45 protein-coding genes (2 of these 45 running past the window's edge) are annotated in these 57,671 nt (G+C 50.3%); 22 read left to right on the forward strand and 23 right to left on the reverse strand.

Going from position 1 to position 57,671, the window contains the following annotated elements; genetic code table 11:
• The 3 genes from rpoN to GWC94_RS04455 form a co-directional block, all read left to right on the forward strand.
• On the forward strand, positions 1–106 hold the final stretch of the coding sequence (rpoN, locus tag GWC94_RS04445) for an RNA polymerase factor sigma-54 (RefSeq protein WP_161833822.1). It extends 1,322 nt beyond the left edge of the window; the window shows 106 of its 1,428 coding nt (coding positions 1,323–1,428); its start codon lies beyond the left edge, outside the window; the stop codon is at positions 104–106.
• 47 nt (positions 107–153) lie between these two features.
• Entirely contained in the window at positions 154–1,710 is a 1,557-nt protein-coding gene (locus GWC94_RS04450) for a sigma-54-dependent transcriptional regulator (protein ID WP_161833823.1), read from the forward strand.
• Between the two features lie 113 nt (positions 1,711–1,823).
• Positions 1,824–3,266 (forward strand): hybrid sensor histidine kinase/response regulator, encoded by a 1,443-nt coding sequence (locus tag GWC94_RS04455; RefSeq protein WP_161833824.1) that lies wholly within the window; start codon positions 1,824–1,826, stop codon positions 3,264–3,266.
• An 89-nt stretch (positions 3,267–3,355) separates the two neighbouring features.
• On the opposite strand, the gene GWC94_RS04460 is transcribed toward GWC94_RS04455, so the two are convergent.
• Complete coding sequence (locus GWC94_RS04460) at positions 3,356–3,868, reverse strand: hypothetical protein (RefSeq protein WP_161833825.1); 513 nt, start codon at positions 3,866–3,868, stop codon at positions 3,356–3,358.
• A 185-nt stretch (positions 3,869–4,053) separates the two neighbouring features.
• On the opposite strand from GWC94_RS04460, the gene GWC94_RS04465 reads away from it, so the two are divergent.
• Positions 4,054–8,994: a translocation/assembly module TamB domain-containing protein gene (locus tag GWC94_RS04465; protein ID WP_161833826.1), complete on the forward strand. Its 4,941-nt coding sequence runs from the start codon at positions 4,054–4,056 to the stop codon at positions 8,992–8,994.
• A 5-nt stretch (positions 8,995–8,999) separates the two neighbouring features.
• Positions 9,000–11,267, forward strand: a complete 2,268-nt coding sequence (gene tamL, locus GWC94_RS04470) for a translocation and assembly module lipoprotein TamL (protein ID WP_161833827.1) — start codon at positions 9,000–9,002, stop codon at positions 11,265–11,267.
• 34 nt (positions 11,268–11,301) lie between these two features.
• Here tamL and GWC94_RS04475 read toward each other — a convergent pair whose 3' ends face one another.
• From GWC94_RS04475 to GWC94_RS04500, 6 genes are all read right to left on the reverse strand, one after another.
• On the reverse strand, positions 11,302–12,288 hold the full coding sequence (locus GWC94_RS04475) for a phosphatase PAP2 family protein (protein ID WP_161833828.1): 987 nt from the start codon (positions 12,286–12,288) through the stop codon (positions 11,302–11,304).
• Positions 12,289–12,366: 78 nt separating this feature from the next.
• On the reverse strand, positions 12,367–13,428 hold the full coding sequence (locus tag GWC94_RS04480) for an adenylate/guanylate cyclase domain-containing protein (protein WP_161833829.1): 1,062 nt from the start codon (positions 13,426–13,428) through the stop codon (positions 12,367–12,369).
• A 7-nt stretch (positions 13,429–13,435) separates the two neighbouring features.
• The gene (ppk1, locus tag GWC94_RS04485) at positions 13,436–15,472 is read right to left on the reverse strand and encodes a polyphosphate kinase 1 (protein ID WP_161833830.1); all 2,037 of its coding nucleotides are present in this window, start codon (positions 15,470–15,472) and stop codon (positions 13,436–13,438) included.
• A 2-nt stretch (positions 15,473–15,474) separates the two neighbouring features.
• On the reverse strand, positions 15,475–16,689 hold the full coding sequence (locus GWC94_RS04490) for a Pycsar system effector family protein (RefSeq protein WP_161833831.1): 1,215 nt from the start codon (positions 16,687–16,689) through the stop codon (positions 15,475–15,477).
• An 8-nt stretch (positions 16,690–16,697) separates the two neighbouring features.
• A complete protein-coding gene (locus tag GWC94_RS04495) occupies positions 16,698–20,351 on the reverse strand; it encodes a BamA/TamA family outer membrane protein (protein ID WP_317163433.1) in 3,654 nt (1,217 codons plus the stop codon).
• A complete protein-coding gene (locus tag GWC94_RS04500; RefSeq protein WP_161833832.1) occupies positions 20,348–21,232 on the reverse strand; it encodes an SdiA-regulated domain-containing protein in 885 nt (294 codons plus the stop codon). The genes GWC94_RS04495 and GWC94_RS04500 overlap by 4 nt, the downstream gene beginning before the upstream one ends.
• 180 nt (positions 21,233–21,412) lie before the next feature.
• Here GWC94_RS04500 and GWC94_RS04505 point away from each other — a divergent pair, with 180 nt between their 5' ends.
• Positions 21,413–21,655 carry a hypothetical protein gene (locus GWC94_RS04505; RefSeq protein WP_161833833.1) on the forward strand — a complete coding sequence of 81 codons (243 nt, stop codon included), beginning with the start codon at positions 21,413–21,415 and terminating at the stop codon, positions 21,653–21,655.
• Between the two features lie 39 nt (positions 21,656–21,694).
• Here GWC94_RS04505 and GWC94_RS04510 read toward each other — a convergent pair whose 3' ends face one another.
• A complete protein-coding gene (locus GWC94_RS04510) occupies positions 21,695–22,681 on the reverse strand; it encodes a YihY/virulence factor BrkB family protein (RefSeq protein ID WP_235918456.1) in 987 nt (328 codons plus the stop codon).
• Positions 22,682–22,817: 136 nt separating this feature from the next.
• Here GWC94_RS04510 and GWC94_RS04515 point away from each other — a divergent pair, with 136 nt between their 5' ends.
• Positions 22,818–22,970 (forward strand): lmo0937 family membrane protein, encoded by a 153-nt coding sequence (locus GWC94_RS04515; RefSeq protein ID WP_161833834.1) that lies wholly within the window; start codon positions 22,818–22,820, stop codon positions 22,968–22,970.
• Between the two features lie 120 nt (positions 22,971–23,090).
• On the opposite strand, the gene GWC94_RS04520 is transcribed toward GWC94_RS04515, so the two are convergent.
• Together GWC94_RS04520 and GWC94_RS04525 are read right to left on the reverse strand one after the other, a co-directional pair.
• Positions 23,091–23,432 carry a hypothetical protein gene (locus GWC94_RS04520; RefSeq protein WP_161833835.1) on the reverse strand — a complete coding sequence of 114 codons (342 nt, stop codon included), beginning with the start codon at positions 23,430–23,432 and terminating at the stop codon, positions 23,091–23,093.
• Between the two features lie 142 nt (positions 23,433–23,574).
• Positions 23,575–24,045: a ferritin-like domain-containing protein gene (locus tag GWC94_RS04525; RefSeq protein ID WP_161833836.1), complete on the reverse strand. Its 471-nt coding sequence runs from the start codon at positions 24,043–24,045 to the stop codon at positions 23,575–23,577.
• A 186-nt stretch (positions 24,046–24,231) separates the two neighbouring features.
• Here GWC94_RS04525 and GWC94_RS04530 point away from each other — a divergent pair, with 186 nt between their 5' ends.
• Positions 24,232–24,699: a hypothetical protein gene (locus GWC94_RS04530; RefSeq protein ID WP_161833837.1), complete on the forward strand. Its 468-nt coding sequence runs from the start codon at positions 24,232–24,234 to the stop codon at positions 24,697–24,699.
• Between the two features lie 144 nt (positions 24,700–24,843).
• Here GWC94_RS04530 and GWC94_RS04535 read toward each other — a convergent pair whose 3' ends face one another.
• Entirely contained in the window at positions 24,844–25,920 is a 1,077-nt protein-coding gene (locus GWC94_RS04535) for a DNA topoisomerase IB (protein WP_161833838.1), read from the reverse strand.
• On the reverse strand, positions 25,917–26,402 hold the full coding sequence (locus GWC94_RS04540; RefSeq protein ID WP_161833839.1) for a low affinity iron permease family protein: 486 nt from the start codon (positions 26,400–26,402) through the stop codon (positions 25,917–25,919). The genes GWC94_RS04535 and GWC94_RS04540 overlap by 4 nt, the downstream gene beginning before the upstream one ends.
• 127 nt (positions 26,403–26,529) lie before the next feature.
• On the opposite strand from GWC94_RS04540, the gene GWC94_RS04545 reads away from it, so the two are divergent.
• The 4 genes from GWC94_RS04545 (at position 26,530) to GWC94_RS04560 (ending at position 37,694) form a co-directional block, all read left to right on the forward strand.
• Positions 26,530–26,919, forward strand: a complete 390-nt coding sequence (locus GWC94_RS04545; protein ID WP_161833840.1) for a response regulator — start codon at positions 26,530–26,532, stop codon at positions 26,917–26,919.
• A gap of 174 nt (positions 26,920–27,093) precedes the next feature.
• The gene (locus GWC94_RS04550; RefSeq protein WP_161833841.1) at positions 27,094–28,281 is read left to right on the forward strand and encodes a sigma-54-dependent transcriptional regulator; all 1,188 of its coding nucleotides are present in this window, start codon (positions 27,094–27,096) and stop codon (positions 28,279–28,281) included.
• 48 nt (positions 28,282–28,329) lie between these two features.
• A complete protein-coding gene (locus GWC94_RS04555) occupies positions 28,330–37,116 on the forward strand; it encodes a glycoside hydrolase family 94 protein (protein ID WP_235918457.1) in 8,787 nt (2,928 codons plus the stop codon).
• A gap of 11 nt (positions 37,117–37,127) precedes the next feature.
• Positions 37,128–37,694 carry an NADPH-dependent FMN reductase gene (locus GWC94_RS04560; RefSeq protein ID WP_161833842.1) on the forward strand — a complete coding sequence of 189 codons (567 nt, stop codon included), beginning with the start codon at positions 37,128–37,130 and terminating at the stop codon, positions 37,692–37,694.
• Here the strand turns inward: GWC94_RS04560 and GWC94_RS04565 are convergent.
• Positions 37,688–38,848: an AI-2E family transporter gene (locus GWC94_RS04565; RefSeq protein WP_161833843.1), complete on the reverse strand. Its 1,161-nt coding sequence runs from the start codon at positions 38,846–38,848 to the stop codon at positions 37,688–37,690. The genes GWC94_RS04560 and GWC94_RS04565 overlap by 7 nt on opposite strands.
• Positions 38,849–38,966: 118 nt before the next feature.
• Complete coding sequence (locus GWC94_RS04570) at positions 38,967–39,527, reverse strand: helix-turn-helix domain-containing protein (RefSeq protein WP_161833844.1); 561 nt, start codon at positions 39,525–39,527, stop codon at positions 38,967–38,969.
• Between the two features lie 257 nt (positions 39,528–39,784).
• Here GWC94_RS04570 and GWC94_RS04575 point away from each other — a divergent pair, with 257 nt between their 5' ends.
• Positions 39,785–40,387, forward strand: a complete 603-nt coding sequence (locus GWC94_RS04575; RefSeq protein ID WP_161833845.1) for a type 1 glutamine amidotransferase domain-containing protein — start codon at positions 39,785–39,787, stop codon at positions 40,385–40,387.
• A 10-nt stretch (positions 40,388–40,397) separates the two neighbouring features.
• Entirely contained in the window at positions 40,398–43,067 is a 2,670-nt protein-coding gene (gene ligD / locus GWC94_RS04580) for a DNA ligase D (RefSeq protein WP_161833846.1), read from the forward strand.
• 2 nt (positions 43,068–43,069) lie between these two features.
• On the opposite strand, the gene GWC94_RS16660 is transcribed toward ligD, so the two are convergent.
• The 4 genes from GWC94_RS16660 to GWC94_RS04595 all read right to left on the reverse strand — a co-directional run bounded on the left by GWC94_RS16660 (position 43,070) and on the right by GWC94_RS04595 (position 46,326).
• Positions 43,070–43,219, reverse strand: a complete 150-nt coding sequence (locus GWC94_RS16660; RefSeq protein WP_202628640.1) for a hypothetical protein — start codon at positions 43,217–43,219, stop codon at positions 43,070–43,072.
• Between the two features lie 19 nt (positions 43,220–43,238).
• Entirely contained in the window at positions 43,239–44,021 is a 783-nt protein-coding gene (gene ku, locus GWC94_RS04585; RefSeq protein ID WP_161833847.1) for a non-homologous end joining protein Ku, read from the reverse strand.
• Between the two features lie 157 nt (positions 44,022–44,178).
• Positions 44,179–45,174 carry a biotin synthase BioB gene (gene bioB, locus GWC94_RS04590; protein WP_161833848.1) on the reverse strand — a complete coding sequence of 332 codons (996 nt, stop codon included), beginning with the start codon at positions 45,172–45,174 and terminating at the stop codon, positions 44,179–44,181.
• A 105-nt stretch (positions 45,175–45,279) separates the two neighbouring features.
• Positions 45,280–46,326, reverse strand: a complete 1,047-nt coding sequence (locus tag GWC94_RS04595; RefSeq protein WP_161833849.1) for an RluA family pseudouridine synthase — start codon at positions 46,324–46,326, stop codon at positions 45,280–45,282.
• A 110-nt stretch (positions 46,327–46,436) separates the two neighbouring features.
• Here GWC94_RS04595 and lipB point away from each other — a divergent pair, with 110 nt between their 5' ends.
• A complete protein-coding gene (lipB, locus tag GWC94_RS04600; RefSeq protein WP_161833850.1) occupies positions 46,437–47,150 on the forward strand; it encodes a lipoyl(octanoyl) transferase LipB in 714 nt (237 codons plus the stop codon).
• Positions 47,151–47,163: 13 nt separating this feature from the next.
• Here lipB and GWC94_RS04605 read toward each other — a convergent pair whose 3' ends face one another.
• A complete protein-coding gene (locus tag GWC94_RS04605) occupies positions 47,164–47,583 on the reverse strand; it encodes a hypothetical protein (RefSeq protein WP_161833851.1) in 420 nt (139 codons plus the stop codon).
• Positions 47,584–47,669: 86 nt separating this feature from the next.
• Here GWC94_RS04605 and GWC94_RS17080 point away from each other — a divergent pair, with 86 nt between their 5' ends.
• Complete coding sequence (locus tag GWC94_RS17080; RefSeq protein WP_161833852.1) at positions 47,670–47,960, forward strand: LuxR C-terminal-related transcriptional regulator; 291 nt, start codon at positions 47,670–47,672, stop codon at positions 47,958–47,960.
• A gap of 48 nt (positions 47,961–48,008) precedes the next feature.
• On the opposite strand, the gene GWC94_RS04615 is transcribed toward GWC94_RS17080, so the two are convergent.
• Positions 48,009–49,136, reverse strand: a complete 1,128-nt coding sequence (locus GWC94_RS04615; RefSeq protein ID WP_161833853.1) for a hypothetical protein — start codon at positions 49,134–49,136, stop codon at positions 48,009–48,011.
• Positions 49,137–49,161: 25 nt separating this feature from the next.
• A complete protein-coding gene (locus GWC94_RS04620; RefSeq protein ID WP_161833854.1) occupies positions 49,162–50,040 on the reverse strand; it encodes a 1-aminocyclopropane-1-carboxylate deaminase/D-cysteine desulfhydrase in 879 nt (292 codons plus the stop codon).
• Between the two features lie 151 nt (positions 50,041–50,191).
• Between GWC94_RS04620 and GWC94_RS04625 the strand changes: the two genes are divergently transcribed.
• Positions 50,192–51,097 (forward strand): sugar phosphate nucleotidyltransferase, encoded by a 906-nt coding sequence (locus tag GWC94_RS04625; RefSeq protein WP_161833855.1) that lies wholly within the window; start codon positions 50,192–50,194, stop codon positions 51,095–51,097.
• Positions 51,098–51,362: 265 nt separating this feature from the next.
• On the opposite strand, the gene GWC94_RS04630 is transcribed toward GWC94_RS04625, so the two are convergent.
• Complete coding sequence (locus GWC94_RS04630) at positions 51,363–52,469, reverse strand: S1C family serine protease (protein ID WP_202628641.1); 1,107 nt, start codon at positions 52,467–52,469, stop codon at positions 51,363–51,365.
• Positions 52,470–52,473: 4 nt separating this feature from the next.
• On the reverse strand, positions 52,474–53,037 hold the full coding sequence (locus GWC94_RS04635) for an RNA polymerase sigma factor (RefSeq protein WP_161833856.1): 564 nt from the start codon (positions 53,035–53,037) through the stop codon (positions 52,474–52,476).
• Between the two features lie 150 nt (positions 53,038–53,187).
• Between GWC94_RS04635 and GWC94_RS04640 the strand changes: the two genes are divergently transcribed.
• The 5 genes from GWC94_RS04640 to GWC94_RS04660 form a co-directional block, all read left to right on the forward strand.
• A complete protein-coding gene (locus tag GWC94_RS04640) occupies positions 53,188–53,388 on the forward strand; it encodes a hypothetical protein (RefSeq protein WP_161833857.1) in 201 nt (66 codons plus the stop codon).
• Positions 53,389–53,865: 477 nt separating this feature from the next.
• Positions 53,866–54,747 carry a prephenate dehydratase gene (locus tag GWC94_RS04645; RefSeq protein ID WP_161833858.1) on the forward strand — a complete coding sequence of 294 codons (882 nt, stop codon included), beginning with the start codon at positions 53,866–53,868 and terminating at the stop codon, positions 54,745–54,747.
• A 3-nt stretch (positions 54,748–54,750) separates the two neighbouring features.
• Positions 54,751–55,917 carry a pyridoxal phosphate-dependent aminotransferase gene (locus tag GWC94_RS04650; protein ID WP_161833860.1) on the forward strand — a complete coding sequence of 389 codons (1,167 nt, stop codon included), beginning with the start codon at positions 54,751–54,753 and terminating at the stop codon, positions 55,915–55,917.
• A gap of 19 nt (positions 55,918–55,936) precedes the next feature.
• A complete protein-coding gene (locus tag GWC94_RS04655) occupies positions 55,937–56,776 on the forward strand; it encodes a prephenate dehydrogenase (RefSeq protein ID WP_161833862.1) in 840 nt (279 codons plus the stop codon).
• Positions 56,777–56,867: 91 nt separating this feature from the next.
• On the forward strand, positions 56,868–57,671 hold the beginning of the coding sequence (locus tag GWC94_RS04660; RefSeq protein ID WP_161833863.1) for a DEAD/DEAH box helicase. It continues 870 nt past the right edge of the window; 804 of the gene's 1,674 nt are visible here — the first part of the coding sequence; the start codon lies at positions 56,868–56,870; the stop codon falls past the right edge of the window.

Genomic DNA, 57,671 nt, shown 5'->3' on the forward strand with positions numbered 1-57,671 from the left:
GCACCAGAACGGTATCAAGATCGCACGCAGAACGGTTGCCAAATACCGCGATATCATGAATATTCCGGTAGGGGATATGCGAAGGCTTTGGGCAAAAACGGTCTGAATCATCCTAAATAGCTATTTTAGATATAACCAATGTTGGATAAGCTTATGAATAAAGTACTGATCATCGATGACGATCTGGATATGTGTCGTTTGCTGGAGCGTTTTTTAGTCAGGAACCATTTCGAAGTCAGGTTTGCCCACACGGGAAAAAAGGGTCTGGAAGAAGTGCAGAATTTCGCTCCCGATGTCATTTTATGCGATTTCCGTCTGGAAGATACAGACGGAAAGGACCTTTTATTGCAGATAAAGTCCATCTCGGCAGAGATACCGGTGATCATCATCACCGGCTACAGCGATATCAAGGTTGCGGTGGAAGTGATCAAGCACGGCGCTTTCGATTATGTAACCAAGCCCCTGTTCCCGCAGGAGATCCTGATCACCATCAACAAGGCGATCAACGACGGCAGGGCCGCGGCGCCGCAGGGCTCTGCACCGATTGCAGAAGCCGACAGCATACAGAAAGCGGCGGCTGTGCAGCCGGATGCCTCCGCCAAGAAGGTGAGGAAATCGGTTGCCGGTAAATATATTTTCGGCGACAGCAAAGAGTTCCGGCATATACTCAAGCAGATGGACCTGGTGTCGCCTACCAATTACAGCGTGATCATCTACGGGGAAAGCGGCAGCGGCAAGGAAGTGATCGCCCAGGAAATACATGCAAGGAGCAAACGCAAGAATGCGCCTTTTATCGCCATCGACTGCGGCGCCCTGTCAAAGGAGCTCGCGGGCAGCGAATTATTCGGTCATGAAAAAGGATCGTTTACCGGCGCGCTCAACCAGAAGATAGGCAGTCTTGAACTCGCCAACGGCGGAACGGTTTTTCTCGACGAGATCGCCAACCTGCCCTATGATGTGCAGGTATCCCTGCTTCGTGTGGTGCAGGAACGGAAAATGCGCCGGATCGGCGGTAATAAAGACATTGACCTGGATATACGCATCATCGTTGCCAGCAATGAAAAACTCTGGGAGGCAACAAAAAAAGGAAAGTTCAGGGAAGACCTGTACCACCGTTTCAACGAGTTCTCCATCAATGTTCCGCCGTTGCGCGAAAGAAGGAACGATATCATGACCTTTGCACATTTCTTCCTCGAACATACCAATGGCGAACTCGATAAGCATGTGGAGGGTTTTCAGCCGGAAGTGGAGCATATTTTCAAAACCTACTCCTGGCCCGGTAACCTGCGGGAGCTGAAAAATGTGGTGAAACGCTCCGCCCTGCTGGCCGACGGTTCGTATATAGATGTCACCGCCCTGCCTTTTGAACTGGTGAATTATAACAAGCTGCTGTTCGACGAAGGCGTTTCGCATGAGATGTACCAGGAGCCGGAACAGCGTTTCGAGGAAAGACCGGTGCGCGCGGCAGCGTCCGAATACAAGGCGCCCCTGCCGGCAGAGGAGCCCCTGCCGCATATGGTAAAATCGAAACCGGTGGAAGTGAACGAACATGCTTACAAGACCGCAAGCATCGACGCGGAATACGAGATGATTGTACAGGCGCTGAAGAAAGCCAATTATAATAAGAGCAAGGCGGCCAAACTGCTGAATGTAGACAGGAAAACGCTGTACAACAAGATGAAACAATACAACGAGTTCAATGAGCAATAGGCTCAGTTTTGCAATCCGCTGTCCGGAAAACCAAGAAATTCCCTGGTAAGAATATGCACATATTCTGCCAGGGATTATTTTTATACTGTTAAGCACCGCAAAAATCCCTTTGCATGTACGGTAATAACGATACCCTGCGCATACTGGTGGTAGAAGATGATGAGGATGATTTTATGCTCATCAACGAATACCTGAAAAAACTGCGTGCATGGAAATGCGAGGTAAAATGGATCTATCGTTACGATGAAGCAATAGAGGAACTGTGCAGACATCATTATACGCTTTGCTTCTCCGACTACCGCCTGGGCGCCAAAAACGGTATCGACCTGATCCGTGATGTTCAGGCCAGAACCTGCAATACGCCGGTGATATTGCTGACGGGGCGGGGCAATTACGAGATCGATATTGAAGCAACCAAGGCCGGCGCTTTCGATTACCTGATCAAGGCCGACCTGGATGTTGACAAACTGGAAAGAACGATCCGGTATACGCTGGAGCGGATACAGAACCTGCAGCGGCTGCGCGAAAGCGAACGCAAATACAGGAGCATTTTTGAAAAATCAAAGGATATCGTATTCCTGGCGGCTGCCGACACCACGGTCTTTAACATCAACCCCGCGGTGGCGGAAATACTGGAAATGTCGGTGGAGGATATCATAGGGAAGAAGCTGCTCGATTTTATTCCCAACCCGGCACAGCGTGCGCATTTTGTGGAAACGATGGAAAAAGAGACAGAGATCGAGAACTACGAGATCGAAATGCTCAGCGAGAAACGTACGCTGCGCACCTGCCTGGTATCTGCTTCCTATCAGTTGGAGAGCAACGAGGAAAAATACATCCAGGGCATCATACACGATATCACCAACCTGAAAAAAGCCGAAGCCGCCACCATTCAGGCCGAGAAACTGGCGGCTTCAGGCAGGTTTATCAGAACACTGGCGCATGAAGTGCGCAACCCCTTAAACAATATCAATCTCTCTGTTGAAAACCTGCTTGAGCAGTCGGGCGGCGAAGATGATAAACTGTATCTCGAGATCATACAACGCAATGGCAAACGGATCAACGACCTGATCACCGAGCTGCTGCAGAGTTCGCGGCCATCGGATATGGATCTGCAACCCGTATCGCTGCAGGAAGTGGTGCGGCAGGTGATAGATTCGGTGGCCGACCGGGCTATGCTGCGCAATATCACCATACGCTACGAATCCAACGAACAGGCAGCCACCATGAAGGCAGACGCTTCCAAGCTGGTGATGGCGATACTGAATATTGTGATCAACGCGATTGAAGCGGTAAAAGACGGTACGGGTGTGATCGATATCTCACTGCAGTCGCGAAGCAAACACGTACTGCTGCAGATCAGCGATAACGGCATTGGCATCAGCCCGGAAAACAAAAGCCGCCTGTTTGAACCTTATTTCACCTCCAAACGCAACGGTATGGGACTGGGGCTTGCCACCACGCTGACCATTCTAAGGGCCCATAATGCAGATATCGAGGTGGATTCGGAACTTGATCATGGCACCACTTTCCGCCTCGTTTTTCAGTTGAACTGATAAAGGAAAGCGGGGAACACATGGTTCCCCGCTTCTTCATTTAAAACCCAAAACCTATATAAAAAGAAACCACACACTGGTATTGCTGTCTACGCAAAATTCTTGTCGCCATCCGAAATCCGCAGATTCCAATAGTAATTGTCGTCTTCATCAAAGCTGAAGATGCCTAACAATGCATTTTTGCATTTGGTAAGCCAGCTGGTGTTTTTGGCGGCATCCGCCTCGTAGTAATTGGCGTTCAGAATTTTTACGCAAAGCAGTATCTGGTCCGAATCCATTTCATTTTTGATATGGTTGTTCAGATCGGCACAGATCAGTTCCTCCGGGTCGCTGATGATGCGTGCAATGCCGAACACATTCATACAAAAGCCGGAGCCTTTTTTATAATAATTCAGTCCTACAGGAAATTGTTTTTCAAACTGGGTGATCTCCTGCAATGGGCGGCTTATCGTAAACCATATATTCCCATTCTCGTCAACCTGACGGGTTTTGATGATGGTAGATTTTATATTGAGTACGCTATTCGCGTGGCTATGTAAAACCGCCGTGCCCAGTTCCTCTATTTTGCTGGTGATAAATTCCAACTGGTTATTCGTATTCATACACTCGCTTTTGCTGGTATAGAATAAAATCCCGTACCCTCTTGCCGGCATTGATTTTTTAGAAATGAATGGGGAATTAATTGCACAAATCACGGTGTAAAACCCTGCACCCGGGAGCACCCTACACCCGGGAGCGCTGCAAAGGGGTGGTATGTTTTTGACACTGTAGTGTATAACAAAAGAGTATGAGAAAACCAGCCAAATGGATCAGGAACATCGTTATCGGGATAGTTCTGCTCATTATGCTTTTTTTGTTGCTTATCCATACTTCCTTTGTCAAGAACCTGGTGCGGGGCAAACTCGAATCTTATCTTACGCAGAAGACCGGCGGCCATTTCCGCATTGCATCCATCAACTACCGTTTGCCGAAATGGATACAGATGAACGGTGTTACCATTCAGAACCAGCTGGGCGATACCGTTTTGTCGGGCGAACAGATCCGGGTCGATATCAACCTGCTGAAAGTGCTGGGCGGCAGGTACGAGATCAATAAGGTAGATCTGCAGCGGGTTTATGTGGACGCCATCCGAAAACCAGGTGACACCACTTTCAACTACCAGTTTCTCCTGGATGCATTTACTTCCAAGTCTGCCGATACCGCCCATACACCGGGCACACTGAATTTTTCCCTCGATGAAATCCATGTTTTTCAATCCGGGCTCCGGTGGATCGATCCCTTTAACGGCGTTGCCATGACCACGCGGATCGGTAACCTGCATATGTTCATAGACAGCCTGGATATTACCCGGATGCATTTTTCGGTTAACCGGGCATCGATGTCTGACGTTTATTTCGATATGAAAGCCACGCCCTCCCAGAACACGGAACGCAGTATGAACATTGCCTTGCCCCAGATAGGCCTCGGCGATGCACATATTGAACGGACACGGTTTATCTACAGCGACGCAAATGCCGGTATCCATACCGATGATGTGGTAAAGGACCTGCAGTTATCCGGTTTTCAGCTGTTCAGCTATGGCAGCGTAATGCTGCGTAAAGCCAGACTGGTGAACTCGGATATTCTGGTCGACCGGCCTTCTTTTGAAAATACCAAACTGCGCGTAGACACGCTGACAGGCGCCGTTGTGAACGACTCGCTGGGCGTGTTTCACCTGGGAGAAGTGGAGGTTGTTAATTCCAACCTCGTCTACAACGATATCAGACAACCCCGGAAAACGGGGCTCGATCCGCATCATATCAAGGTAAAGAACCTGATAGCGTATGCCAACAGCATTGATTATACCGGGAAAAAAATGAATGCAGGTATTTCGTTTTTATCCGGAAGAGAGAAAAGCGGATTTGTACTCGACAGCCTGCATGGAAATGTTTCCATCACCGATTCGGTCATGGCGGTGGATCATCTGATGGCAAAGACCCCGTATTCCTACGTATCGGGGTCTGCGCTGGTATATCCTTTTAGTCTGCAGCCGGCCGACAGATCGGCCGTAAAAAATGAAATCCATTTCGTCAATAATATTCTGTCAAAAAAAGACCTTGCTTTACTTGCGCCCGGAATTGCCAGGCGGTACAGTGCCGCGCTTTCGGGTATCAGCACCCTGTACCTGACGGCGGACGCGGCAGGTAATGCCAGGCGGATGGTGGTATCCAGACTGGTGGCAGGCACCAACCGAAAAGATGTATCGTTGAATGCCTCAGGCACCATCATCAACGCCAATGCGGGGAACAATTTGCGTTTTGATGCAAAGCTCCATCAGTTAACGGTAACGGGTAGCCTGGTTGCGGGATTCCTCGATGCCAGAACAAGACAACAGGTGCAGCTGCCGCCCGTGCTGCGGGCCAGCGGAACGGTAAAAGGCGGTATGAACGATCTTACCACGGATATCAGGGCCAGCAGCGCTTTCGGGCAGGCAACCGTACGCGGTACGGTCAGGAATTACCGGCAGCCCCGCAAACTTTCTTATAACCTTACCCTGCTTGCCAAAGATTTGGAGACCGGAAAATGGATCAGGCGTGATTCCCTGTTCGGCAAATTGAATGGAACCATCATGGCCAGGGGTTCGGGAACAACGTATAAAACCCTCGATATACAGGGCGGAGCCGACCTGGCTTCGTTCCGTATAATGGATCATAACTATACCGATCTGCATGTAAATATATCGGGAACCAGGGGCAGGTACACCCTCAGGGGCCGCACAGGCGATCCGCTGCTGCAGACGAATTTTGATGCGGATATAGCGCTCAACGGACAGTATCCTTCCGGCAAAGGGAAACTCGATATCATCCACGCCAATCCCTATGCGCTGGGTTTGTACAAGGATTCCCTCTCGCTGGCCGCCAAAACGGTCTTTGCTGTTCCCAGCCTGGATCCTAATGCACTCGATGCATTTATCCGTATGGACAGCGTAGCCATACGCCAGGGTGAGCGTGTTTTCAGGATGGACAGCCTGATCGCAAAAGGATACCGTGACAGCGGGCTTACCCATATCACCGTCAATTCTGCGCCCCTTGATGCCGTTCTGAAAGGCAAGTACAATTACCTGCAGCTGGCATCGGTGCTGCAGCAGGTAACGGCGCAATACATGGGACAGTCCGTGAGCAGGCCGTTGACCGGGTACGAACTGGACCTGGCTGCCAATATCAAACCCGATCCATTGTATGCGGTGCTGATACCGGGTTTGTTTTTCGATAAAAATATTGTGATGCGCGCGCGTATCGACGATCATCGAACAGATACTTCCCATTATGTGGATGTATCTGCGCCGGGCATCAACTACAATGGCAGTACGCTGGCCAATCTCCGCGTGAACGCCCGCGGCAATGGCGACTCGCTGCATTTTACTGCCCTGGCAGATACCGTAAAGGCCGGGTCCGTGCTGTTATATACCACGGCTGCAACCGGCGGGCTGCGGAACAACCGGTTCAGTGCGGCCCTTTCTTCTGCGGACAAGGACGGTACCGAACGTTTTGCGCTTGGCGTTACCGGCAGTGGCGATACCGGACAGTACCGGCTGCAGGTAACGGACAAAGTAAAACTCAATTATGCCAGCTGGCAGGTAAATAACGGTAATACGATCAGCGTTGGAAAAAACGGAATCAATGTATCGCAGCTGGCGATCAGTAAAGGTTCCGAACAGGTGGCCATCAACAGCAACGGGCCTGCCCCGAACGCGCCGATGGATGTAAAGATCGACCGGTTTGCCCTGCAGAATATCACCTCGCTTTTCAATACCGATTCGATGCTGATAGAAGGACAACTGAATGCCACGGTAAAGGTGTCGGATCTCGATAAAAAAATACCCACGCTCGATGGAACATTGCGTGTGGACAGTCTGCATTACCAGTCCATACCCATCGGCAGGATCGATCTTACCGCCCATACCACGAGCGAACAGGCGGTGAATGTCACCGGGTCGCTGACGGGCTATGGCAATAATGTAGCCATGAGCGGAACTTACGACCAGCAGCAGGTGAATGCACAACTGAACCTGAACCCGATCACGTTCAAAACCATCGAACCCTTTACCGCAGGTGCGCTGAAAAATTCAGGCGGCACGGTTTCGGGACCGCTAACGATCAGCGGCAGCATAGCAAGTCCCCAGTGGCGCGGCAGCCTGCGTTTTGATTCCGTGCATACCAGGGTTGCGCAGTTTGGTACGGCCCTGCTGGTAGACGGTCAGACCATCGAACTGGCATCGCCGCTGATCAGTTTCAACGGGTTCGCGGCCAGGGATTCGATGAATCATGCGCTTGTGATCAATGGTACGGTCAGACAGGATCCCGGCAGAACGGCAGTGACCAACCTCACTGTACAGACCAAGGATTTTATTGCCATGAGCAGCACCGCCGCGGCCAACAGACAACTGTATGGCAAGGCCATCGTGGATATGGACACCCGGATCACAGGGCCTGTTACCGCACCCGAAGTGGTGGGAAGCGTTGCACTGAAAGACGGTTCCAATATCACTTTTGTAAAAACCCCGATCATCGCCACCGCTAAGGAACGGGAGAATATTATGCAGTTTGTGGATATGGATACGGTGAAAACAGATTTCGTGACACCGGTACTGCAGCGCGACAGGACCAGGTACGGGGTATTGAGCTATAACCTCAACATCAATATCAGCAAGGATGCGCAGTTCAACCTCATTATCGATCCGCTCACAAGAGACGAACTGCAGGTAAAGGGTGCAGGTGAGTTAAGCGCCGGTGTCAGTCCCAACGGCGCCATATCGCTAACGGGCGCCTATAACCTGTCGAGGGGTTATTACCAGATGAACTACCAGTTCCTGCGCCGCAAATTCGATCTGCAGGAAGGCAGTACGCTGCTGTTCTCGGGCGATCCCATGAATGCGCAGGCCGATATCACCGCTGTTTACGATATCGATGCATCGCCTTTTGACCTGGTGAACAACGAAGTGACGGATAACAGCGGGATCGACAGCAAACTCTACCGCCAGCGTGTGCCGTTTCAGGTACTGCTGCATATAACCGGGCAGCTGTCCGCCCCGCAGCTGAATTTCGATATCAAGATCAAGGAGAATACGGCGGGACTGAACTATACATTTGCGAATACCATCGATAACAAACTGGCGCAGATGCGCAACGATCCTTCTTCGATGAACAAACAGGTATTCGGTCTGTTACTGATGGGCAGGTTTATCGGCGAACAGAGCACGGATTTCTTTCGCAATATAGGCGGCAGCAGCGGTTATGGCGCAGACGAAGTGGTAAAGGAAAGCGTAAGCCGTTTTCTGACCGAGGCAGTGAACCAGGTGGCATCCAACCTGATCAAGGGGGTGGATGTTAACGTAGACCTGGCCACACAGCAGGACTATGCCACCGCTGCAGAGCGCACCGACCTGAACGTAGCTTTTTCCAAACGCTTTCTCAACGACAGGATCAATGTAACCGTGGGCAAAAGTTTTACCGTGGAAGGACAGGATCCTGCCACCAGGGGGCAGCAGAGTGCGGGGCAACAATACATTCCCGATATCACCACCACCTACAAACTGTCGCGGGACGGACGGTATATGCTGAAAGCTTACCAGCGTAACCAGTACGAAGCCATCCTCGACGGCTATTTTGTAGAAACAGGCGTTGCATTCAGCCTGGTGATGGATTATAACAGGTTCAGGGAACTTTTAAGAAAGAAAAAAAATAAATAAATCACTTGAAGCCGATCCGATATACCGGTTTATTGCTGCTGTTGTTTGCTGCATCCTGCAGTATACAGAAACACCTGCCGCCGGGTACGCAGCTCTACCGCGGTGCAAAATTCGATATACAAAAGGATTCATTGAACAGAACGCGTGTGCGTACCATCCGTAAACAACTGACGGCAATCAGCATTCCCAAGCCCAATACGGCGATCTTTGGATTTCCGTACCGCGTATGGCTCTGGTACCTGTTCGGTGAGCCGCATAAGGAATCGGGGTTTCGTTACTGGCTTCGTTACCGAATAGGGCAGGAACCGGTGCTGAATACGGCGGCGGATACAAAAGCCAATGCAGAGAATTTTACCAATTACCTGATCAATAAAGGATATTTCAATTCGCGCGCGCAGGGCGATACATCGGTGAAAGGATATAAGATGTATGCCAACTACCGCGTCAAACTGGGCATGCCCTATTTTGTACGGGGCGTGGACTGGATCATCGACACCTTGTCTGAGATAGGCCGGGATATCAGCCGCATACCCGACAGGAATGTACTGATCAAACCGGGTCAGCAGTTTGATCTGGACAATGTCAAAGCCGAAAGAACGCGTGTGGATGGTATGCTGAAGAACAGGGGGTATTATTATTTTTCACCCGATCATATCAAGGCCTGGATTGACAGCACCAACCGGGATAATACCGTTAACGTGCATTTTAAGCTGAAAGACGATGTGCCGGTTGCCGCGGTGATGCCCCAGCGTATAAGCAGCATTACGCTGTTCCCGAATTATTCCCTGATCTTTCCGCCACCCGATACGGCGCGCAGCGGTATGCGCATCGTTAACGGTATTCATATCCGTGATACGGTAAGGTACCTGAACGATGCAACGCTTACCCGTTCGGTTACCTATAAACCCAACTCACTGTATAACCTGCGGCAGCAGAACCGTACGCTGAACAGGTTTATCAACACGGGTGTGTTCAAGTTTGTAAAAAACCGTTATGAGGTGAACGGCGATACGCTGTTGCCAAGATGGCTCGATGTGTATTATTACCTCACGCCGCTGCCAAAGAAAACCATCCAGGCCGAGGTGGGTGCTTTTACCAAAACCAATTCCTTTACCGGCGCCCAGGCAAGTGTTACCTGGAAAAACCGGAACGCCTTCAAAGGTGCGGAGCAGCTGCTGGTAAAATTTTACGGCTCATTCGAGAGCGCCGGAACGGATTCACTGCGGCGCAACAATAATTTCAGGCTGGGCACCGAGTTTTCGCTGGTATTGCCCAGGTTTGTGACACCGTTCAGGGTGCGCGACAGTTTTGCGTTTCCTCCCAAGACCAGTTTCTCGCTGGGGTATGAGTGGATGCGCAAACAGGCATTGTATACCAAGAACTATTTCCGTTTTCAGTACGATCTGGCCTGGAGAGAAGCCAATAACAAACAGCACCTGTTTGCGCCGGTCAGTATTACGCATACCATTACCAGCGCGTTCAGTCCTGAATACAAAACCCTGATCGACCAGATCCCCGGTCTGAAGATCAGCAACCTGCCGGAACTGATCATGGGCTCATTTTATACATACACCTACACAACCCGTAACATCAACGCGCCGAGAAATTTTTACCTCAGGGCCAATATCGATGCCGCGGGCAATATCCTCGGTGCTCTCAACAAAGCAAAGCAGCCATATACAGGAAAATTCCTGGGCGCTTATTACGCACAGTATGTGAAAATGGATGCGGACATGCATTACAGCATCCGGTTCGGCAAAGAATCGCGCTGGGTGAACAGGGTGGTTGTAGGCGCAGGGTTCCCCTATGGAAATTCACTGTTCCTGCCCTTTGTGAAACAGTTCATCATAGGTGGTGCCAACAGTTTGCGGGGATTCCAGGTAAGACAGCTGGGGCCGGGCAGGGTTAAAACCACACCGCAGCAGCAACTGTATTACCCACAGGTGGGCGGCGATTACAAACTGGAACTGAATACGGAACTGCGGTTTCCGGTGTTCGGCAAGCTGAAAGGCGCCGTATTCGTGGATGCAGGCAATGTATGGACACGCGATGCGATCCTCTATGGCAACGATGCCAAATTTACCGCGCAGTTCCTGAATGACCTTGCCGTAGACGCCGGTCTTGGTGCACGGGTGGACCTCAGTTTCCTGATCATACGTCTCGACCTGGGTCTGCCACTGCGGGTGCCTTACCGGCCGCGTGGCCAGGAATGGGATTTCGGTAATTCGTTCAGGAATATCGTATACAATATCGCGATCGGTTATCCCTTCTGATTAACCGGTACAGGCTCTGGTACCGATGGGTTGTTTAGTTGATACGGTAAACCAGGCCGGGCTGCACAACACCCGATGAATAGTCGATCGTGAAAGAAAGCTGGTTTTTTTTCTTTGGCGCAAGTCCGTTGGCTTCCCCGTTTTTAATCCGGGCATACCGGTGGTAGTTGTTCACTACCTGCTGACCGGTAAGGTAACCCAGGGCAGCGCCGGCAAGGATATCCGTAAACCAGTGTTTGTTCTCGGTGATCCTGCTCAGGCCTATCAGTGTGGCGATCGTATAGCTGATATAGGGAACCAGTTTCTTGCCCTTGTACTCCATAGAAAAAACCGTGGCTGCGGCAAATGCGCCGGTCGTATGTCCTGAGGGAAAAGAGCTGTTGGTCTTATACCCGTTGGCGTCTTCCGATTTGTAGAAGGGTCCCTGGAACGAGGGCTCCGGCTGCAGTGTACCCCTGTCGATATAGGTTGGCCGCTGCCGCCCCGAAAGAAATTTGGTGGCAAGCTGTACGGCGCCTGCCGTCAGGTACGATTGCGAGGCAAGCAGGGTAGTGGATCGCAGCTTCCGGTTTTTGGTGATATAACTGGTGGCCGCGAGCCCCATCAGGGTATACACTTCATATAGTCCGCCGAACCGCGTGATATAATCACTCACTTCCCGTACGGTTTTGTTCTTATCGCGAAGATCAAGCGCATTTCGTTGTATGGGCTTATCGGCAAAACTCAACGCAGCCTCGAGTCCTATGAATCCCGCCATATTGAACCAGTCCTTTTTTTTCATATGGAATGGCTTGGTAAAGGACTGCTTCATATTACTGCCCAGCAAGATAAAATAGGCCGGCAGCGTGATCTTTGTCTCCTCGGTATAAAGCGACTTATCCGTCTGGTTGACCTGTTTGGCGGTATCTCCTTTTCCACGAAGGCTGTCCAGTTTTTTGAGCAGCGTATCGGGCTGCTGCGCATGGGCGCCAACAGCGGAACAGAGCAATACGGCCCCGATCAGAATGGTTGATATTCTCATGGTACACACAACAATTGAACAGTTTACGATAGCAAAATTCCTTCCGGAATGGCCGCTTTTTTGTTAAAAAACCGGCACCTATATTTTCAGATGGAACAGCTCTATTTCCTTACGTTTTCCTTTTAATTCCACCGGGCCCAGGCTTTCCGCCTGGAAATCCTCCAGCTTGCTTTTTTCGATAAAATCCTTTGATACGATGAATTTTTTATTCAGTTCGCTGCAGGCGCTTCGTATCCTGGCGGTGGTATTCATCGTATCGCCGCTCATGGCAATATCTTTTTTGATCACGCCTATTTCACCCACCGTTACCTCGCCCACATGAATACCCACCCTGAATTCGGGGATACAGTCAAAATCGCGTTTGAAGACAAGACTTACTTTCTGGATATTTTTCCTGGCTTCGATGACAGACCGCATACAGCGTCGTATGTTTTTGGGACTGTAGGTCCAGGAAACCACGATCTCATCGCCCACATACTGGTAGATCCTGCCCCCGTATTCGATCAGCGCGTTGGATATCTGGTAAATGAATTCACGGATAAAGCGGAAGTACTGCGTATGACCGAGTTTTTCGGCAATGCTGGTTGAATCGTTCAGGTCGATAAAGGCAACGATCCGGTTCTCTGTTTTAGGGGTTACATATTTCCCCATCAGGATATCGAGAAACACCCCCGGCGAATATTTTTCATTGATCTCGATGATCAGCTGTGTAATCAGGATCAGGATCAGCCAGTAAGAGAGTTTCTGCACAAGCAGGCCTATGTGTTCCACTTCGTAAAAGAAATTCCGAAAGGAGTTCTGCAGCGGAACGGAAGACTGTATGGAACTGATGGTATACAGCAGTGTGTTCATCAGAAATGCTGCGGCGATCAGTGTAATGCTTTTCAGCAGCAGCGATATCCAGAGATAATGGTTCCGGAACATCCTGCGCAGCACAAACACCAGCAGGTAACCCATGATGGCGCTCATCAGGAATACGATGCATTCGCGCAGTATCATATTGCCGGCTGGTCTGTCTGCAGGGTGACTGTTGAACAGCAGCACTACGATCATATCCACCGTGGTCCAGAATATGGCAACGAACAGCACCACCCGAAAACGGTACTTTTTTAAAACGCTCAGTTTCTGGGTGCCAGGCATGGTTCGCTCATTTGATTTGTAAATAGTCGTAGATCACCTGCTGCGCCGCATACGCAACGGTATGTCCATTGGTTCTGTTGGGATCTTTCGCGCCGATCAGGGTGGTTTTGGCGTTATCGTTCCATTGCATATTGAAATAGTCGAGTAATTCTTTTTTGCAGTCGGGCGAGAGTATGGGCACGCACACTTCGATCCGGTGATGAATGTTCCGGTTCATCCAGTCGGCCGAGCCCATGATCACCTCGGCATGCACATCATCCCCAAACAGGAACAGCCTGGAATGTTCCAGGTAACGGTCTACCAGTCGTTTGATGGTGATGTTGCTGCCGGCGCCGGGTTGCATACAGCAGATGCTGCGTACGATCAGCTGCACTTCCACACCCTGTTCGGCTGCCTGGTAAAGGGCATTGATCAGATTGGGTTCTTCCAGGTTATTCAGCTTAATGCGTATCAGGCCTTTTTTACCGGTTTTGATTTTCTGCATTTCGCCATCGATCAGTTTTTCAAACTGTTCTTTCATATTGAAACGCGATACCAGCAGTTTTTCAAAAGAATGCCTGGCCCTGGTGCGTTCGCTGTGTTCGCGCTGCAGTAATTTGAACAGCAGCAGCATTTCCTGTACGATGCCCGGGTTGGTGGTCATCAGTACATGATCGGTATAGAACTGTGCGGTGATCTCGTTAAAATTACCGGTGCTGAGAAGTGCGTACGACAGGGCCTGCTGCTGGCTGTTCTTTTTTACAACGGCGATCTTTGAATGCACTTTGATGCTGGGCAGACTGTAAATGATATTTACACCGGCTTTCTTCATTTCCTTGCTCCAGCGGATATTGTTGTATTCGTCAAACCTGGCTTTCAGTTCTACAAATGCCGTTACTTTTTTACCGTTTCTGGCAGCGCTGATCAGTGCGTTGATGATATGCGATTCGGATGCCACGCGATACAGGGTAATGTATATCTCGGTGACATCGGTATCTACGGCGGCCTGGTTAAAGAAAGAAAGTACCGGGTTGTACGACTGGTAGGGGAGGTGCAGTAGGATATCTTTTGTATGCAGCAGGTTGAAAATATCTGCGGTGTCCTGCAGTTCCGGCAGCAACAGCTGTTTCCTGGCGGGATACAGCAGGTTCCTGTTGAATTTCGGGAACGATGCCAGGTCGCTGAGCTGGTGGTAATGGCCGCCCGCAAACATCTCGTCGAAGTTCAGGTTGAAAAGACCTGCAATCAGGAACTGTACATTCCTGGGCATATTTGCCTCGTACAAAAACCGGGAAGGCGCACCCAGATCGCGTTTCTTCACTTCTTTTTCAATTCTCAGCAGGATATCACCGCTCAGTTCATTATCCAGGAATATCTCCGAATCCCGGTTGAATTTGATGCTGTATATACCCTGAATCTCCGATCCGGGAAAAAGAAAAGACATATTCAGCCGGATGATATCGTCAATAAACACCACATACTCGTAACCGTCTATAGGGCTCAGCACATAAAACCGCTGTAGTTTATCCGAAGGAATATTGACGATGCCATGCTGCAGGGTGCCGGGTTCTTTGCCTTTTATGCTGACAAACAGGTATAGTTTGCTGTTCTCCGGGTGGAAGCGGTGGTTTTTCTGCGGGTCAAGGTAAATGGGTTGTATAAACGACAGTATTTTAGAGAGGAACAGTTCCCGGATCTCTGCCAGGTGCTCCGGTCTTACGGATGTGCTGTAATAGAAAACGATCCGGTTCTTCTGTAATTCGGGAAGTATCTCCCGCTGCAGGATTTCGCCATACAGATCCAGCTGGCGGTTGATCTCCTGCTGTATTTCGCCGGTGATGTCTTCCTGCGCTTCGGAGCCTGCCTGTTTGCGTATCTTTTTGTTCAGCTTCGACAGGGTGGTGATATAAGGATACCTTACCCGGAAGAATTCATCGAGATTCGACGAGAAGATAGATAGGAACTTAATGCGTTCGTACAAAGGCACGGATGCATCTGCCGCCTCCTGCAATACCCGGAGGTTGAACTCCAGCCAGCTGATATCCCTGTTGATGATCGTTCGCATGGTTAAAGTGGAAATCCGTTTGCCGCCGGCGCCGCAACGGCTTCGTGTTTAAAGAAAAATATGGCGATGGCGAAGGAGAGAACCGATATCACGATACCGAACATGAATATATTGTAGGCAAGCCTGATCAGCCTGTATTTTCTGCCCAGCACAACGGCCAGCTGGTAGATATCCTTGATCAGGGAACCGTATAGGTAATTCGGGTCGCGCATCATTCGCCGCATGGCTTCGTTGTACTGTTCAAAACTGGCTTTGTGGAAATTGCCGAAGAACAGCAGGTTGGTCTTGCGGTTGATGACATCCTCGTCTGTAAAAGTTCCTTCGCTTATTTTGGGCCTGGTGGCAAGAATGGCAATTACGATCGTTGCCACCGATACGGTTAGGAATATGATGCTCGGCAGCGTAAGATAGGGCTCGTCCTGCAGCTTCCTGAAAAGCACACCCAGTATAACAGAAATAATGATCGAGTTCACCGAGATCAGGATATTGGCTTTGTGATCGGCCATCTCACTCAGTTCCAGATGATTGCTCGAGGTCAGACGCAGCATCGTCTGTATACCTTTGGTGGGAAGGTTTTTATCGGCCAGCGTTAAATGCTCGCCCGGGTGGTGTTCGGCATCTTCTTTTTTGCGCGTCTTGTTTTTCATTTTCTCTATATTGGCTTCTTTTTTTTCTTCCAGCAGGTTCAGGCAATAGGGCGTATAGTATTCGTGTGCTTCCAGGAATTCGATCGCCCGCTGTTTCCATTCCAGTTTGTCGATATTACCCTCCTTGCGCTGGAGCTCTTCGAATACTTTCTTGTTTGTTTCCTTGAATTCCTTGGTGCCGAAATGATAGGTGTCCGCATCACACAGTATCCTGGATACCAGGTTGGAGGGATGGCGGGGATAGCGGGTAGACATAATCGCCGTTTCCACATCCTGTATCATGTCATCATCGGCTCCCTGGGCCGTTAAAAACTGTTTCGCCAGTTCCACGCCTTTTTCTTCATGACGCGGAGCCCCCATATACAGGTAACCGGTATCGTGAAACCATGCCGCTATAAACAATACCTGCATGTCTTTTTCAGACAGTTCATAATGCGCCGCGATCTCCTTGGCCCTTTGTACAACGGTTTCGGTATGATGCAGGTTGTGAAACAACAGGTCGCTGTCGGCCATAGTATGGAACAGCTCCCTTACATGGTCTTCAGTATGTTTATAAATCTGTGGTTCCATGGGTGTGGTTAAAAGGTTAGGTTGAATTTTGTACCGATAGAAAAGTTGAACAGGTTGTCTTCGCCCGACAAGCCGATCGTTGCCGACAGCAATACGTAGTTGTAGGCTGCGTAGTACATACCGCCGCCATAGGAGTAATGCCATTTTCTTGAGTCTTCCCCTTCCTGCCATACCCGGCCGAGCTCGTTGAATGCGATCAGACCCACGGCGCCGGGGAATACATAGGATTTGGATTCGAAGAGTTTTACCCTTACCTCAAGGCCGCTGTAGAAAAGCGATGAGCCTGTAAAGCGGTCTTTGCGGTAACCTCGCAGGTAGTTGTTGGCGCCCAATGTGAGTCCCTGGAAGTACTCGTAGTTTTTGCTGAAGATATGTCCCCCGCCAACACGCAGTATCGTTACCAGTTTGGCCGGCTCAGACAGCGCGGCATGTACGGTCATATCCGAGGTAAGCGCTGTAAAGGGTTTGGCGGCTTTTGTTAACGCGCCCGTTGCCTCAAACTGGGTTACCCAGTTGATGCCGCGTGTTGGCAGCAATACGTTATCGAGGTTGTTAATGATAATTGCCAGTTTACCGCCCGCGTAGGTTTTGCGGGTATAGATCAGATTCGAATCAAGCCCCAGTGCAGAGGGCGTTCCCATGATCTTGCCCTGGTTGTTCTCGTACCTGTCCCAGTAGTGATTCACCACAGGACCTGCCAGCACCTGCAATACGGGGTTGAAACGTTTCCGAAGAAACAGTTGCCCCTCCAGGTATTTGTACCGCACACGGTAAAAATCAATCCCTTTCTTCTGGTCATAAGGCGTTTCATTGCCAAACCCGAAGAAATTATCCAGCGCCGGATTCAGCAGCGAGGCGCGGGCAACAATATCCAGTTTGCCGATCGCCTGGTTGAACTGACCCTGGTATTTAATCTGGTAGGCACCGCTGTTGAAGGCATACAGGGTGGAGAATTTTTGCTCGGTTGCAAACGGCTCTTTGCGGAAGCCGAATGTGCGTCTGCTGAACCCGAGCCCCACCAGGAATTTATCTTCCGCGTTGAACCCGAAATTGAACTGCGGAAAATGAGAGAGATTGTATTTGAAGTTCACCGGTGTATAGTCGTTCACATGCGGATCGGAAGAAGTGCGCACACGCGACCTGTTGTTTTCCGCTACGTAGTTTTCGCTGGTGGTCATGTCGTACAGATAGTTGCGGATATTGCCTTTTACATTGAATGTATCGCTGCCCTTTCCTCCGATAAGGCGTAAACGTATCCTCGAATCAGCCTTTTCATCCACATCAAAGTAATCGTCGCTGTTCAGTCCGTACATCAGTATTTCTTTCGTGTCTCTTGGGTCAAATTTCCGCTCGTACATGACCGACTCCAGTTTCTGCGTTTTTTTATCGCGCTTGTAAACGCTTACCTGCAGCGTATCGTCAACCGTGGTTACCTTGAAATATTCGTTGTCGTTAGTGCCGAGAACGGTTACGGTCTTAGAGAGGAACCGGTAGTATTCCAGTCCTTTTTCCATCATCTGGTCGCGGCGGCCTTTGAGTTTGGTGAGGATCTCCGCGCCGTCGATCGCTACGATCTCGGGCGGCATTCTGTTTACCGCAACGGCAAGCAGGCTGTCGGTCATCGTATGCTGAAAACTGTCGATGATGTTCACCCAGCGCTGCCTGTCGAGCCGGTTGAGAAAGAACCGGTCTATATCCCGTTCTTCCCAGTTGAACCAGTTCACATCCCTGATGTCTGCAGAGAATCCCTTGAGATAAGGGAATAGCGTCGAGGCGATCGTTTTGATCAGCCTGCCATCGGAACCGAAGAAAACCTGGTCGCGGTCGCGGGGAACGGGATAATACACTTTTCCCTTGCCTGTATCCCGTGTGGCCCATTTCCACTGGTCGAAATGGCGGTCCCAGTCGCCGATCAGCATATCCAGCAAACGCGCGCGTAGCATCAGCGGCTGATCGATTCGGTTATCGTTGTCTTCCAGCACCTTGCTCATCACTTTCTGGGTGCTCTTTGTATCCGCACCCGGAACGGGGTCGCGGTCTTCGAGCATACAAACGGTATTGGCCACGCGCGAACGGTATACGCCAAACGCGGGATCATCGGGTACGAAGAAAAATTGCGGACTGGCAACAGGCACGCCCAGCGCTTTGGCCAGGTCGGGCACCGCCAGCGCGCCATAGGGATGCGAGGCGGAGATCATATCCGAAACAATATCCTGTGCCACCGACCCCCGCAGAAATTCAGGCATGGCTTTCTCGGGATTCTTATCAATGCTGCGGAGTGACCATTCCTTTCCGTTTTTGTCCCGCATCCGCAGCGAGGCGGTCTGTTTGCCGCCGCCCACGCCTGTCACTCTCAGCCCGCCTTTCTCCTTGCGCAGGTTAAATACTTTCAGTTTTACCTTGGTCGACCATTCTTCCCGGTAGTTGTTACCGAATATGAAACGTTTAAGCGGAGAGGCGTTGCCGTACTTTTCACTGGCCTGAACCAGTACGCTGTCTTCAAAAGGAACTTCTATGGGCGTAACCGTTGCGGTGTGTACGCCCGAGTCAATCCTGGGCAGCTTGGCGAAATTCCATACCGTTTTCTCGAAGGTTTTGTTCACTTCTTCGTCCTTTACCTCGTAAAAAGCCACTTTCACATTCTTGTCCTTCATGATTTCCATCGTGGCAAATCCGTTCTCTTCCGAGCCGTATAACTGGTGTTTGCTTTTTGATACACGGGTTTTATTGGTTCCCGCGCCGCTGGTGATATAGGTATAGCTGCTGTCCTGTATCAGTTGAAGGTTGTGTTCGTGTCCTGCCGCATAGATCACATTCGGATGTGCCTTTAATACCTTGTTGATGTCGCGGATCATATTCTGGTAAGCAGGATGCTTGAGATCCTGCGCCGTGCCGAATATGCCGCGGGTGATCGGATAGATGGACCCGATCAGCGGCATCGGTACGTACATCTTGGGACTGGCATCGGTGAGCGGAAAAATATGCTGCTTGAGGGTGAAATACCCGCCGTGTATGCCATCGCTTTTAAAGGGGTGGTGACAGGCAAAGACGATCAGCTTTCTTGCATTTTTGGTGACGATTTCGTCCAGCTGACTCAATACCTCTTCTTTTGTCTTATAGGGACAGTCGGATTCTATCCCCGGTTTATCGTACAGGTGCAGCCACCACTGGCTGTCCATCATGATCAGTACCACATCATTGCTCAGGCTCACTTCTTCCGGCCCCGGGCACCCGTCTTTGGGATAGAACTGAACATTGTTGCCACCGTGGGCGTCGATGTAATTCTGCTCGCGCATCACCGCATTCCATCCATCGGGTCCTTCGTGGTCCCAGTCGTGGTTGCCGGGAAGGAAATAGGCTCGGGCGGGGGTATTGGCCACAATATGTGTCTGCGAATCGAGTATGGTGGCGGCCATGGTGTAGTGCGAATAGGCATCGTCGGGCAGACCATAGGTGTACAGGTTATCGCCCAGGTAAAGCACGGTGGTAATACTGTCGAGTTTGATGCGGTTTCTGACCGCCGATACCACGGGATGACGACCGTTTTTCAACGATCCCGCATCGCCGATCAATACGATCCTTGCCTGCACCGAGTCTTTTTGTGCAGACAACTCGTTTGCCAGTGTACATAGCACTATCAGAATTGTCAGGGTATACTTCACTTCTTATTGTTTTTTCGTTTTAGGATGAGTACGTTGCCGAATTCGCCGAGATTGATCTCGTTGGATATGAGCAGGTCGCCGGTTGGCGTAAACGCCAGTCCCTCGGGTTGCCGGTACAGGTAAGGATCCAGGGGGTAAACATCCCTTACCTTTCCGGAACTGTCTGCAATCACCAGTACTTTGTTTACGGAAGAGACCATATAAATATCATGGTTCAGTGGGTTGACAGCGCTTGCAGATGGTTTGAAGCGGACTTTGTTCACATCCAGTTTCTTGGCGATGGGGGATACATCGATCTTTTTCGGAAACAGGGCATAGGTATTGGTCACTGTATTGAAACTCCAGATGCTTACCGCCGCTTTTTTATCGATCGAACAGTCCTTGCAGATCATATGCAGCGAGGCGGTGGAGGAATCGTAATACAGACTTTCAAATTCGTTGCTTCCGTTTTTAGGAAAAGTATAGTTCTCCGCCAGCAATGAATCGCCGTTGAAATGCACACGTGTGATATCGCCGTTGCTGGTCAGTATGTAAAAGATGCTGTCTACCCGTTCAAGGTCTTCGTAATCGGCTTTCTTTCCGAATTTCCATTTCTGGAAGGCACGGGTCTTCAGAAACACCTTGAACAGCCAGCCTTCCTCATCAATAATGGCAAATACGCTGGTGTCTTTCGCATAGAAATCAATACCCGATATCTCGTCCAGCTGTTCCGTTACATTTATTTTATAAGGATGGTTGAGGTCGTAATCGGGTGTATCGGGATAGACCTCCTTGTGAGACCTGCCGCAGCCGCCGGTAAAATACAGTAAGCCCGTACCCACCAGGCAATACAATAATGCGCGGCCGATCAAGGAACCCGTAGTGTCAGTATAAGAACGCATGACTAAATGGGATAAAAAATGCTGCCATCTGATGTGCAGCCATCAGATTCCGATTCAATCAGGAGTGAAATGAATAAACAGTGCTTATGTAGAATTTATTCTACATTTTTTATATTCCTGAAAAAACGCATGCGGGGCATAGTTATTTTTTCTGTAGCGGAAACATAAATACTCCGATCTATGAAAAAATTATTTGTATTACTGGCATTGGGAATAGGGCTTACTGCATCTGTCGGCGCCCAAACGGAAAAGCATAAGGTGTCGAATGATGATTATAAATCCAAAGTAAAACCCACCACTACCGTAGGCGAAAAAGTGCACAATGTTTTCAGCAAACACAAGAAGACAAGCGGACTTAAGATCAAGAAAAAGAACAAACACACCGACGCGAAAACAAAAACGGAAGTGAAAACAAAGCCATAATCAGTGTTGAATACAGCAGATCCCCGGTAACCCCGGGGATCATTTTTTTCGGAGCACTATCTTGCCTGGCCTGGGATCGGTTTTTACAGCGGTGCGCAGCGAGGGGAGTTCTTTGCTTTCGGTTTTGATAATGTATACCGCCTGGTCGCCGGGCTTGATGCCGTTACCGATATCACGGCTGTACACTTTGGTGAACTCCGCCCCGAAATACAGAATGATCGAAGTATAGTATACCCACACAAGTATCACGAATACAGAAGCAACTGTTCCGTAAATGGCGCCGAGCCGGGAATTGCCTATGTACAAACCGATCAGGAATTTACCGATGATGAACAGCACCGTCGTAAAAGTTGCGCCGGCGATACTGTCCTTCCACCCGATCTTTGCATCGGGCAATACTTTGAATATTACGGTGAACAACGCCGTGATCACCAGGAAAACAGAAGCCAGGTTACCCAGGTAGAGAAGGTGAACAGACGAGTCCCTGAACAGTCTTTCCAGCCGCTCGTACAAAGCATCCATCAGCGAATTAACGATCAGTGATACCAGCAGTATGAACCCAATACCGACAACGAGCGAGAAGGAGAGCAGCCTGTCAAGCAGCAGCTTCAGCCAGCCTTTCCTCGGTTTGGTGCGGATACTCCAGATATAATTAACAGATCCCTGTATCTCGGTAAACACACTCGATGCACCGATCAGCAGGATGGCGGCGCCGATAACAATGCCCCATACACCGCTGTCTCTCAGCCGCACATTGGCGATGATATTCTGTATCTGTACCGCCGCTTCCTGGCCAATCAGCTGCTGTATCTGCCCGTATACCCTTCCCTCCACCGCCTCCTGTCCGAAAGCGGCGCCGGCAATGCTGATGACGATCAGCAAAAATGGCGCGATGGAAAATATGGTATAGTACGAAAGGGAGGCAGCGAGTTTCATGCCTTCATCGCTGATGAATTCAGACACCGATTTTTTCAGCACCTGCGGTAAATGCTTCAGCACCTGCAGTATGGCCATCGTTTTTTTCATACACTTAGCGAAGCCAATTCCTATTCCAAATAACCATGTAAAACGATTGTGGAAAATAATTCCCAAAAGAAGTGCGGTCTGTGCAGCACCGACGGGTACGTTTTTTTAACCTCCTGCAGAAAGAAAAAGAAAGCATATGCGTAGTTTATTATACCTGATAGCAGTTATCCTCGTCATAGGATGGCTGATTGGTTTCTTTGCCTACAGCGTAGGCGGATTGATCCATATATTGCTGATACTGGCAATCATTTCGCTCTTATTGGGCATCATCAACCGCTCGGCTGATTAGGTACTTTTATCGATATCAGAAAAACCCAGAGGCTGCATCTTACCTGCAGCCTTTTTGTTTGGGTGTCTGCAAAAAAAAGGCAGCGAATGCTGCCTTCCCCAAAAATGAAACGGTATCGTGTCAGCTTTTTGCCTTTTTTTCCATGTTTTCCACTTTCAGGATAAACTCGCTGGTATCGGGCTCGGAAGAAGGGCCGTACCCGTCAACCAGGGTGCCCTTGGCTCCGTCCCTTGCTTCAATCACATACATGATCGATGCATCAGCGGGATCGGTTTGTCCTTCAAAGCGAAAAAAGTTTACAATCTTCACCTGTTCTGCGGTATAGGTCTTACCGGTTGTGTAAGAAAGCAACTGGTCTTCCTTTACCGTAAAGTCTTCTGTATAGCCATCCTGGCGCATGCGTGCCAGGCAATCCACCAGGGTTTTCAGATAGGCCGGGGTGGGAGCGGTTTGCGTGTTCATATGGAGTGTTTTTACATGAAGAAAAAAGGCTGGGCAAAATGCACCAGCCTGTATCTGCGTTTTCGTTTTCCCGTTTCCGTCTTAACCTCGGCAAGCTAGAAGTAGTCCGGGTCAACGTTGTGCAGAACATTTTTACGTTGCTTTAAGAAGCAACCGTCTCGTGCATATCGCGGTATTTTTTGATCAGGTCATGGGCATTCTTCAGCGATGATTTCTGGTCCATGATCAGCTGCCTTGTTTCCGCGCTCATTTCCGCATCCGATTTCAGGGCCGAGTCGTACGCTTTCTGCGCTGCATCCTCGCCATATTCGCAGGCTTCGAGTACAGACAGGCGTTCTTTGCTGGCAAATGCGGCCTTTACGTCCATCCAGGTACGGTATATCTTTCCGGAAATAGTGCTGTCGGTTGCCGGCTCGCCGCCCATTTTCACTACGGCATTGCTCAGTTCCCTTACATGATCACGGCTGTCATTCGCCATTTTGGCAAAAATGCCCCGGAGGTCCATGTCCTGCTCCCTTGTTTCGTCAACCGCTTTTTCGTATCCGTTAATGCGGTCGTTATTGATCCTGATCAGATCGTTCAATGTCTCTATCAATGTTTCGTTTGCTTTCATAACTGAGATGTTTGGGTTAGCGGCAAAAATCCTGTGCCTGCTTCCTGCCACCGCAAAAACCGCCGGATTGTAGAAAGAAATACACGTCCCGCGGCGCTGATTGTCAACAGAATGGCAAAAAAATGGGGCCGGTGGTATGAAATTTTTAGCCCGTTGACCGAATTGTTCATTAAAACCAATTGTTGTATGAAGCGTCTATGCATTATGATCGTTTTCGCATTTGCCGGTTACGCGGCTTCAGCCCAGAACACCACCAATTCCTATTCTTACAAGACAGCGCTGGGTGTGAAAGTCCTCGACGGAGCAGGTATTACCCTGAAAAGTTTTATCAACGGAAACAATGCCCTTGAAGGGGTTGGATTTTTCTGGCGCCAGGGTTTTCGTCTTACAGGACTGTACGAAATACACGGCAATATCAACGGCGCCCCCGGTTTGAAATGGTATGTTGGTCCGGGTGCCCACGTAGGTGTGTATAACAAGGACTACTATGGTGGCGCCACTACCTTCGGTATCGATGGTGTGCTGGGTCTTGACTACAAGATCAAAGGCGCGCCGATCAACTTCTCGCTCGACTGGCAGCCCTCCTTCGAGTTCAGTAACAACCGGGGATTTGTGGGCAGCTGGGGTGGGTTTGCCGTGAGGTATACTTTTTAGCGGCGGAAGTGAAAAATTTAAAATTTAAAAGTCAAAAGTCAAAATTCAAGATGTAAAGAGGTTACAGGCTGCCTTTGTACCGACAGGTTAAACAGCGCTCTGTCTCTTACATTTTTTGAATTTTGACTTTTGCATGTTGATTTCTTAAACAGCGTTCAGCAGCGACATCAGCACTTTTTCTTCCGATGTAAGCGAGGTGCGGTCGTCGTTTTTTTCGATTTCATCCAGCTGGTCCAGGTAGCTCTGTATCCGGTTCTCTTCATAGAGATGCAGTATCTGCGGATGAACATAGTATTTTCTGCAAACAGCGCGGGTATTACCCAGCTGCCGGCTTACTTCATCGAGTGCAAGATTGATATTGTGCTTGCATTCTGCCCCGGTTTTAAAAAGACCGATCTGCCTGAATGCACGCAGCGCATGCAGACAACCCGCCCAGGTGCGGAAATCTTTTGCAGAAAAGGTTTCGCCCATGTGTTGCCGGATATACCGGTTGACCATGCCCGAATCAACCGGCTGTCTGTTTCCTTCCTGGTCATAATACTGAAACAGTTCTTTTCCGGGTATGTCCCTGCATTGCCTTACGATACCGGCCAGCTTGCGGTTGCGCAGGCTGATGGTATGGTTGATGCCTTTTTTGCCCCTGAACGAAAACCGGATATTGCCCGCTTCTATCGATACATGTTTGTCGTGAAGGGTGGTGAGTCCGTGCGAACCGTTTGTTTTTTCATAGGCTGTATTCCCTATGCGTATATAGGTTCGCTCCATCAGGCCGATAACGGCAGCGATCACTTTCTGCTCGGTAAGTGCCGGCTGCAGAAAGTCTTTTTCAACCTGTAAGCGCAGTGCCGGCAGCCGTTGGCCGAATTCGGTCAGTTTATGGAATTTTGTCTCATTGCGCAGTACGTTCCAGAGCGGGTGATAGCGGTACTGTTTTCTTTCACGGGCATCAAAGCCGGTTGCCTGTATATGGCCGTTGGGCCTGGTGCAGATCCATACTTTTGTCCATGCCGGCGGTATCACCAATTGCCTGATACGCCTGATCTCGGTTTTGTCTTTCACAGGTGCATCCCCGAGCCGGTAAGCAAATCCTTTTCCTTTTTTAACCCGGGCAATGCCAGGGTCTTTGTCTGAAACATATACCAGGTTGGCCGCCGAAGCGGAGCGGGTATAATCCTTTACCAGCGACAGGTGTTTTCTATGACTGATCTTGGCGGGGTTCATTCTTTGGCTGGATGCACCGATTTGGCTTCCTTGATTTTGGCGCGGGTATTGGCATGTGCTTCATCGATGGAGTGAGAGGCGAAAATATCCTTGCCTTCGGCAGAAAGCTTGGAAAGTGTGATATAGAACTTCTTCAGCGCAAGCAGTTCCTGCTCGGTCAGATCCTCCACATTCACAATGCGGTTGCTTGCAAACCGGTTGGAGGCGATCAGTTCATTCAGTTTAAGATGGATGGCGGTGGTGTCTTTGTTCTGCGAATGCTGGATGATGAATACCATGACAAATGTGATCACGGTGGTGCCCGTATTGATCACCAGCTGCCAGGTATCCGAAAAGTGAAAGATCGGCCCTGTAACGATCCACAGCACGATGATACCGCAGGCGGTGATCAGTGCGCCCGGGCTGCCCGTACCCCTTGTGATAGCGCCTGATAATTTTTCAAAGCGGTACCTGAAACTGCCGGTGTTCTTTTTTGGAGGCATAACGGAGAATTGATAGGTGATGAGTTAAAAATCCAGGCCAGCTGCGCCCGGTGCTTACGGCTGTCAATATACCTTTTTTTCAGGCGCCCATCATTTGCACGGCGTTAAAGAATGTCTACCTTGTGATATGGAAAAAAAGGTACGGATATTCCTGGTCGACGACGATACGGATGACCGCAGTCTTTTTATGGACGCACTCAGCGAAATAGATACCGCCATTGAACTGGCAACGGCCATTAATGGCACCGAGGCCCTGGAAAAAATGTTGGCCATGCCGGGCCGGCTTCCCGACTATATTTTTATGGACCTGAACATGCCGCTGATGAACGGTCTGCAATGTCTCAAAGAACTGAAAAAACGGGCGGCGCTGGCACATATACCGGTTATTATATATTCAACCTCTTCCCATTCCAAAGACAAAGAAGAAGCCGCCCGTTCGGGGGCGTTTGACTACATTGTAAAACCGTTCAGTTTTACCGAACTCTGCGCATCGATCCGGAAAGTGCTGCAGCAGTAATGATTTTCCCCTGTGGAATTTATTCCACAGAACCTTTTTTCCTGTTTTTCACGGGTAGCCGTCCGCGCTTCAGTGCGCTGAACAGCAGTGTTTTTTGCCTGTTTTTGCCCCGGCGATCCCGGTATGAATTTTTCAATTGTAAAGCGGTCTGCTTACTGAAAAACCACCGCTTATATGCAAAGAATTCTGATCGTTGACGATGACAGGGACCTCTGTTTTCTCCTGAACCGTTTTTTAATGCGTAAGGGCTACCAGGTTACCGTAATCTATTCGGGTACCGAAGCCATGCAGCACCTCGTGGAAAATGAGCCCGATCTGCTGATCAGCGATCTGGGGTTGGGTGATATCGACGGCATTACGCTGCTCAACAAAGCGAAGGAACTGTATCCGAACCTGCCTGTGATCATCATCACCGGTTTTTCGGATATTAAGCTTTCCGCCCTTGCCATGCGGCAGGGCGCGTTTGATTATGTGATGAAACCGCTGCTGCCCGAACAGATGCTCCTGAGTGTGCAGGATGCGCTGGAAAGCCGCAAGCGCGGTGCAGCGGCGCCGGGCGGTTACTTTGACGAAAAGGATACCAGGGAATACTATTTCTGGGGAAGCAGCGACGCGTCGAGAAAACTGATACGCCAGGTGCATCTTGTGGCGCCCACCAATCACAACCTCATTATTTACGGAGAGGATGGCACCGGCAAGCGCGCACTGGCGCACGAGATACACAAACTCAGCAAACGAAGCCATCTTCCTTTTGTTATGCTGAATGCGGCATCCGTTCCGGCAAAGCATACATCGGTTTACCTGTTTGGCAGGCTTGCCGAAACAGGCGGTGTTATGCAGGAAGAGGAAGGACTGCTGGACCAGGTGAACGGCGGCACCCTGTATATCGCCAACCCGCAGGAACTGCCCATCGAAATACAGCAGAAGCTGCTGCAATGCATCCGCAAACGCGAGTGGACAAGAGAGGGAAGCGATCAGCAGATCGAGATGGATATCCGTTTTTTTGCATCCAGCAATACCTTACTCTGGGAAGCGGCACGCAAAGCCGTGCTGCTGGAAGAACTGTACCACCGATTCAATGAGTTTACCATTCATATACCCCCGCTTCGCGAAAGAAAAGAAGACATACAGGAACTGGCCAATCATTTTCTGAAGATGAATAACGACGCCCTGGGCACCAACTCCAAAGGGCTGACACCTGAAGCAACCGCGGTATTGGGTCAGTATACCTGGCACGACAATATCCGCGAGCTGAAAAATTTTATCCAGAAAGCATCGCTGCAGTGCAGCGGTCATTACATCGGGATCGAATGCCTGCCCGCAGAAATCAGCCGGGCGGGCTCGCTGCTGCAGGAAGATTGAGTAACCAGGCAAGGAAAATGATTCATCACCCATGCGAAAAAGAAAGTTATGAAGGGTTATCCGGGAAAAGCCGAGCCGAATGATCTGTTGGATATGCTTCCCAAGGCAATTTCGGTTTTGAAAAAAAATATCATCCGTCCTTTTATCAGCAGCAGCCTTGCCGAGAAATACAGGGACGAACGCCCACCCCTGCGTGCCGATCTGTTCAGCGAAGCGCAGATAGAGAGTTACGCCAAAAAACTCGCACGCAGCCATGTACTGATCTCCGAGCAGCCATCGGAGCAGTTGCTCAAGCGCCTGGCCGAGAACGAAGATGCCCTGCTTGAAGTGCACGCGCTGCTCACAGAATCCGTTAAAACCAATCACCGCATCGTACCGGCAGGCGAGTGGTTGCTGGATAATTTCTATTTAATCGAGGAACAGATTTATACCGGCAAGAAACACCTGCCAAAAGGATACAGCAAAGGACTTCCGCAATTGCTGAAAGGTGCATCGGCCGGCTTACCCCGTGTATACGATATCGCGGTGGAAATCATCTCGCACAGCGATGGAAGGGTTGATCTCAGCAGTCTCACCGGGTTTGTCAACGCGTACCAGTCGGTAACCTATCTTAAACTGGGTGAGCTATGGGCCATACCCATTATGCTGCGGCTGGCACTGATAGAGAACCTGCGCAGGCTGGCCGTACAGGTGGCCATCGATATTACGTATAAGAATTTAGCGAGTTACTGGGGAGATGAAATGATACGCACGGCCGAGGAAGACCCCAAGAGCCTTATACTGGTGATCGCCGATATGGCCAGGTCAAAACCGCCGATGGTAAGCGCTTTTGTGGCGGAGCTCACACGCAAACTGAATGGTAAAGGCTCTGCATTATCGCTGCCGCTGAACTGGATAGAACAGACCCTTGCCGAGAGCGGCAGTACCAGCAGCGAACTGGTGAATATAGAGAACCAGAAACAGGCGGCCGACCAGATATCGATCAGCAACAGCATCAGCAGTCTCCGCTTTCTCAGCAGCACCGACTGGCGGGAGTTTGTGGAGTCGACCAGCGTGGTGGAGAAGATATTGTCCGAAGACGTTGGCGGTATTTACCGCGAAATGGATTTTCATACCAGGGACCAGTACCGGCATGCCGTTGAAAAGATCGCCAAATGCAGCAGCGAAAAATCCGAGAAGGATATCGCCGCCTATGCCATCGCCATTTCCAAACACAGCCATGCAACAGATAAGGACGATGCACTGAAATGGCATGTGGGGTATTACCTGGTAGACAAAGGTGTTCGCGAAGTGGAGCGGTTTGCCTCGATGAAGCTGGGTTTTCGGGAGCATGTAAGACGGCAGTTCAACAGAACGCCTTTGCTGGGATATACAGGAGCCGTTCTGCTGTTCACCCTGCTGTTCGGCTGGCCGCTCTGGAACAGGGTCTATGATGGCGGCACGCTTGCGTGGACGCAGGCAGGGCTGCTGCTGGTGATCCTGCTGGGTACCAGCCAGCTGGCGCTGACCATCACCAACTGGCTGAGCACACTGCTGGTAAAGCCTTTCCTGCTGCAGCGGATGGATTATTCCAAAGGAATTCCCGGCGAATACGCTTCGATGGTGGTGATACCGACCATGCTCAATTCGATGCAGGATGTTGACAAACTTGCGGAAGGTCTTGAAGTTCGTTTTCTCGCTAACCGGGATGCCAATCTTTTATTCGCCCTGCTGACAGATTTCAAAGACGCGGCGCAGGAATCCATGCCGGGTGATGATGCGCTGCTGCTTGCGGCAAGAGACCGTATGGTTGAACTTAACCGTAAATACGGGAGGAAGACCAACGACACTTTTTTCCTGTTCCACCGCCCCCGTAAATGGAACCCGCAGGAAAACACCTGGATGGGGTTTGAACGGAAAAGAGGCAAGCTCGGTGAATTGAATGCCTTGCTGCGCGGGCGCGGCAGCCAGTATTTTTCACTGGTCGTTGGCGAGGAATCGGTATTCCGCAGAACGCGGTATGTGATCACCCTCGACACCGATACCCAGCTGCCGCGCGATGCAGCCTGGAAAATGGTGGGCACGCTGGCACACCCGCTGAACCACGCGGTATACGCGGAAAAAAAACAGCGTGTGGTGCAGGGCTATACGATCCTGCAGCCCCGCGTTTCGAACAGCCTGCCGGTGGACGGAAGCTCGCTGTATGCGCGGATACATGGCAATGAACCGGGCACCGATCCCTATACCCGTGCCATCTCCGATGTATACCAGGATCTGTTCAGGGAAGGATCATTTATCGGGAAAGGCATTTATGATGTAGACGCATTCGAGCTTGCACTGGCGAACCGGTTTCCGGATAACAGGATACTGAGTCATGACCTGCTCGAAGGTTGTTATGCGCGTTCCGGACTGGTAAGCGATATTCAGCTGTACGAAGAATATCCCTCGTCGTACCAGGCAGAAGCCAGGCGCCGGCACCGCTGGATACGTGGCGACTGGCAGATAGCGCAGTGGATCATGCCCTGGGTAAGGGGCTACGACCGCAGGTTGCACCGTAACCCGGTATCTGCGTTGTCGGTTTGGAAAATATTCGACAACCTGCGCAGAACCTTTGTGCCGATGGCATTGTTCGTACTGCTGATGTATGGCTGGCTGCTGTCTGCGGAACCCTGGTTCTGGACGACAGCGGTGGTGCTCATCAAGATACTTCCGGCCGTGGTGGTATTCTGCTGGGACCTGGTAAGAAAACCCAAGGATGTATTGTTTGTACCGCATGCCATGTATGCCTGGCGGGCGGCCATCAGCAATTTTGCCCAGTATCTCCTCGAGCTGATCTTTCTTGCATACGAAACCGTGATGAATACCGACGCCGTTATACGCACCGGCTGGCGGATATTCGTCTCCAAAAGAAAACTGCTGGAATGGAACCCCTTCAGCAACCAGCGAGACGATGAGACCGTGGGCAGGGCCTACCTGTCCATGTGGTTTGTACCGGCACTGGCCACAGCCATTTTTGTTTACGTCACCATCAACCATCCCATGCGGTTGTTTTCGGCCATGCCGGTGCTGATACTGTGGTTTCTGGCGCCTTTCTTCTCCTGGTGGGTGAGTTTGCCCATGAGCAAACCCAAGGCGGTGCTGGGTACACAGGATAAAATGTTCCTTCACCTGCTGTCGAGAAAGATCTGGCATTTCTTTGAAACCTTTGTAGGAGAAGAAGACAGCTGGCTGCCTCCCGATAACTACCAGGAGCAGCCTGCGGAACGTATTGCGCACAGGACTTCGCCCACCAATATCGGGCTATCGTTATTGTCGAACCTAACGGCCTACGATTTCAAATACATCACTGCCACGCAGTTCCTGGAGCGTACCACCAATACACTCGGCACGATGCAGAGTATGGAAAAATACCGCGGGCATTTATACAACTGGTACGATACGCAAACGCTGAAACCGCTGCACCCACGGTATATTTCAACAGTCGACAGCGGTAACCTGGTGGGGCACCTGCTTACCCTGAAACAGGCGCTGCTCAGTCTGCAGCACGATAAGATCGTAAGCACCCATGTGCTGGAGGGTTTGCGAGATACCGCCGCCGTATTGAACGAGCATGCGAACGATCATGCCGAAACAAAAGTATTCTTCAACCAGATGCAACGAATCTGCGCCGCCCCGCCGAGGGGATTGTTCGCATTCAAGTTTCTGCTGGATAAAGTGGAAGCCGATGCACGGAACATGGTATTGCGGTTGCAACCGCCTCCCGATTCGGTCGTGGATGAATGGTCGAAGAAATTATTGCAGCAGTGCAAACAGGTATTACAGGAAATGGTTGCTTACCTGCCCTGGCTGCTGGTTCCTGTTCCCGAAAAATTTGCCAATGCTTTTTCGCTGGTGGCGGAAATGCCCGGTTTCCTGGAACTGGCAAGAATTGAACAGTACCTGCTGCCAAACATCAACAGTTATTATTCGGATACCAATACAAAAGAAGAAAACGAGTGGCTCGACCAGTTCCGCATCCTGATCGTACAGGGAAGCCAGCGTGCCAAGGAATTTCTGCTGATGACGGAGCGGCTGGCACAGGAATGCCTGGACCTGGGCGATATCGACTACGATTTCCTTTACGACCGCACCCAGCATCTGCTCGCCATCGGTTACAATATCGAAGACCACAAACGCGACCATAGTTTTTATGACCTGCTGGCATCGGAGGCAAGGCTCACCACATTCACGGCTATTGCACAGGGCAAACTGCCGCAGGAAAGCTGGTTTGCGCTGGGACGACAGCTTACCAGCTCGGGCACCACACCCTTGCTCCTGTCATGGAGCGGTTCTATGTTTGAATACCTGATGCCTTTTCTTGTCATGCCTTCCTACGAGAACACCCTGCTTGATGAAACCGGCAAAGCCATTATCCAGAAACAGATCGAGTACGGCCGCAGGCGCGGCGTGCCATGGGGTATCTCTGAATCGGGGTACAACCTGGTGGATGCCAATCTCAATTACCAGTACCGCGCATTCGGTGTTCCGGGTACGGGTTTTAAACGCGGACTGGGAGAAGACCTGGTGATAGCGCCTTATGCAAGTGTGATGGGATTGCTGGTGGATGCGGAGAAAGCCACAGGCAATATGCGCGTGATGCAGGAAGAGGGTTTTATGGGCGAATACGGTTTTTACGAGGCGATAGACTATACACCCGCCCGTCTGCCGCGGCGCCAGAGCAGCGCCATCGTACGCTCGTTTATGGCGCACCACCAGGGCATGAGTTTCCTGTCTATCGCATTTGCCCTGCTTGATAAACCCATGCAGAAACGATTTGAAGCGGAAACACAGTTCAAGGCCACACTGCTGCTGCTGCAGGAAAGGGTGCCGCGTATCACCACGTTCTACTCACCTGGGGTACACGTATCCGATACAAGCGCCTTACCCGGTATCGAAACGCCGATGCGTGTGATCAACACACCCAATACGGAAGTGCCCGAGGTGCAGTTATTGTCCAATGGCCGCTACAACCTGATGATCACCAACTCGGGCGGAGGATACAGCCGATGGAAGGATATTTCCGTAACCCGCTGGCGCGAAGACGGTACTGCCGATAACTGGGGAAGCTTCTGTTATATCCGCGACCTGGAGACAAATGCCGTATGGTCTACCGCTTACCAGCCTACCTTACAGACCGCCGAGAACTACGAAGCTGTTTTCTCACAGGGACGCGCCGAATTCCGAAGACGCGATCACGGTCTCGAAACGCATACCGAAATCGTGGTATCCCCCGAAGACGATGTGGAACTGAGAAGGATCCATATCACCAACCGGTCGCGCAAGAAAAGATTTATCGAGATCACCAGCTATGGCGAAGTGGTGCTTACCACACCCGCTGCAGATTCCGCGCATCCGGCATTCAGTAACCTGTTTGTGCAGACCGAGCTCATTCCTTCACGCAATACCATCCTCTGCACCCGCCGTCCCCGCTCGGCCGATGCACAGATGCCGTATATGTTTCACCTGATGAAAGTGCATGAAGCGGATGTGAACCATATTTCCTACGAAACAGACCGCAGCAGGTTTATCGGCAGGGGAAACACCATTCACAACCCGCAGGTACTGCAACAGCGCGACCCGCTGTCGAATACGGAAGGTTTTGTACTCGATCCGGTAATGGCGATACAATACCGCATCAGCATAGAACCCCAGGCCTCGGCAACCATCGACCTGGTATACGGCATCGGTGAAACAAAAGAAGCCTGTAACTGGCTGGTTGAAAAATACCAGGACCGCCATATGGCCAACCGGGCACTGGAACTGGCGTGGACGCACAGCCAGGTGATCCTTCGCCAGATAGACGCTTCGGAATCCGATGCGCAGATGTATGGCAGGCTGGCCAGCTCCATCATTTTTGTAAATCCTTCGCTCAGAACAGATCCTTCCATTATGCTCAAAAACCAGCGGGGTCAATCCGGTCTCTGGGGTTATGCCATCTCCGGCGACCTGCCCATTGTGCTGCTGCAGATAGAAGACCCGGCGAATATAGAACTCGCCAAACAGCTGATACAGGCGCATGCGTACTGGCGGCTGAAAGGACTGCTGGTTGACCTGGTGATATGGAACGAAGACCATGGCGGTTACCGGCAAACACTGCAGAACCAACTGCTGGGCATCGTAGCGCCCGGTGTATCGGGCAACCTGACCGATCAGCCCGGCGGTATTTTCATTCGCTCGGCAGACCAGATATCGAGTGAAGACCGGATCCTTTTCCAGAGCGTTGCGCGGGTGGTGATATCAGACCGGCTGGGCACACTCGAAGAACAGATGAACCGGCGCAGCAAACTGAAAGGCACGATCCCGTATTTCAGTCCTTCGAAATTTTACGCCACGGTGGAAACAAGCGTGGAAACACCGAAAGACCTGGTCTTCTTTAACGGAATGGGCGGTTTTGCGGCCGACGGTAAAGAGTATGTGATCGCCACCACACCTAAAAAGCGAACACCGGCACCCTGGATCAATGTAATCGCCAACCCGCATTTCGGTGCGGTGGTTTCCGAGAGCGGACAGTCCTATACATGGATCGAGAACGCGCATGAACTGCGTTTAACTCCCTGGCATAATGATCCGGTATCTGATACCGCAGGCGAAGCCTTCTACCTGCGCGATGAAGAGAGCGGCCGTTTCTGGTCGCCCACGCCATTGCCCAACCGTGGCAAATCGCCCTATATCACCCGGCATGGCTTCGGCTACAGCAGTTTTGCCTACAGCGAAGACGGTATCCATTCCGAACTCACCGTATTTGTTGACCTGGAAGACGCGGTAAAATTCATCGTGATCAGGATACACAATGCATCCGGCAGACAGCGGCGTTTGTCGGCCACAGGCTATATGGAATGGGTGCTTGGCGACCTGCGCTATAAAAACCAGATGCATGTGGTTACCGAAACGGATCCGGTTACCGGTGCATTGTTTGCACACAATGCTTACAACAAAGAGTTCGAGAACAGGGTGGCTTTCTTTGATGTGGATGAAGCAAACCGTGTGTTCACCACCGACAGGGGCGAGTTTATCGGGCGAAACGGCACCCTGCAGAATCCCAACGGCATGAACCGGGCGAAACTATCGGGTAAAACAGGGGCAGGGCTGGATCCCTGTGCCGCCATACAGGTAACCTTCGATATCACGGAAGAGGAGGAAAAAGAAATTATTTTTCATCTTGGCTGCGGCCGCGACCAGGTAGATGCAACAGAACTGGTAAAAAAATACCGCGACCCGTATTCGGCGGCGGCATCGCTCGAAAAAGTGAAAGCCTACTGGAACAAAACCCTCTCGGCCGTTCAGATACAAACACCCGATACGGCGCTGAACATATTGTCTAACGGCTGGCTCAATTACCAGGCACTTGCCTGCCGTATATGGGCCAGAAGCGGGTTCTACCAGTCGGGCGGTGCGTTTGGGTTCAGGGACCAGCTGCAGGATACCTTGTCGCTTATGCACAACCATCCTTCGATCGTGCGGGAGCAGCTATTGCTTTGTGCCTCCAGACAGTTCCGCGAAGGCGATGTGCAGCACTGGTGGCATCCGCCGGTGGGGCGTGGCGTACGTACCACCTGCTCGGACGATTTTCTCTGGCTGCCTTTTGTCACCGCCAGGTATGTGCAGGTAACCGGCGACACATCCATACTGGATATCAAAGTGCATTTTCTCGAGGGAAGAGCGTTGAACACGGGTGAAGAATCCTACTACGACCTGCCCATCCGTTCCGACGAATCGGTTACGCTGTATGAACACTGTGTGCGGTCGATAGAACACGGACTGCGTTTTGGCGAACATGGATTGCCGTTGATGGGTTCGGGCGACTGGAACGATGGTATGGATAAAGTGGGTGAGCATGGCAGGGGCGAAAGTGTATGGCTTGCGTTTTTCCTGTACAATATCCTCGAACAGTTTGTGCCGCTTGCCGAATGGAAAAAAGATACGCCGCTGCTGGAGAGGATCCGCTCGGCGGCGCCGGAACTGAAAGGGAATATCAACCTGCATGCATGGGACGGTGAATGGTACCGCCGCGCCTATTTTGACGACGGTACACCGCTGGGCTCTTTGCAGAACGACGAATGCCGCATCGATTCCATCGCGCAGAGCTGGTCGGTATTGTCCGGTGCGGGAGAGTCCCCTAAGGCACAGCTAGCCATGTCATCGGCAGACAGGTTCCTGGTGAACAAAGAAGCAGGTATCATCCAGTTATTCGATCCGCCATTTGATAAATCGGCGCTCAATCCCGGTTATATCAAAGGCTATGTGCCGGGTGTGCGCGAGAACGGCGGGCAGTATACCCATGCGGCCATCTGGCTGGTAATGGCTTTTGCCGCTATGGGCAATACCAGAAAAACATGGGAACTGATACAACTGATCAATCCTGTTAACCATGGCCTGGACGAAGAATCGGTGAAAGAATACAAAGTGGAACCTTATGTGATGGCGGCCGATGTGTATGGCGTGCCGCTGCACAAAGGCAGGGGCGGCTGGACCTGGTATACAGGTTCTGCGGGATGGATGTACCAGCTGATACTTGAGTCGTTCATCGGGTTGCAGAAAACAGGCGATGCCCTGCTGTTCAGTCCGAGCGTGCCCGAAGAATGGGAGCAATTTACCGTGGCCTACCGTTTTATCGATACCGTTTACCAGATCACCTGCCGCAAGATACCGTTGAATGGCATACAGCAGCCGGGTCTGAAACTGGATGGTGAGGAAATGGCAAATGGTCGCCTGCCGCTCTCCAACGATGGCAAAACACATTCGGTGGAGGTTTTGTACCATACCAAAAAAGAACAGGTGCCCGAGGAAGAGCCCAGCTTTACCGAAATGAATAAATAACAAACCTTGTTATGGATACAACAATCCGGTTGGCCGGTATCTCCGGCAGTCTCAGAAAAGGATCTTTCAACACCCTGCTGCTGAAAGAAACCATGCAGCTGCTGCCCGCGGATACAACGATGGACATACTTCCGATCGCCGATATTCCCCTGTACAATGCCGATCTTGACATGCCGCAGGCTGCCGGCAGACCCGGGGCGGTAACAGCTTTCAGGGAGGCCATCGCGAAAGCAGATGGACTGGTGATCGTATCTCCGGAATACAATTACGGTATCCCCGGCGGACTGAAAAACGCGATCGACTGGGCTTCGAGAGGTGATGACTCGCCGCTGCTGCGCAAACCCATCGCGGTAATGGGCGTAACACCGGGTTTATGGGGAACGGTGCGTATGCAGCAGGCCTTTCAGCCGCTGTTTACTTACCTGGACATGAAACCCGTGTACAAGCCCGAGGTACTGCTGGCCGGTGCCACGCAGAAATTTGATGCGGAGGGCAAACTCACAGATGAAAAAGCAAAACAACTGATCCGGCAGAAACTGGAGAACCTGCGCAGGCTGATCGTTTCGGGAACTTACTGACCGGACTGTTTTTCCGAGGGGGCATCCTGCTGCGCTTCTATCACGATGTGGACGTTCTCAGGCGCTTTTTTCCAGAGTTTGGCCATATGTTTCCAGCTCAGGTATTTCACCGGAATATCATCGCCCAATACCATACCCCAGGGTTTTAAATGCGGGATCTTGTCAAACGTCACTTTTAAAATCGCCAGCGTGGGAATGGACAGGAACATGCCCGATATGCCGCCCAGCAGTCCGCCCAGCAGTACAGCCACAACAGAAAACAGGGAATTCAGTTTCACTTTGCCGCCCACTATGGCAGGAAAGATAAAATTGTTATCCAGTATCTGCACGATCACCAATACGGCAATGATACCGATGGGTGTGCTGATATCCTGTGTATAGCTCATGGTGATCAACACACCGAGTATACCGGCGATGATCATGCCGATATAAGGTATCAGGTTCAGTACCGCGGCCATTACCGCAATCAGCATCACGTATTTGGCGCCTACGAACCAGAGCCCGAGCGTATTAAGACAGGTTACAATGATCATCTCTATCAGCAGGCCGAAAATATAACTGCTGATCACCTGTTTGGAGGCCTCGATCACTTCGAATATCCTGGGCGTGTAGTCCACTTCGCAAAGATCCAGTAGGAACTTCATCAGCAGTTTCCGGTAATACAGGATCAGGAATGTATAGAGGGGTATCAGTACCAGGTTATTGAGTATATCGGTGATGGAAAAAAGCGTGGTGGTTACCAGGGAGCCGGCCTGGCCGCTTAAACCGGCTACCTGCTGGTTAAGGAAATCGGGCTTTACATGAAAATGCTCCACCAGCCAGCGATTGATATTGACGATATACAGTTCAAAGTTCCGCTGCAGCTGCGGCCAGTCCTTGGCAAAACTGGCTATCTGCGTAACCAGGATGTATACGATACTGACCACGATAACGATCGAAAGAAACAGCGAGACAAGTATCGATACGATATTGGGAATGCCGATACGGTTAAGACGCGATATCATCGGCATCAGTACAAAGGCCAGCAGCAAACCGAAATATAAGGGGAACAGGATGCCGTGCAGAAAGTATACGATGCCGCATAACAGCGAAAGCAGGAGCATCACCAGGGCGAGCTTTGCATAAAACGGTAGCGGACGATCAGTGGCTGACATGGTTATCGGTGTTGATCAATTTCATCGTAAGCTGGGGAAAAAAATCCACATTCCCGGTGATCTCTGCAAAAAAAAGGATAGCCTGGGCTATCCGGTTGTTCAAGGGATACTGATTATCTTATAAAACTTCCAGAGGAATAAACTGTTTGTTGGGCGATTGTTTGAAATCGCGGGTGGTAATACCCGTTACTTTTTTAAACTGGTTCGATAAATGCCCTACGCTGCTGTAATTCAGGTGATAGGAGATTTCGGTAAGGCTCATATTGCTGTACACCAGCAGTTGTTTCACCCGTTCGATCTTGTGCGCGATAATGTAGTCTTCTATGCAAATGCCTTTGGTTTTCTTGAAAATATTGGACAGGTAGGTGTAATCGTACTTCAGTTTTTCGCTCAGAAAACAGGAGTATTTTTTATTAACGGGCTCATCAGAATAGTGCACCAGCTCCAGTATGGAACTCTTGATCTTTTCGATCAGCATGCTTTTCTTATCGGTCACCAGCTCCAGGCCGATAAGCAGCAGCGCCTTCTTAAGTTGTTCCTGCTTAACGATCGAAAGCGGGTGGCTTAATTCGATCTCGCCCAGTGTAATATCGGAAGGATGGATATGAAGTTCGGAAAGTAACTGTTTTACTGCCATGATGCAGCGTTTGCTCACCATGTTCTTGACAAGAAGTTTCATACAGTAGTTTTTATCCGAGGTAAAAAAACCATTCCAGCCCTTTTGTTTTGAGCTGACCGAACTGTTTGAATCAGCTTACCCCCGATAAGGCAGTTGGGAAAACAGCGCTTTTTCCCGGCGCAGGGAAAGACTATCTGTATTTCAATAAATACCATTGCAGCTCCCTCGCTGCGTAATGTCTGCAAAAACCAACCCCGGCCGCAGGTTAATGACTGGCATATTTTTTTCGCCGGTTACCATTACCTAATACACACACCATGAAAAAGATAACGGGTAAAAAAGTGGCCATCCTCACAGAAGATGGCTTTGAAGAAGTGGAACTGACCAGTCCTAAAAAAGCACTGGAAGAGGCAGGTGCCATGGTATACATTGTTTCTCCGCAGAAGAACAAAGTAAAAGCCTGGGCACACGACCACTGGAGCATTGACCTGCCCGTGGACATACAACTGGACGAGGCCAATCCGAATAACTACGATGCACTGGTGCTGCCCGGAGGCGTGATGAACCCCGATAAACTGCGGCAGAACAAAAAAGCCGTGGCATTTGCCCGTGGATTTCTGGACCTTCGTAAACCGGTTGCCGCCATCTGCCATGGCCCGCAGCTGCTGATAGAAACGGGCAGGCTGAACGGTGTTAACCTGACATCCTATCCCTCGCTGCAGACCGATCTGGTGAATGCCGGCGCGCATTGGGAAGACCGGGAAATGATCTGCGACAAAGGGCTGATCACCAGCCGCAGTCCGAAAGACCTGGATGCATTCAACAGCCAGCTGCTCAAAGTGCTCGCCGACCCGGCAACAGCAGGAGAGAAGGATGCAACGGAAGACAGTCTTACTTTCAAATACAGCCAGTCCATGTAACGACTATCCTATGAGTTTATCGCTTTACCGGAAGAAAAGAAGTTTTTCAAAAACAACAGAGCCCACCGGCGGAAAAGCCAATGGTGCGGGGCTACGGTTTGTGGTGCAAAAACACGATGCCTCGCACCTGCATTACGATTTCAGGCTGGAGATGGAAGGTGTGCTGAAAAGCTGGGCCGTACCCAAGGGGCCTTCTCTCGACCCCGAAACAAAACGGCTGGCCATGATGGTGGAGGACCATCCCTACGACTACCGCAATTTTGAAGGCATTATTCCCGAAGGAAATTATGGTGCGGGAACCGTTATCGTATGGGACGAAGGAGAATACAAACCCGCCGACCCGGTGGGTACGGACAAGCGTTCGCAGGAAAAACAAATGCTGCAGGAACTCAAAAAGAAGAAGCTGAAAATTACGCTTCACGGCAAAAAACTGAAAGGTGAGTTTGCACTGGTAAAAACACATACCGGTGCCGAAAATGCCTGGCTGCTGATGAAAGTGAAGGATAAATATGCAACCGACAAAGACATTACGCAGAAGGATACATCTGTCCGGTCAAAAAAAACGATAGAACAGATGCAGCGATCTGCGGCGAAGATGTGGAAAAACGGAAAAGCCGTAAAAACGGCCCAGCCACCGCCCAAAAAACGGGCAAAGAAAACCGCCGCTCCAAAAGCCGCAAAAACACGTGCCGGAAAATCCCGTGCAGGAAAAGAAGCTACCGATACCAAAGCCCTGTCGGCCTTGCTGAAGCGTTGCCCGGCGGCGCCGTTTCCCCAGCCTTTCAAACCGATGCTGGCCACCCGTGTGTCGGAAGCGTTTGATAAAAAAGACTGGCTGTATGAAATCAAATGGGACGGTTACCGCGCGGTGGCTTACCTGCATAAGGGCAGGGTATCGCTCTATTCCCGCAACCTGCTTTCGTTCAACAGCAAATTTGCGCCGGTGGTGCAGGCATTGGAAGCATGGAAGACAGATGCGGTACTGGATGGTGAGATCGTGGCCCTGGATACAAAAGGGCAACCCAGTTTTCAGCTGCTGCAGAACCACCAGAACGAAAACAGGCAGTTTGCGTATTATGTATTCGACATCGTATGGTACCAGGGCCGCGACCTGACGGATCTTGGCTTACTGGAACGTAAATCCATTCTGGAAACCCTGCTTCCCGCAGGCGATGAGGTCATTCGTTACAGCAGTCATGTGACGGAAAAAGGGAAAGCGTTTTTCGACGCCGCGGTAAAGCATGGTTTGGAAGGGGTAATGGCCAAAAAAGCAGACAGCGGTTACACCAAAAACCGGCGCAGCGGCGACTGGCTGAAAATAAAAAACGACCAGCGACTCGAAGCGATCATCTGCGGTTTTACCAGACCCCGCAACAGCCGCAGTTATTTCGGGGCTGTTATACTCGGCAGGTACCAAGGCAGTAAACTGGTGTATATCGGTCATAGCGGCTCGGGGTTTACCGGGGAGACACTGAAGGATATGGCCGCCAGGTTTAAACCGTTGATCAGGAAAACAAGTCCCTTTGCGGAAGTGCCCAAAACCAATATGCCCGTTACCTGGCTGAAGCCGGAACTGGTATGCGAGGTAAAATTCACCGAATGGACCGGCGACCAGGTACTGCGTCACCCGATCTTTCTGGGGTTACGCGAGGACAAGAACGCTGCAAACGAAAAAAACGAAAAAGTGGTCAAAGCACCCATTACAAAAAAGAAGGCTGTTGCCAAAGCAACCCGCGCAAAATCCGTTTCGCCGCTGATCGATCCCGTCGAAAAAGAACAGACGGTTAAGGTAAAAGGCCATGAGCTGAAACTGACCAACCTGAACAAGCTGTACTGGCCAAAAGAAAAGATCACCAAACGCGACCTGCTGAATTATTATGCGGATATCGCACCCTACCTGCTGCCGTATATGAAAAACAGGCCGCAGTCGCTCAACAGGCATCCCGATGGCATTGACAGACCGGGCTTTTTTCACAAGAATATGCCCGATACCGCTCCGGGCTGGATAACCACTTTTCCCTATAGCAGCGAGAGCGATCAGCGTACCACGAATTACCTGGTTTGTAAAGATGAGGCGGATCTGTTGTACATGGCATCGCTGGGGTGTATCGAAATGAATCCCTGGCACAGCCGGGTGCCGGATGTAGACCATCCCGACTGGTGCGTGATTGACCTGGATCCCGACACCAATACTTTCAACAAAGTCATCGAAACCGCCAACGTGGTAAACGACGTGCTGAACAGCATAGGAGCGAAGGGCTATTGCAAAACATCCGGATCTACCGGGCTGCATATCTATGTGCCCCTGGGCGCTAAATATACCTATGAACAGTCGCGTCTGCTGGCACAGCTGGTGGTGCAGCTGGTGCACCGGGAGTTGCCCACATTCACAAGCATCGAAAGAAGTCCGGCGAAACGAAAAGGAAAGATCTACCTCGATTACCTGCAGAACAAGACCACGCAAACCATTGCCGCACCGTATTCCCTGCGGCCCAAACCCGGCGCTCCCGTATCTGCGCCATTACATTGGGAAGAGGTGAAAAAAGGATTGAAAATAAAAGACCATACCATCTACAATATCCAAGACCGGCTGAAAGAAACAGGTGATATCTTCAAACCGGTACTGGGCAAGGCTATCGATATACAAAAAGTGTTGAAGAAACTGGAGAGCCTGGAATAGGATCAGTGCCGTTTAAAATACTGTACCTCGCGTTCGTGTTTTTTAGCGGCTTCGAGTGTGTCGAATGTGCCGAGGTTTCTGCGCTTATGGGTCTTCGGATCTTTTTTGCGCGAGTAGAGCCGGTAGCCGCCCGATTTCAGTTTCCGGATCATGGCAACAGCGTTTAGGTTATCAGGAAGCTTTTTTCTTTTTTGTTCCGGTTCCAAGGCTTGCTTTCAGTTGCTCCATCAGGTCGGCGCCCTGTTTGTGTACCACTTTAAGCGGCGACAGTTTGGGTTTAACGCCTTTGGCCTTGGCCTTGATGATCTTCATCAGTTCTTCGGCGTACGTGTCTTTATACGCGGAGATATCGAATGCCGAAGTCATGCTTTTGATAAGCTCCGTTGCCATTTTGATCTCGGCAGGTTTGGGTGCGGTGTTGGCCGGCATTTTTATCGCTTTGTGGTCGCGTATCTCCTGTTGAAAACGGATACGGTTCACCAGCAGCAGGTCTTCGTAGGGTTTGATCGCCGCCAGTGTTTCTTTGTTTCGCAATACAAACGAACCGATGCCGCATGTGCCTGTTTTTTCCAGTACATCCCTCAGCAGGCGGTAAGGTTTGGCGGCGTTCTTGTCGGGTTCCGCAAAATAAGGCGCTTCAAAATAGATGCTGTCTATCTCCGCAATGGCAGTGAACTGGAAGATATCGATGGTCTTGTTTTTTTCGGGACTGGCCTGCTCAAAATCCTTGTCGGTAAGGACCACGTATTTGCCGTTGTAGTCATACCCTTTTACAATATTATCCCAGCCCACTTCCTTACCCGTATGCTCGTTCACCCGCATAAAACGGATATTGGCATGATCCTTTTTATCCAGCATATCCAGGTCCAGTCGACTGTCTTCCACCGCACTGTACAGCTTCACCGGTATGGTTACCAGTCCAAACCCGATATTCCCTGTCCAAAGCGAGCGCATGGCAAGATTTTGGGGAATAAGGGAAAAAATTGTGCCAGGAGAGAATTTGAAGACGGAATTTGAAAATTTGAAAATGCGGAAATTTGAAAATGAGAAATGCAGGGGAAACTCATCCAATACTCAAACCACATTTTCAAATCACCACATTTTCAAATTTTCAAATTCCCACCATCTCCCTCAAATACGTTTTCTCCTCTTTAAACGCCATTCTGGGTTTGAGGCCCAGCAGTTGGAACATGAGGTTGTCTTCTTCGAAAGAAGGGTTGGGGGTGGTGAGCAGTTTGTCGCCGGCAAATATGGAATTGGCGCCTGCCATAAAGCAGAGGGCCTGTTCGGAAACACTCATATCTGTGCGGCCTGCGCTGAGGCGTACCATGGTTTTGGGCATCAGTATACGGGCTGTGGCAATCATGCGCACCATATCCCATATATCCACTTTGGGATTATCGGCAAGCGGTGTGCCTTTGATGGCCACCAGGGCATTGATGGGTACGCTTTCGGGGTGTTCAGGCAGGGTTGCCAGCGTATGCAGCATACCCATGCGGTCTTCATGTGTTTCACCAAGACCAATAATGCCGCCGCAGCAAACTGTAACGCCGGCCTTGCGAACATTGTCGAGGGTCTTGAGGCGGTCATCGTAGGTACGGGTGGTGATGATCTCTCCATAGTGTTCCTTGCTGGTATCCAGGTTATGGTTGTAGGCGTATAGGCCGGCATCGGCCAGTTTCTGCGCCTGGTCTTCTGTGAGCATACCCAGGGTGCAGCAGACTTCCATTCCCATTTCGTTCACGCCTTTTACCATATCCAATACGCGGTCAAAATCGCGGTTATCCCTTACTTCGCGCCAGGCAGCGCCCATGCAGAAACGGGTGGAGCCCGCATCCTTGGCTTTTTGTGCATAGGCAAGCACTTCTTCTTTTTTCATCAGCGCCTGCACATCCACGCCGGTATTGTAGCGTGCCGCCTGCGGACAGTAGGCACAGTCTTCACTGCAGCCGCCTGTTTTGATACTTAAGAGCGTGCATACCTGCACTTCGGCGGTATCGTTGTGCTGCCTGTGCAGCGAAGCCGCTTTGTAAATCAACTCCAGTAAAGGTGCGTTGTATATTTCCCTGATCTCGCCGAGAGACCAGTTATTCCGGATATCTGACATAAGAGCGTATTTGATGAAGCAAATATAAGCGAGTGGCGGTAGGATTTGCGAAGTGAAAAGCTCAATTGTTTTTCTTCTTGCTTCGTCTGCCGTAACTGCAGCTGTCTATAGCTCCTTTCTGTTTGCAATATAATTGCGCCATTTGACTATCACCATGGCCATATCTGCAGGCAGCGGCGATTCAAAAAGCATTTCTTTTTTGGTAACGGGATGGATAAAACCGAGTGTCTGTGCATGCAGTGCGCAGCGCGGACACAGTTCGAAGCAATTATCCACGAACTGCTTGTATTTGGTGTAGATGGTGCCTTTTAAGATCCTGTCGCCACCGTATTCCCAGTCGTTGAAAAGCGTATGGCCGATATGTTTCATGTGCACACGGATCTGGTGCGTACGGCCGGTCTCCAGCACGCATTCAACAAGACTTACATAATGAAACCGCTCCAGCGTTCTGTAGTGGGTGATAGCGTGTTTGCCAGTTTCGCCATCGGGGTATACATCGAACATTTTGCGGTACTGCCGGTGGCGGGCAATATGACCCGTAACGGTGCCTTCGTCCTGCTCCATATCACCCCATACCAGCGCTGTGTATTTGCGCTTTACATCGTGGTGAAAGAACTGTTTGGCAAGATGGGCCGCCGCATCCGCGGTCTTGGCCAGTACAATCAGACCGGTTGTATTCTTGTCGATGCGATGTACAAGACCAAAGCGGGGCAGTGAATCCTCGTCAAGTCCCGGGTTCTGTTTTTCGAGGTAATAGGCCACGCCATTCAGCAGCGTGCCGCTGAAATTGCCCACGCCCGGGTGCACCACCATATTGGCGGGTTTGTTGATCACCATTACCGTATCGTCTTCATAAACGATGTCGAGCGGGATGTTTTCCCGCTTGAGAACGGTATGTTCGGGATTGACCAGGCTGAGCAGGATGATTTCGTCGCCTGGTTTTACCTTGTAGTTGCTTTTGACGGTTTTTCCGTTCACCGTTACAAACCCCGCGTCGATGCCGTTCTGGACTTTGTTGCGCGTAGAACCCTCCAGGTGCATCTGTATGTATTTGTCTATGCGCAAAGGCTCCTGGCCCTTATCTATGACAAAGGCCCTGCGTTCGTACAGCGATTCCGTACCCTCTTCCGGTATATCCAGTTCTTCAGACATGGCGCAAAAATAAGGAGGGAATCCTGAATTGACGGGAAGGCAGAAGGGTTGCACCGTTTCATGGCTGAATGGACACGGGGCTTTTAATGGCTATTTCGTAATTTTGCCGGATGTTACAGGAGGTTTTCTTCGAGGATATGGGGCGCCGTGCATACAAGGAAGTATGGGATTACCAGGAAAACCTGCTGAAAAGCAATACCGATATCAAGGCTGCCGCCAGGCAATCGGGTACCGAACCGCCTCCGTTGTCCCTGCCCACTATTCACAGGTTATTGTTCGTGGAACACAATCCGGTGTACACTTTGGGTAAGAACGGCAAGGATGCCCATGTACTGATCAACGATGCCCAGCGTGAGCAGAAAGGCATCAGTTATTTTCATATCAACCGCGGCGGCGATATCACTTTCCATGGCCCGGGACAGATCGTGGGATATCCCATCCTCGATCTCGAAAAATTCCGCACCGATCTGGGCTGGTACCTGCGCAGTCTCGAAGAAGTGGTCATTCTTACCATGGCGGAGTATGGTTTGAAAGGAGAGAGGAGCCCGGGCGAAACAGGTGTCTGGCTCGATCCGCATACAAAAGGAAAAGAGCGTAAGATATGCGCCATGGGCATCAAATGCAGCCGCTGGATCACCATGCATGGCTTTGCCTTTAATGTAAATACCGATCTCGACTATTTCAATTTCATCGTACCCTGCGGCATACAGGGTAAACAGGTCACCTCGCTGCAAAAGGAACTGGGCAGGGAAATACCGATGCAGGAAGTATCGGAAAAACTGCGAAAGTATTTTAAGGAGGTTTTCGGGTGCAGGCTGGTGTAGAAACGCGGGGCTGTTATAATTCCAGGCTGGCCTGCAGCATCAGGTAAGGCCTGATCAGTTCAATGCTTTGTGTATTGATGGAAAACTGCGTAAGTGCTACACTGGAGAACCGGTTGCCGTTTACGATTAGATTAACGCCGGATACCGAGTAATCTGATTTGAGCAGCTGTTGCTGCTCAAATGCATCTTTGTAATATTGTACGATACCCTTGATCTGTATTGTTTTGGAAGGTTTGTAAAGAGTGTTAACCGTGATAACAGAGGAATGGTTTTTCACCATTTTGTTTTTCGGGATAAGCTGGGAATTGATATCAGGTAAAAGATCGGTCGGACCGGAGGAGAACCTCGGAAACAAATCGAAATTGATGGCATCCCTTCTGTTCATAGCCGGTTCAGAAGTAAATGCTGTTCCCAGTACTTCTGTTGCAAGCAAACCGGTATTATTGAAATTGGTGGTGGTGACGGATTTTAAGCGGGGTATCAGCGATACGATGTTTTGCCGGATACGGTAAAAATCAAATGCCGGCGTCCGTTATATTTAATCTCACTCCAAGAGAGAAGATGTTTGTTTTGCTAAATGCAACATCACTTACCTATGAGCAAATAGCAAGGCTGATGTTCGTGGAATTAAAAACAGTACATACTTACTATGATCGGGTCGCTAAAAAAATGCATGCCGGCAGCAGGCAGGCCCTGACGCTGTTGTCTTTGCAACACGGATTGGCGAAACTTGCCAGTTATCCGGTTTCGGAGAACGGGTTATTCAATACCAGACAAATCCCTTCAGAGACAAAGTCAGGGCGGAGCTGATACAGCTATTGCTGTCTGTATGGTAAATATATTCTGGGGTGCCGCTGTTTAGTCTTTTGTAAGAAGGAATTTATTCTTCTCCTTTAGCTTATCATCCTCGTACAATTCAAAACTGAACCACCCCGCGTGAACAAAATTCGTTTTGTCGAGGAACAGCTCTGTCTCTTTGATCGATTTGATCTGGAACAGTTCGGAATTGTCCGCATCATAAAAAATGATATGGTACCGGTGCTGCCTGGCCTCGGGTAACAGGATGGTTACATACCCTTTGCTGTTCGTGAATACATAAGCAGACGGGCGCCAGGCATACCTTGGATAAAAAGGCCTTATCTCAAGCCGGTAGGCATTCCTTGAAAACAAAGTGTCCTTTGTATTGGTTGCCAGGGAATCCCTGAAAAAAACATACTGGTTAAAAGGCAGCTGCCTGATCAGGCTGTCGTTACGGTACACCGAGATAAAATCGGGGGCTTTGGTGAATTTCCGCAGCTGTATCCGGAAAGGATCCACCATATACAAAGTGTCTTTTGTTTTGGTGGCGATCGAGTCGCGGAAACGCTGGTAATCGGTGCTGCCTAAGGCCAGCAGCGGTCTTTCCCGGTCATAAACGGTAACCAGCTGGTTAACGCCTTTTTTAACGGGAACCGGTTTCCATTCTATGTTATAATCGTCGATCTTTCGCAGACCGTCTTTTGTTTTTCGGTTGATGGAATCGCGGAACCGCGCATACGCCTGTTTGCTGAGCTTGAACAGCGGCACGCCCTTAACATGAATACTGATCATATCCCTTGCAGCGGTGGAGACAGCGGAAGCGCCCTGGTTTATCCAGGGTATATAGGCCGAACCCACTTTCGAAAAATAATACGCGCCCCCTTCCAGCACATAAAAAATACGGTAATAGCTTTTCATACCGCGGATCGGTTTGTTATCAACAAAACCGTTCGACGGCAATTCCGGCGAAAGACTGGAAAAGATCGTACGGAAATTGGAGATACTGTCGGTAGAACGCTGTATCGCCAATTGAATACAATTCGGGTGAGGATTGTTCCAGCTTATACCCACTTTGGTTTGTGTAAGTTCCCTTACGGTAATAGCGGGCAAAAACTCCTGTCCGTAAGCAGCGGCGGTCAGGGAAAGGGTCAGGGTCAGCAAGACAAACAGGTTGCGAAAACGATTCATCGGCGCAAATATAAAACGGTTGGTTTTAAAACGGTAAACTGTGCGGAGGCAGGGATCGGTTACCCTGCAAACCGCCACTGTGAATAAGCAGCAGCCGGCTCCCTGGCGGGAAATATTGTTTTTTTACCAAATCCTGTGCCGCAAAAACCATTTTTGACGTGTAGACAATATCAGTGGGCAGCGACTGCCGGTCCCATATTTCCCGCATAAATGCCAGCAGGGCCGGCGGGTGTTTTGCATACCCGCCAAAATCGTAGCCGGGAACAACCGCAAACGATTTGTTCCGTTCCTCTGCTGTCAGCAGCCCCATCATTTCCTGCGCTGCGCCGGGATTTTTCAGCACAGGGATACCGATTACGGTCTGATCCGGTTTTGCCGCTTTCACCAGCCCGGCCATCATGGTGCCTGTGCCCACCGCGCACAGGATATGCGAGTACGGCTGTGTATCGGCGCTGGTTACAATAGCCGCGGCTCCTTCTGCGCCGGGTAAACCGTAGCCGCCCTCGGGCACCCAGTGCCAGCCCGGCTGCGTATGTTGTTTTACCAGGGCTTCCTTGTTGCGGTACCGGTCCCGCTCAACAAAACGCAGCTGCATACCGTAACTGCGGGCTTCTTCGAGTGTGGGCTGGCTACCGGCTGCTTCGCCGCGGATAAAACCGATGCTCTGCAGGCCTTTTTCCCTTGCGGCAAACGCCGCCGCCACGATATGGTTGGAATAGGCGCCGCCGAATGTGGCAATCGTATGCGCTCCCTCTTGCCATGCCTGCCGCAGGTAAGGCGATAACTTAAACCATTTATTGCCCGAAACCACCGGGTGTACCCGGTCGATCCGCAGGATATGCACCGATATGCCCGCTGAAGCCAGGCTGTTCAGGTTGTCGATGGTTACCGGGTTTTCTTGCATAATTTTTTCATCCTTGTGTCGGGTTGTATGAATCCTTAGTTTCGTAGCTGAAAATTAACAACTAAAATGAATCATCAGGATGCTGTCTTCCTCCAGGATAGTGCCGGTCCTGGTAAATGGCACCCGACCTCAAAAAAACAAACATAAACAGATGAAACCAACGCTTGTTGTTTTGGCCGCAGGAATGGCCAGCCGTTACGGTAGCATGAAACAGATCCAGTCATTCGGCCCAAGTGGCGAAACCATCATGGATTATTCCATTTACGATGCCATCAGGGCTGGCTTCGGCAAAGTGGTATTTATCATACGCGAGGAATTTGCCGAAAATTTCAAAGCCATCTTTGAACCCAAACTCAATGGCCGTATCCAGACGGATTATGTGTTCCAGAGCCTGGAATCTTTCATGAATGGCAAAGCGGTGCCGGCCGAGCGGACAAAACCCTGGGGAACCGCGCATGCCGTTCTCTGCTGCAAAGGCAAAGTGAACGAACCGTTTGCGGTGATCAATGCTGACGATTATTACGGACGGGATGCATTTGTAAAAGCGTACAACTTTCTGACCACGCAATCCAGCCGGAATACCTACTGCATCATAGGGTATGAGCTGAAAAATACGCTCAGCGACAATGGCAGTGTAAGCCGCGGCGTTTGCGAGGTGGATGCGGACTATCATCTCACCGATATCAACGAACGCACCAGCATATACCGCGACACCGATGGCAGGATCACCTACGAGGATGCCAGCGGCAAACATGAGGTGTCGGAAGATGCCGTGGTCAGTATGAACTATTTCTGTTTCGATCCCAGCTTTATTGATGTCTGCGAAGCCCAGTTCGCGGAATTCATCGATAAACATGCCACAGAACCCAAGGCCGAATTCTTTATTCCCACCGCCACCAAGCATTTTGTACAGTCGGGCCAGGGCGTGATCAAAGTGATCCCCACCTCCGCCAAATGGTTTGGTGTTACCTACAAAGAAGACGCCCCCGGCGTACAGCAAAGCGTCAGCAAACTGGTGGAAGCGGGGGAGTATCCGGGGAATTTGTGGGAGAGATGAGAATTTGAGAAGTTGAAAATGTGAAGATGTGAAGATTTGGAAATGGGTGGGGTGGGTATATGGTTAAATGGTTGCATTGCTGCATTGCTGATGGCTGACCGGCCTATAAATGCAAAACAGCCATATAGCCATGTAACCATGCAGCAATTTGCCCCTTACACAGCATTTTCAAATTTTCACATCTTCACATTTTCAAATTAATAACCTCCCTGCAAAAAAAAATCCCACCATCACCGGCGGGATTTTTTTTAGAACCAACTGCTGTTTAGTTCTTGAAAGATTTCACGTAGTAAACACAGTCCTCTACCATGCCGATCTGTTCTTTTCTTTCCATTCCTCTCAATGCACTGCCATGGTGTGTATTGCCCATTTTGATTCTGGATGCAATGGAATCATCGAGGTTGCTGATCATCCGGTAAATATTCTTTGATTTTACCGCAAAAGCCACCCCTTCCGCTTCGGCCTGTCTTGTGCTGAGGATGCCGATCACATCGCCATTGTTGTTGAATACCGGGCCGCCCGAGTTACCGGGGTTGGCACTGATCTGTATCTGGTAACTCATGGAATCACCGTTAAAACCCGTGCGCGCACTCAGATACCCTTCGCCGTAAACAATATCGTTACGCGGGTAGCCGAGCGTAAATATTTTTTCACCCATATCCGCACCCGATTTACGGATGGTATAGGGCAGTGATTTCAATGGTTCAAATTCGTTGTCGGCTATCTTCAGTATGGCCAGGTCGGCATTATTGTCAATGCCGACTACCTTGGCGTTATATTCCTGTCCCCCGCTGTTAACCACCACCACGCCCGATCCTTTCAGTACGTGTGCATTGGTGATCAGGTAGCCCTTTGTGTCAACAAGAAAGCCTGTGCCGCCGCTGACAACGGTGCCGCCCTTGGGTATTTTATTGTCTACCTCGCGAATAAGGCCGTTCTGCACTTTCTGGTAGGTTCTGATGGTGGCCACTTCTCGACTCAGTTCTTCGATCTGCCCGTTGCGCACAGGAGAGAAGTAGAGTGTGAGTCCGCTGATCACCAGTGCAATGAATCCGCCAACGGTTGCGGCGATCGCCGTAACGCGTTTGTATTTTTTCCAGAGCTGGATAACCTTGCCTTTGGTGGTAAGTTCCCCGCTTTCGTTGATCTCGCCGGTTTCGAGCAGGCGTGAATGCGCGGTCTGCAGGCTGTTCCTGAGGTTGCGGTGTACCGAATAAATATCCATCTGGTGCAGGAACATGCTGTGTTCTACCACCATCTGGTCTATCTCCGGCGTATTCTTGCGAAGATTTTCGAAATAGCTGCGCTCTGCGGCATTCATATCGCCGCTGAGGTACCTTTCGATGGCTTCCAGTAACAGAATATCGTCCATAATATCAGTCTCCTATATTGTACTGCGCGAAGAACAGTTTCTTCAGACGCATCAAACATTTGTATTTCTGGTTCTTGGCGTTGTCGGCATTGGTATAACCAAATTCCGCAGCCAGTTCCTGCATCCCCATTTTTTTCAGGTAATAACCTTCCAAAAGGCTTTTACAGGGTTCTCCCAGGCTGTTCAGGGCCCGGTCCATAATCGCAAACTCGGCGTTCCGCTTCTCATGCATCTCCAGGTCTTCTTCCACGGCCACCGTTTCTTCCAGGCTGTCTGCATGCGCGTACCGCCCCATCTGCTGGAGCCGTTTGAGCCAGAGACGCCTGCATACCGAGTATACATAGGTCTTGATCTGGGAGGTAAGTACGAATGACTGGCTCTGGGCCTTTTCGTAAAGGGTGATGACCGCTTCCTGGAAAATGTCCCGGGCATCATCGTACGTACCGTTATTCTGCATTATGAAAGTCTGCACCATCGCAAAATTGTCCTTATAGATCGTTTCGATGGCCTTGGAATCATTATTAGCCAGTCCCTTCAGCAATGCCTGTTCTGTGGTGTCAGCTTTCACTATGCGGTTCAATTTAATACGGAAAGGGGCGTAAAAGTAACCCAAATATGAGCCTAAAATAATTTTAAAAAAAAATCAGGTTACCCGGGTTACCTTTTTAACCGTTTGGGTATTAACTACAAAATCACTCACAAAAAAAGCTTACAAAACATGAAAAAAGTATTCGCAATCTTAGCTGTAGCCGGTTTCATGGCTGCTTGTAATTCAGGTGAAGACAAAGCCAAACTGGCTGCTGACAGCGCAAAAGCTGCTGATAGCACTAAAGCTGCATGGGCTGCTGACAGCGCTGCTAAAGCCGCTGCTGCTGTTGATACCAGCAAAAAAGCTGCTGCAGATACCACAAAGAAATAACTCGTTCGCGCAGCTACCGTGCGTAATGAATGTATAGCCCGCTTGCCGGCAGGATGGTAGCTGACCAAAGATTTTTCATATGGCAAGCAATCGTTAGAGGCCGCTCCGTTTCCACGGAGGGGCTTTTTTTTTTGGATTAGCGGATTGTGGATTCGCGAATTTGGATTTCTCTATCGGGGACTCCGGAAAAAAGTGATTCATCGCATAACGAAAATCCGCTAATCCAGAATCCGCTAATCCGCGAATTCATTCCAATCCGAACGACTGTTTGTTTGGATAATATTTTTTTTGAAAAAGATTTTTAGAATACGATCTGTACTTATATTTGAAGCAGAATGAAAAACATCACCACAAATACTTTCTTCTTTTTCTTTTATTACTTCTTTGAGACAAGAAGCCGGGTAGTATTTGTTAAAGCTTAACGAAAGAAATCATCAAAATACGATCCCGGCCATAAGGTCGGGATTTTTTTTGCCCATGACTGCAACAAAAAATAAGACGAATGTAAACGCGTCCCTTCCCCTTGGGAAAGGCGTGGCCATCCAGGGGTACGAAGGCAGCTTTCACCAGGTAGCCGCCCGTTATTTCTTTGGTAAACAAGTGCCCGTGATCCCCTGTGATACATTCCGGCAACTGGTTAAGATCTGTTCCGACAAACACGCATCCGACGGCGCCGTTATGGCCATCGAGAATTCCATCGCCGGAAGTATTCTTCCCAATTATAACCTGCTGCAGAAAAGCGACCTGGTGGTGATAGGCGAAGTATATCTTTCCATCAGCCAGAACCTGCTGGTGAACAAAGGCGTAAAACTGTCCGATATCAGGGAAGTGCACAGCCATCCGATGGCCCTGCTGCAGTGCATGGACTACCTGGAGAAGAACAACTGGAAACTGGTGGAAACCGAAGACACGGCCCTGAGCGCCCGACATATTCACCAGCACCACAGCAAACATGCCGCCGCCATCGCAAGCAAACTCGCCGCAGAGTTATACAACCTGGACCTGATCGGTCCCGATATCCATACACTGAAGAACAACGTAACCCGTTTCCTGGTACTGAAAAGACAGAAAGATGCGCTGGAAGTGGAAACCGCAGACAAAGCATCTATCTATTTCCAGACAGACCATTCCAGAGGGATACTGGCAAAAGTGCTGGCCAGGATCGCAGAAGGCGGGATCAACCTCAGCAAACTGCAGAGCATGCCCATACCCGGCAGCAATTTCAAATACGGATTTTATGCAGATATGGAGTTTGATGAACGAAAACAACTTGGTAAAGTGCTGTCATCGCTCTCAGCGCTCACCAATAACCTGCGCATATTCGGGATCTATCAAAAAGGAAAAGTCGTAAAAGGATAACCAATGGCAAGCAAGACAGCAAAAAGACTGGATGGCATAGGCGAGTACTATTTCTCACGCAAACTGCGGGAGATAGATGAACGCAACCAACAGGGTAAGAACATCATCAACCTCGGTATCGGCAGCCCTGATCTGCCGCCGCATCCCGATGTGATCAGGACCTTACAGGAAGAATCCGCCAAACCCAACGTGCATGCCTACCAGAATTACAAGGGCTCGCCCGTGCTGCGCAGGGCCATAGCCGGATGGTATGAGAAATGGTATGGCGTGGAACTTGATCCGGAGTCGGAGATACTGCCCCTGATCGGAAGTAAGGAGGGCATCATGCATATCTGTATGACCTATCTGAACGAAGGCGATGAGGCCCTGATCCCCAATCCCGGTTACCCCACCTACAGCGCGGCGGTGAAACTTGCCGGCGGCATTCCGGTTACCTATGAAATGAACGAAGCCAATCACTGGGAACCCGATTTTGCGGCACTCGGGCAAAAAGATCTTTCGAAGGTAAAACTGTTATGGGTGAACTATCCGCATATGCCCACCGGACAGCCGCCCACCCCGTGCCTGTTCGAAAAGATCGTGGCTTTTGGAAAAAAACACGATATCATCATCTGCCATGATAACCCGTACAGCTTTATCCTGAACGAGCAACCGATGAGCCTGTTGCATGTTCCCGACGCAAAAGATACCGTTATCGAACTCAATTCCCTCAGCAAAAGCCAGAATATGGCCGGCTGGCGGGTGGGTATGTTATGCGCTTCCAGAGAAAGGATCGAAGAAGTGCTGCGTTTCAAAAGCAATATGGACAGCGGTATGTTCCTGCCCGTTCAGCTTGCAGCGGCAAAAGCCCTGGAACTCGGAAAGGAATGGTACGATGAGGTGAACGCGATCTACCGCCGTCGCAGGGAAAAAGTATTCGACATACTGGATATACTGAAGTGCAGCTACGCAAAGCAGCAGGTGGGCATGTTTGTATGGGCGAAAATTCCCGGCAGTTACCGGGATGGCTATGCGCTGAGTGATGAGGTACTGTACGATGCAAATGTTTTTATCACACCCGGTGGCATCTTTGGATCGGCAGGAGAGAATTATATCCGGATCAGTCTCTGCGGTAGCATGGAACGTTTCGAGGAAGCCATTGCCCGCATCAAAGCGATTATTCATTCTTAATCATTAATTACGAATCAGCATGACCGTTACGGTTATCGGCATAGGACTTATCGGTGGCTCCATGGCGCTGGCGCTGAAAGAACTGGGGCTCGCATCCAGGGTGATCGGCGTGGATACCGACCCCGCGCACAGCCAGAAAGCGCTCGAGCTGAAGCTGGTGGACGACATACTTCCGCTTGACAAAGCCATTGGCGTGTCGCAGCTGATCATACTGGCCATCCCTGTGAACAGCGCCGAAAAATTATTGCCATCCATCCTCGGCCAGGTAAACGAACAGGTGATCATGGATGTGGGCTCTACAAAAAAGGGATTGCTGGATGCAGTGGCAGACCATCCCAAACGCGGAAGGGTGGTGGCCACGCACCCGATGTGGGGTACCGAATACAGCGGTCCCGAAGCGGCGGTGAAAGGGGCATTCCTGAATAAGGCAACCGTTATCTGTGACCGCGAGCAGACCGATGCAGATGCACTGGCAACGGTGGAATCGCTGTACCGATCGCTGGGTATGCACCTGGTATATATGAACGCGAAAGACCATGATGTGCACGTGGCCTATATCAGCCATATATCACATATCACGTCTTTTGCCCTGGCCAACACCGTACTGGAAAAGGAAAAAGAAGAAGATGCCATTTTTGAGCTGGCAAGCGGTGGTTTTGAAAGCACGGTGCGTCTTGCCAAAAGTAACCCGGCCATGTGGGTGCCCATTTTTATGCAGAACCGGGAAAACATACTCGATGTGCTGAATGAACACATCAGCCAGCTGCGGAAATTTAAAGCGAGTCTTGAAAAAGAGAATTACGACTACCTGCAGGAGCTGATCGAACAGGCGAACGGCATTAAAAGGATATTAAAGTGAGAACCAGGATGTAAAACTGAAACCAACACCCGATATACCAAAAAACCAATAAACCCGTACCTAAACAGTACCTTTGCGCAAATTTTAATACATGACGACAACGACATTTGGAGCGTTAGGGATTGATGAAAGGCTGATCCAGGCAACGGATGAGCTGGGATTTGTGCATCCTACTCCTATCCAGGAGCAGGCAATACCGGTACTGTTGAGTGGTACAAAGGATTTTATCGGGCTGGCGCAGACAGGTACAGGTAAGACCGCGGCATTTGGTTTGCCGCTGCTGCATCTGATCGATGCAAAACAGAAACACCCGCAGGCGCTGGTGGTTTGCCCCACCAGGGAACTTTGCCTGCAGATCGTAAAAGAACTCGAACTGTTTAAGAAATACATGCCAGCTGTATCTGTGGCAGCGGTATACGGCGGCGCTTCTATCGGGTTGCAGATTCGCGACCTGAAAAAAGGAGTGCAGATCGTGGTGGCAACACCCGGTCGCCTGATAGACCTGATCGAAAGAAAAGCGATCGATCTTGCCCAGATCAGCTACGTGATCCTTGACGAAGCGGATGAAATGCTGAATATGGGTTTCCAGGACGATATCGAATTCATCCTGAAGAACACGCCGCAGCGCGACAGCATCTGGCTGTTCAGCGCCACCATGCCGCCGGAGATCCGCAAAGTGAGCAAGCGTTACATGAATGAGCCGAAAGAAGTGACCGTTGGTAAAGTGAACACCGCCAACAAAAGTATCGATCACCAGTTCTATGTAACCACGGCACAGCACAGGTACGAAACATTGAAACGCATCATCGATTTCAACCCGGGCATATACGGTATCATCTTTACCCGTACCAAGATCGATGCACAGGAGATATCCGAACGCCTCACAAGGGAAGGG

Origin of the sequence: Sediminibacterium soli, from assembly GCF_009939225.1 — a bacterium.
Classification (GTDB): Bacteria; Bacteroidota; Bacteroidia; order Chitinophagales; family Chitinophagaceae; genus Sediminibacterium; species Sediminibacterium soli.

What these genes read in the sequence shown, in the direction of transcription:
- GWC94_RS04500 (WP_161833832.1), bottom strand. Translation starts at nt 21,232, where the DNA reads ATGCGTTCTTATACTGACACTACGGGTTCCTTGATCGGCCGCGCATTA.
- GWC94_RS04615 (WP_161833853.1), bottom strand. Translation starts at nt 49,136, where the DNA reads ATGAATCGTTTTCGCAACCTGTTTGTCTTGCTGACCCTGACCCTTTCC.
- GWC94_RS04640 (WP_161833857.1), top strand. Translation starts at nt 53,188, where the DNA reads ATGAAAAAAGTATTCGCAATCTTAGCTGTAGCCGGTTTCATGGCTGCT.
- GWC94_RS04460 (WP_161833825.1), bottom strand. Translation starts at nt 3,868, where the DNA reads ATGAATACGAATAACCAGTTGGAATTTATCACCAGCAAAATAGAGGAA.
- GWC94_RS04625 (WP_161833855.1), top strand. Translation starts at nt 50,192, where the DNA reads ATGAAACCAACGCTTGTTGTTTTGGCCGCAGGAATGGCCAGCCGTTAC.
- ligD (WP_161833846.1), top strand. Translation starts at nt 40,398, where the DNA reads ATGAGTTTATCGCTTTACCGGAAGAAAAGAAGTTTTTCAAAAACAACA.
- GWC94_RS04535 (WP_161833838.1), bottom strand. Translation starts at nt 25,920, where the DNA reads ATGAACCCCGCCAAGATCAGTCATAGAAAACACCTGTCGCTGGTAAAG.
- GWC94_RS04570 (WP_161833844.1), bottom strand. Translation starts at nt 39,527, where the DNA reads ATGAAACTTCTTGTCAAGAACATGGTGAGCAAACGCTGCATCATGGCA.
- GWC94_RS04515 (WP_161833834.1), top strand. Translation starts at nt 22,818, where the DNA reads ATGCGTAGTTTATTATACCTGATAGCAGTTATCCTCGTCATAGGATGG.
- GWC94_RS04520 (WP_161833835.1), bottom strand. Translation starts at nt 23,432, where the DNA reads ATGAACACGCAAACCGCTCCCACCCCGGCCTATCTGAAAACCCTGGTG.
- GWC94_RS17080 (WP_161833852.1), top strand. Translation starts at nt 47,670, where the DNA reads ATGCCGGCGTCCGTTATATTTAATCTCACTCCAAGAGAGAAGATGTTT.
- GWC94_RS04475 (WP_161833828.1), bottom strand. Translation starts at nt 12,288, where the DNA reads ATGAGAATATCAACCATTCTGATCGGGGCCGTATTGCTCTGTTCCGCT.
- lipB (WP_161833850.1), top strand. Translation starts at nt 46,437, where the DNA reads ATGTTACAGGAGGTTTTCTTCGAGGATATGGGGCGCCGTGCATACAAG.
- GWC94_RS04650 (WP_161833860.1), top strand. Translation starts at nt 54,751, where the DNA reads ATGGCAAGCAAGACAGCAAAAAGACTGGATGGCATAGGCGAGTACTAT.
- GWC94_RS04525 (WP_161833836.1), bottom strand. Translation starts at nt 24,045, where the DNA reads ATGAAAGCAAACGAAACATTGATAGAGACATTGAACGATCTGATCAGG.
- ppk1 (WP_161833830.1), bottom strand. Translation starts at nt 15,472, where the DNA reads ATGCGAACGATCATCAACAGGGATATCAGCTGGCTGGAGTTCAACCTC.
- GWC94_RS04555 (WP_235918457.1), top strand. Translation starts at nt 28,330, where the DNA reads ATGAAGGGTTATCCGGGAAAAGCCGAGCCGAATGATCTGTTGGATATG.
- GWC94_RS16660 (WP_202628640.1), bottom strand. Translation starts at nt 43,219, where the DNA reads ATGATCCGGAAACTGAAATCGGGCGGCTACCGGCTCTACTCGCGCAAA.
- GWC94_RS04550 (WP_161833841.1), top strand. Translation starts at nt 27,094, where the DNA reads ATGCAAAGAATTCTGATCGTTGACGATGACAGGGACCTCTGTTTTCTC.
- GWC94_RS04595 (WP_161833849.1), bottom strand. Translation starts at nt 46,326, where the DNA reads ATGTCTGAAGAACTGGATATACCGGAAGAGGGTACGGAATCGCTGTAC.
- GWC94_RS04490 (WP_161833831.1), bottom strand. Translation starts at nt 16,689, where the DNA reads ATGGAACCACAGATTTATAAACATACTGAAGACCATGTAAGGGAGCTG.
- GWC94_RS04655 (WP_161833862.1), top strand. Translation starts at nt 55,937, where the DNA reads ATGACCGTTACGGTTATCGGCATAGGACTTATCGGTGGCTCCATGGCG.
- GWC94_RS04575 (WP_161833845.1), top strand. Translation starts at nt 39,785, where the DNA reads ATGAAAAAGATAACGGGTAAAAAAGTGGCCATCCTCACAGAAGATGGC.
- GWC94_RS04510 (WP_235918456.1), bottom strand. Translation starts at nt 22,681, where the DNA reads ATGAAAAAAACGATGGCCATACTGCAGGTGCTGAAGCATTTACCGCAG.
- GWC94_RS04530 (WP_161833837.1), top strand. Translation starts at nt 24,232, where the DNA reads ATGAAGCGTCTATGCATTATGATCGTTTTCGCATTTGCCGGTTACGCG.
- bioB (WP_161833848.1), bottom strand. Translation starts at nt 45,174, where the DNA reads ATGTCAGATATCCGGAATAACTGGTCTCTCGGCGAGATCAGGGAAATA.
- GWC94_RS04545 (WP_161833840.1), top strand. Translation starts at nt 26,530, where the DNA reads ATGGAAAAAAAGGTACGGATATTCCTGGTCGACGACGATACGGATGAC.
- GWC94_RS04540 (WP_161833839.1), bottom strand. Translation starts at nt 26,402, where the DNA reads ATGCCTCCAAAAAAGAACACCGGCAGTTTCAGGTACCGCTTTGAAAAA.
- GWC94_RS04450 (WP_161833823.1), top strand. Translation starts at nt 154, where the DNA reads ATGAATAAAGTACTGATCATCGATGACGATCTGGATATGTGTCGTTTG.
- GWC94_RS04505 (WP_161833833.1), top strand. Translation starts at nt 21,413, where the DNA reads ATGAAAAAATTATTTGTATTACTGGCATTGGGAATAGGGCTTACTGCA.
- GWC94_RS04630 (WP_202628641.1), bottom strand. Translation starts at nt 52,469, where the DNA reads ATGGACGATATTCTGTTACTGGAAGCCATCGAAAGGTACCTCAGCGGC.
- GWC94_RS04480 (WP_161833829.1), bottom strand. Translation starts at nt 13,428, where the DNA reads ATGCCTGGCACCCAGAAACTGAGCGTTTTAAAAAAGTACCGTTTTCGG.
- GWC94_RS04455 (WP_161833824.1), top strand. Translation starts at nt 1,824, where the DNA reads ATGTACGGTAATAACGATACCCTGCGCATACTGGTGGTAGAAGATGAT.
- GWC94_RS04560 (WP_161833842.1), top strand. Translation starts at nt 37,128, where the DNA reads ATGGATACAACAATCCGGTTGGCCGGTATCTCCGGCAGTCTCAGAAAA.
- GWC94_RS04620 (WP_161833854.1), bottom strand. Translation starts at nt 50,040, where the DNA reads ATGCAAGAAAACCCGGTAACCATCGACAACCTGAACAGCCTGGCTTCA.
- GWC94_RS04465 (WP_161833826.1), top strand. Translation starts at nt 4,054, where the DNA reads ATGAGAAAACCAGCCAAATGGATCAGGAACATCGTTATCGGGATAGTT.
- GWC94_RS04565 (WP_161833843.1), bottom strand. Translation starts at nt 38,848, where the DNA reads ATGTCAGCCACTGATCGTCCGCTACCGTTTTATGCAAAGCTCGCCCTG.
- GWC94_RS04645 (WP_161833858.1), top strand. Translation starts at nt 53,866, where the DNA reads ATGACTGCAACAAAAAATAAGACGAATGTAAACGCGTCCCTTCCCCTT.
- ku (WP_161833847.1), bottom strand. Translation starts at nt 44,021, where the DNA reads ATGCGCTCGCTTTGGACAGGGAATATCGGGTTTGGACTGGTAACCATA.